At 64.6% G+C, this 57,307-nt stretch carries 47 protein-coding genes and 1 pseudogene; 25 read left to right on the forward strand and 23 right to left on the reverse strand.

The window, feature by feature from the left end; all coding sequences use genetic code 11:
* Positions 1–188 precede the first annotated feature (188 nt).
* From recR to dnaX, 4 genes are all read right to left on the reverse strand, one after another.
* A complete protein-coding gene (gene recR, locus QZ497_RS12395; protein WP_295475112.1) occupies positions 189–791 on the reverse strand; it encodes a recombination mediator RecR in 603 nt (200 codons plus the stop codon).
* Positions 792–853: 62 nt separating this feature from the next.
* On the reverse strand, positions 854–1,888 hold the full coding sequence (locus tag QZ497_RS12400; protein ID WP_295475115.1) for an NADP-dependent oxidoreductase: 1,035 nt from the start codon (positions 1,886–1,888) through the stop codon (positions 854–856).
* 122 nt (positions 1,889–2,010) lie between these two features.
* Positions 2,011–2,337, reverse strand: a complete 327-nt coding sequence (locus QZ497_RS12405; protein WP_295475118.1) for a YbaB/EbfC family nucleoid-associated protein — start codon at positions 2,335–2,337, stop codon at positions 2,011–2,013.
* Between the two features lie 61 nt (positions 2,338–2,398).
* Positions 2,399–4,525 (reverse strand): DNA polymerase III subunit gamma/tau, encoded by a 2,127-nt coding sequence (gene dnaX / locus QZ497_RS12410; RefSeq protein ID WP_295475121.1) that lies wholly within the window; start codon positions 4,523–4,525, stop codon positions 2,399–2,401.
* Positions 4,526–4,695: 170 nt separating this feature from the next.
* On the opposite strand from dnaX, the gene QZ497_RS12415 reads away from it, so the two are divergent.
* A complete protein-coding gene (locus tag QZ497_RS12415; protein WP_295475124.1) occupies positions 4,696–5,433 on the forward strand; it encodes a transporter substrate-binding domain-containing protein in 738 nt (245 codons plus the stop codon).
* Between the two features lie 12 nt (positions 5,434–5,445).
* Here QZ497_RS12415 and QZ497_RS12420 read toward each other — a convergent pair whose 3' ends face one another.
* Entirely contained in the window at positions 5,446–6,168 is a 723-nt protein-coding gene (locus QZ497_RS12420; protein ID WP_295475127.1) for a GNAT family N-acetyltransferase, read from the reverse strand.
* 317 nt (positions 6,169–6,485) lie between these two features.
* Between QZ497_RS12420 and QZ497_RS12425 the strand changes: the two genes are divergently transcribed.
* From QZ497_RS12425 to dsdA, 4 genes and pseudogenes are all read left to right on the forward strand, one after another.
* On the forward strand, positions 6,486–7,724 hold the full coding sequence (locus QZ497_RS12425; RefSeq protein WP_295475130.1) for an MFS transporter: 1,239 nt from the start codon (positions 6,486–6,488) through the stop codon (positions 7,722–7,724).
* A gap of 72 nt (positions 7,725–7,796) precedes the next feature.
* Entirely contained in the window at positions 7,797–8,708 is a 912-nt protein-coding gene (locus QZ497_RS12430; RefSeq protein ID WP_295475133.1) for a LysR family transcriptional regulator, read from the forward strand.
* A gap of 106 nt (positions 8,709–8,814) precedes the next feature.
* Positions 8,815–10,293 (forward strand): annotated as a pseudogene (locus QZ497_RS12435) (amidase family protein); the annotation flags it as partial.
* 73 nt (positions 10,294–10,366) lie between these two features.
* On the forward strand, positions 10,367–11,725 hold the full coding sequence (gene dsdA / locus QZ497_RS12440; RefSeq protein ID WP_295475137.1) for a D-serine ammonia-lyase: 1,359 nt from the start codon (positions 10,367–10,369) through the stop codon (positions 11,723–11,725).
* Here dsdA and aceE read toward each other — a convergent pair whose 3' ends face one another.
* Positions 11,726–14,395: a pyruvate dehydrogenase (acetyl-transferring), homodimeric type gene (gene aceE, locus QZ497_RS12445; protein ID WP_295475140.1), complete on the reverse strand. Its 2,670-nt coding sequence runs from the start codon at positions 14,393–14,395 to the stop codon at positions 11,726–11,728. It abuts the gene before it with no gap.
* 126 nt (positions 14,396–14,521) lie between these two features.
* Here aceE and QZ497_RS12450 point away from each other — a divergent pair, with 126 nt between their 5' ends.
* Positions 14,522–14,971, forward strand: a complete 450-nt coding sequence (locus QZ497_RS12450) for a MarR family transcriptional regulator (RefSeq protein ID WP_295475143.1) — start codon at positions 14,522–14,524, stop codon at positions 14,969–14,971.
* A 220-nt stretch (positions 14,972–15,191) separates the two neighbouring features.
* Here the strand turns inward: QZ497_RS12450 and QZ497_RS12455 are convergent, their stop codons facing one another.
* Entirely contained in the window at positions 15,192–16,184 is a 993-nt protein-coding gene (locus tag QZ497_RS12455) for a FecR family protein (RefSeq protein ID WP_295475146.1), read from the reverse strand.
* A gap of 150 nt (positions 16,185–16,334) precedes the next feature.
* Here QZ497_RS12455 and QZ497_RS12460 point away from each other — a divergent pair, with 150 nt between their 5' ends.
* The 9 genes from QZ497_RS12460 to QZ497_RS12500 all read left to right on the forward strand — a co-directional run bounded on the left by QZ497_RS12460 (position 16,335) and on the right by QZ497_RS12500 (position 28,395).
* A complete protein-coding gene (locus QZ497_RS12460) occupies positions 16,335–16,826 on the forward strand; it encodes a sigma-70 family RNA polymerase sigma factor (RefSeq protein WP_295475149.1) in 492 nt (163 codons plus the stop codon).
* A 57-nt stretch (positions 16,827–16,883) separates the two neighbouring features.
* Positions 16,884–19,169 (forward strand): acylase, encoded by a 2,286-nt coding sequence (locus QZ497_RS12465; protein ID WP_295475152.1) that lies wholly within the window; start codon positions 16,884–16,886, stop codon positions 19,167–19,169.
* 271 nt (positions 19,170–19,440) lie between these two features.
* On the forward strand, positions 19,441–20,277 hold the full coding sequence (locus QZ497_RS12470; protein ID WP_295475155.1) for an IclR family transcriptional regulator: 837 nt from the start codon (positions 19,441–19,443) through the stop codon (positions 20,275–20,277).
* A gap of 119 nt (positions 20,278–20,396) precedes the next feature.
* The gene (locus tag QZ497_RS12475) at positions 20,397–21,815 is read left to right on the forward strand and encodes an MFS transporter (protein WP_295475158.1); all 1,419 of its coding nucleotides are present in this window, start codon (positions 20,397–20,399) and stop codon (positions 21,813–21,815) included.
* 301 nt (positions 21,816–22,116) lie between these two features.
* Positions 22,117–23,046 (forward strand): dihydrodipicolinate synthase family protein, encoded by a 930-nt coding sequence (locus QZ497_RS12480; RefSeq protein ID WP_295475161.1) that lies wholly within the window; start codon positions 22,117–22,119, stop codon positions 23,044–23,046.
* A gap of 183 nt (positions 23,047–23,229) precedes the next feature.
* Positions 23,230–24,474: an OprD family porin gene (locus QZ497_RS12485; RefSeq protein WP_295475162.1), complete on the forward strand. Its 1,245-nt coding sequence runs from the start codon at positions 23,230–23,232 to the stop codon at positions 24,472–24,474.
* 331 nt (positions 24,475–24,805) lie between these two features.
* The gene (locus QZ497_RS12490) at positions 24,806–25,903 is read left to right on the forward strand and encodes a carboxynorspermidine decarboxylase (RefSeq protein ID WP_295475165.1); all 1,098 of its coding nucleotides are present in this window, start codon (positions 24,806–24,808) and stop codon (positions 25,901–25,903) included.
* Between the two features lie 30 nt (positions 25,904–25,933).
* Complete coding sequence (locus QZ497_RS12495) at positions 25,934–27,178, forward strand: saccharopine dehydrogenase family protein (RefSeq protein ID WP_295475168.1); 1,245 nt, start codon at positions 25,934–25,936, stop codon at positions 27,176–27,178.
* 176 nt (positions 27,179–27,354) lie between these two features.
* The gene (locus QZ497_RS12500; protein ID WP_365355994.1) at positions 27,355–28,395 is read left to right on the forward strand and encodes a hypothetical protein; all 1,041 of its coding nucleotides are present in this window, start codon (positions 27,355–27,357) and stop codon (positions 28,393–28,395) included.
* Between the two features lie 41 nt (positions 28,396–28,436).
* Here QZ497_RS12500 and QZ497_RS12505 read toward each other — a convergent pair whose 3' ends face one another.
* Positions 28,437–29,258 carry a S24 family peptidase gene (locus QZ497_RS12505; protein WP_295475173.1) on the reverse strand — a complete coding sequence of 274 codons (822 nt, stop codon included), beginning with the start codon at positions 29,256–29,258 and terminating at the stop codon, positions 28,437–28,439.
* Between the two features lie 170 nt (positions 29,259–29,428).
* On the opposite strand from QZ497_RS12505, the gene QZ497_RS12510 reads away from it, so the two are divergent.
* From QZ497_RS12510 to QZ497_RS12535, 6 genes are all read left to right on the forward strand, one after another.
* Positions 29,429–29,818 (forward strand): antiterminator Q family protein, encoded by a 390-nt coding sequence (locus QZ497_RS12510; protein WP_295475176.1) that lies wholly within the window; start codon positions 29,429–29,431, stop codon positions 29,816–29,818.
* A gap of 703 nt (positions 29,819–30,521) precedes the next feature.
* The gene (locus tag QZ497_RS12515) at positions 30,522–30,701 is read left to right on the forward strand and encodes a Com family DNA-binding transcriptional regulator (protein WP_295475179.1); all 180 of its coding nucleotides are present in this window, start codon (positions 30,522–30,524) and stop codon (positions 30,699–30,701) included.
* A 16-nt stretch (positions 30,702–30,717) separates the two neighbouring features.
* On the forward strand, positions 30,718–32,130 hold the full coding sequence (locus tag QZ497_RS12520; RefSeq protein ID WP_295475181.1) for a glycosyl hydrolase family 28-related protein: 1,413 nt from the start codon (positions 30,718–30,720) through the stop codon (positions 32,128–32,130).
* A 186-nt stretch (positions 32,131–32,316) separates the two neighbouring features.
* Positions 32,317–32,631 (forward strand): phage holin, lambda family, encoded by a 315-nt coding sequence (locus QZ497_RS12525; protein WP_295475184.1) that lies wholly within the window; start codon positions 32,317–32,319, stop codon positions 32,629–32,631.
* A gap of 41 nt (positions 32,632–32,672) precedes the next feature.
* The gene (locus QZ497_RS12530; RefSeq protein WP_295475402.1) at positions 32,673–33,083 is read left to right on the forward strand and encodes a hypothetical protein; all 411 of its coding nucleotides are present in this window, start codon (positions 32,673–32,675) and stop codon (positions 33,081–33,083) included.
* Entirely contained in the window at positions 32,995–33,207 is a 213-nt protein-coding gene (locus QZ497_RS12535; protein ID WP_295475187.1) for a hypothetical protein, read from the forward strand. Before QZ497_RS12530 ends, QZ497_RS12535 begins: the two co-directional genes overlap by 89 nt.
* Positions 33,208–33,299: 92 nt before the next feature.
* On the opposite strand, the gene QZ497_RS12540 is transcribed toward QZ497_RS12535, so the two are convergent.
* On the reverse strand, positions 33,300–33,995 hold the full coding sequence (locus tag QZ497_RS12540) for a YoaK family protein (protein ID WP_295475190.1): 696 nt from the start codon (positions 33,993–33,995) through the stop codon (positions 33,300–33,302).
* A gap of 149 nt (positions 33,996–34,144) precedes the next feature.
* Positions 34,145–35,650: a sensor domain-containing diguanylate cyclase gene (locus QZ497_RS12545; RefSeq protein ID WP_295475193.1), complete on the reverse strand. Its 1,506-nt coding sequence runs from the start codon at positions 35,648–35,650 to the stop codon at positions 34,145–34,147.
* A 352-nt stretch (positions 35,651–36,002) separates the two neighbouring features.
* On the opposite strand from QZ497_RS12545, the gene QZ497_RS12550 reads away from it, so the two are divergent.
* The gene (locus QZ497_RS12550; protein WP_295475196.1) at positions 36,003–38,495 is read left to right on the forward strand and encodes a PAS domain-containing protein; all 2,493 of its coding nucleotides are present in this window, start codon (positions 36,003–36,005) and stop codon (positions 38,493–38,495) included.
* A gap of 24 nt (positions 38,496–38,519) precedes the next feature.
* Here the strand turns inward: QZ497_RS12550 and QZ497_RS12555 are convergent, their stop codons facing one another.
* The 4 genes from QZ497_RS12555 to QZ497_RS12570 all read right to left on the reverse strand — a co-directional run bounded on the left by QZ497_RS12555 (position 38,520) and on the right by QZ497_RS12570 (position 42,760).
* Positions 38,520–39,629, reverse strand: coding sequence for a class II histone deacetylase (locus QZ497_RS12555; protein WP_295475199.1), 1,110 nt, complete (start codon positions 39,627–39,629; stop codon positions 38,520–38,522).
* Positions 39,626–40,810: an MFS transporter gene (locus tag QZ497_RS12560; protein WP_295475202.1), complete on the reverse strand. Its 1,185-nt coding sequence runs from the start codon at positions 40,808–40,810 to the stop codon at positions 39,626–39,628. The genes QZ497_RS12555 and QZ497_RS12560 overlap by 4 nt, the downstream gene beginning before the upstream one ends.
* 10 nt (positions 40,811–40,820) lie before the next feature.
* Positions 40,821–41,690, reverse strand: a complete 870-nt coding sequence (locus QZ497_RS12565) for a transporter (protein ID WP_295475205.1) — start codon at positions 41,688–41,690, stop codon at positions 40,821–40,823.
* Positions 41,691–41,779: 89 nt separating this feature from the next.
* Positions 41,780–42,760 carry a LuxR C-terminal-related transcriptional regulator gene (locus QZ497_RS12570; RefSeq protein WP_295475208.1) on the reverse strand — a complete coding sequence of 327 codons (981 nt, stop codon included), beginning with the start codon at positions 42,758–42,760 and terminating at the stop codon, positions 41,780–41,782.
* 325 nt (positions 42,761–43,085) lie between these two features.
* On the opposite strand from QZ497_RS12570, the gene QZ497_RS12575 reads away from it, so the two are divergent.
* Positions 43,086–44,390 carry a PAS domain-containing protein gene (locus tag QZ497_RS12575; RefSeq protein WP_295475211.1) on the forward strand — a complete coding sequence of 435 codons (1,305 nt, stop codon included), beginning with the start codon at positions 43,086–43,088 and terminating at the stop codon, positions 44,388–44,390.
* 44 nt (positions 44,391–44,434) lie between these two features.
* Here QZ497_RS12575 and QZ497_RS12580 read toward each other — a convergent pair whose 3' ends face one another.
* Positions 44,435–45,562 carry an alpha/beta hydrolase gene (locus QZ497_RS12580; RefSeq protein WP_295475214.1) on the reverse strand — a complete coding sequence of 376 codons (1,128 nt, stop codon included), beginning with the start codon at positions 45,560–45,562 and terminating at the stop codon, positions 44,435–44,437.
* 292 nt (positions 45,563–45,854) lie between these two features.
* Here QZ497_RS12580 and QZ497_RS12585 point away from each other — a divergent pair, with 292 nt between their 5' ends.
* Together QZ497_RS12585 and QZ497_RS12590 are read left to right on the forward strand one after the other, a co-directional pair.
* A complete protein-coding gene (locus QZ497_RS12585; protein WP_295475216.1) occupies positions 45,855–46,109 on the forward strand; it encodes a hypothetical protein in 255 nt (84 codons plus the stop codon).
* 5 nt (positions 46,110–46,114) lie between these two features.
* A complete protein-coding gene (locus QZ497_RS12590) occupies positions 46,115–46,285 on the forward strand; it encodes a hypothetical protein (RefSeq protein ID WP_295475219.1) in 171 nt (56 codons plus the stop codon).
* A 309-nt stretch (positions 46,286–46,594) separates the two neighbouring features.
* Here the strand turns inward: QZ497_RS12590 and QZ497_RS12595 are convergent, their stop codons facing one another.
* The 8 genes from QZ497_RS12595 to QZ497_RS12630 all read right to left on the reverse strand — a co-directional run bounded on the left by QZ497_RS12595 (position 46,595) and on the right by QZ497_RS12630 (position 57,211).
* On the reverse strand, positions 46,595–48,181 hold the full coding sequence (locus QZ497_RS12595) for an ABC transporter ATP-binding protein (RefSeq protein ID WP_295475221.1): 1,587 nt from the start codon (positions 48,179–48,181) through the stop codon (positions 46,595–46,597).
* A gap of 1 nt (position 48,182) precedes the next feature.
* Complete coding sequence (locus tag QZ497_RS12600; protein WP_295475225.1) at positions 48,183–49,205, reverse strand: ABC transporter permease; 1,023 nt, start codon at positions 49,203–49,205, stop codon at positions 48,183–48,185.
* Positions 49,205–50,272: a microcin C ABC transporter permease YejB gene (gene yejB, locus QZ497_RS12605; RefSeq protein ID WP_295475228.1), complete on the reverse strand. Its 1,068-nt coding sequence runs from the start codon at positions 50,270–50,272 to the stop codon at positions 49,205–49,207. The genes QZ497_RS12600 and yejB overlap by 1 nt, the downstream gene beginning before the upstream one ends.
* Position 50,273: 1 nt before the next feature.
* Entirely contained in the window at positions 50,274–52,160 is a 1,887-nt protein-coding gene (locus QZ497_RS12610; RefSeq protein ID WP_295475231.1) for an extracellular solute-binding protein, read from the reverse strand.
* Between the two features lie 145 nt (positions 52,161–52,305).
* Complete coding sequence (locus QZ497_RS12615; protein ID WP_295475233.1) at positions 52,306–55,023, reverse strand: TonB-dependent receptor; 2,718 nt, start codon at positions 55,021–55,023, stop codon at positions 52,306–52,308.
* A gap of 194 nt (positions 55,024–55,217) precedes the next feature.
* A complete protein-coding gene (locus QZ497_RS12620; protein WP_295475235.1) occupies positions 55,218–55,619 on the reverse strand; it encodes a biopolymer transporter ExbD in 402 nt (133 codons plus the stop codon).
* A complete protein-coding gene (locus tag QZ497_RS12625) occupies positions 55,619–56,326 on the reverse strand; it encodes a MotA/TolQ/ExbB proton channel family protein (RefSeq protein ID WP_295475237.1) in 708 nt (235 codons plus the stop codon). Before QZ497_RS12625 ends, QZ497_RS12620 begins: the two co-directional genes overlap by 1 nt.
* Positions 56,327–56,377: 51 nt before the next feature.
* Positions 56,378–57,211, reverse strand: a complete 834-nt coding sequence (locus QZ497_RS12630; RefSeq protein ID WP_295475240.1) for an energy transducer TonB — start codon at positions 57,209–57,211, stop codon at positions 56,378–56,380.
* Between the last annotated feature and the right edge of the window lie 96 nt (positions 57,212–57,307).

Consider the following 57,307-nt stretch of genomic DNA (forward strand, 5'->3'; position numbering starts at 1 on the left):
AGGCAAAGCGGTCTTTTTGGAAGTATTCTTGCTCATGGTCTCGCCCTCGCTGTCGCTGACATCTATAGGATGCCACCGTGGCGCATAGACGCCTCGGCGGGGGCGAGTCCATCCAATTACCGAGCCAAATAACGGCTAACTGAACTGTATTGGCTTTAGCCGGGATTTCTTCGCGGCTCAAGCCGTTCCTACAGGGTGATGGGTTTGCGGCCCGCAAACGAGTGGGCCAGGGTGCCGCCGTCGACCAGGTCCAGCTCGCCACCCAGCGGCACGCCATGGGCGATGCGCGAGGCGGTCAGACCTTTCTCGTGAAGCAGCTGGGCGATGTAATGCGCGGTGGCTTCACCTTCCACCGTCGGGTTGGTGGCCAGAATCACCTCGGTGAACGAGCCCTGGCTGTCGATGCGCTCCATCAACTGGGGAATGCCGATGGCCTCCGGCCCCAGACCATCGAGGGGCGACAGGTGCCCCTTGAGCACGAAGTAGCGCCCCCGGTAGCCGGTCTGCTCGACGGCGTACACGTCGGTCGGCCCTTCCACCACGCACAGCAGCGTGTCGTCGCGACGCGGGTCGGCGCACTGCAGGCACAGTTCTTCCTCGGTGAGGGTACGGCAGCGCTGGCAATGCCCCACGCCGTCCATGGCCTGCTGCAACGCCAGGGCCAGGCGCGAGCCACCGCTGCGGTCACGCTCCAGCAGTTGCAAGGCCATGCGCTGGGCGGTCTTCTGACCCACGCCGGGCAGCACGCGGAAGGCGTCGATCAGTTGGCGGATCAGGGGGCTGAAGCTCATGGAAAAGAGTCCCGGGCAATCGAAAGACGCGGTTTATAACCGCGCCTTGTCACCAGCGTCAATCACAGCTGGGAAACCTCGACCACCAGCTTGCCGAAGTTGCGCCCTTCGAGCAGGCCGATCAGCGCCTCGGGCGCGGCCTCCAGCCCCTGGACCACGTCTTCGCGGAACTTGACCTTGCCGGAGGTGACCAGCGGGGTCATGGCTTCGATGAACTCCTGGCGCCGATGCCCGTAGGCCTCGAAGACGATGAAGCCCTGCACATGCACGCGCTTGGTCAGCAAGGTGCGCATCATCAGCGGCAGCTGGTCGGGGCCCTCGAAGTCGCCATCGGCGTTGTACTGGGCGATCACCCCGCACAACGGAATGCGAGCATGGGCATTGAGCAGCGGCAATACGGCTTCGAGCACCTTGCCACCGACCAGTTCGTAGTAGACGTCGATACCCTGCGGGCAGGCCTCGGCCAGTTGCGCGGCAAAGTCATCGCTGCGATGGTCGATGCAGGCGTCGAAGCCCAGCTCTTCGACCACGTAGCGGCACTTGTCCGGGCCGCCGGCGATACCCACCGCCCGCAGACCGTTGAGCTTGGCCACCTGGCCGACCACCGAACCGACGGCGCCGGATGCGGCGGCGACCACCAGGGTCTCGCCCGCCTTGGGCTTGCCGATGTCCATCAGCCCCATGTAGGCGGTCATCCCCGGCATGCCCAAGGCGCCCAGCGCCAGGGAAGGACGCGGCAGGTCCTTGGGCAGCTTGAACAGCGCCGAGCCATCGCTGACGCTGTGGGTCTGCCAGCCGGTCTGACCGACCACCAGGTCACCGGGCTGGAAGTGCGAGTTGAGCGATTGCTCCACGACACTGACTGCACCGCCCTCCATCACCGCGCCGATCTGCACCGGTTCGGCATAGGACGGCGCGTCACTCATGCGCCCCCGCATGTAGGGGTCCAGCGACAGATACAGGGTACGCAGTTGCACCTGGCCGCCCTGCAGCTCAGGCAGGGTCTCGCGCTCCATGCGAAAGTTCTCTGGCGTGGGGCGGCCCTTGGGTCGGGACGCCAGGACGAAACGCTGGTTGAGCACGCTGTCTTGAGTCATGGAACACTCCTCTGCTGGCTTTCAGAAACACGTAGAGGGCAGACCATGCTCAGCCGCCAGCGTTCGATCGACATGAAAATGCCAGGACAAGCCTGGCATTGGTCACTGCAGGAAAAGCCCCGTCAGAACGGCAGCTTCATGCCCGGCGGCAGCTGCAGACCGGCGGTCATGCTGGCGGTCTTCTCGGCGCTGGACTGCTCGATCTTGCGCACTGCGTCGTTGACGGCAGCGGCGATCAGGTCTTCCAGCACTTCCTTGTCTTCCTGCATCAGGCTGTCGTCCAGGGTGATGCGCTTGACGTCGTGACGACCGGTCATCACCACGCTCACCAGGCCGGCGCCGGACTGGCCGGTGACTTCGGCATTGGCCAGCTCTTCCTGCATCTTGGCCATTTTTTCCTGCATCTGCTGGGCCTGCTTCATCAGGCCAGCCATGCCACCTTTCATCATGGGATATCTCCTCGAAAATGCATGGTTGCTTTGCACGCCGCCACTGGCGCCGTGCGTTCGTTCATTGCGCCGGCACGGCATCCACCGGCTTGATCGTATCCTCCCGAACCACCGCGCCAAACTGTTGCATCATGTGCTGGACGAACGGATCGGCATGGATCGACGCGATGGCCTGGCGCTGACGTTCGGCACGTTGCCGGGCAGCGGCCTGCGCCGGGGTTTCCTGCTCGGGGCGCACCAGCTCGATATGCAGTTGGATGGCGCTGCCATGATACTGGTTCAACGCGTCGTTGAGGCGCCGCTGCTGGGTGGCGTTGAACAGCGCGCTGTGCGCCGGGTCCAGGTGCAACAGCCAGCGGTCGCCCTCGATGCTGATCAGGGTGCAGTTGGCGGCGATGCTGCCGGTCATGCCGGAAATCGCCAGCTTGGGAAACATCTGCAGCCATTCCAGGGCCAGCCCCGTGGCCGGCATGGCGGCCGGTTCAGGCTCGGGCTCCGGCTCGTCTTCGTCATGCACGTGGTCGTGGGCCAGCTCATCGAGCAGACTCACCGACGCCGGGTCGATGTCGACCTCTGGCTCGCTGTAGTCGTCGTCCTGGGCGCCCTCGTCGTCCATTTGCGGTGGCATCGACAAGTAGGCGCTGTCGGGAATGTCTTCCAGGCCACCGGTGCTGCGATCCGGTGCAGGCGCCTGTTCGGCCTGCGGTGCATCCGGCACCGGGCTGGCGGGTACAGGTGCCGGCATGGCGGGCAGCTCGGGCGGCTCGGCGCGGGTTTCCAAGACCGGTTCGGCGCTGACTGGCGCAGCCGGCACCGGTTCGGGTCGCGCGCTCGCCGGCTGCGTATCCCAGGGCACATCCACGGTTTGCGGCTCGGGGTCGGGCGCTGGCCGGGATTCAGCTTGCGGCGCTGGCTGGGCAGCGGCGGCTGCGGGCACCACCGGGGCTGGCGCGGCCGCCGGTGATGCCACCTGGGGCGTCGGCTCGGGTGCTGGCGTGGCGGTTGGCGCGACGCTGGCCGGCTGGGCCAGGGCAGGCTGGGAGTCAACTCTGGCCTGGCTGACTCCCACTGGCTTTAGCGGTTGACTCGGCGCACCGTCGCTATCGGCGGGGCGGAACGCCAGCATGCGCAGCAGGACCATTTCGAAACCGCTGCGCGGGTCTGGTGCCAGCGGCAGGTCACGACGGCCAATCAGGCCCATCTGGTAATAGAACTGTACGTCTTCACCGGGCAGGGCCTGGGCCAGGGCCAGAACCCGCTCGCGGTCGCCATGGCCGTTGTCCACCGCTTCGGGCAAGGCCTGGGCGATGGCCACGCGGTGCAGCACGTTGAGCATTTCCGCCAGCACGCCGTTCCAGTCCGGGCCTTGTTCAGCCAGGTGCCGGACGGCTTCGAGCAGCGCCCGGGCATCACCCTGCAGCAGCGCCCCCAGCACGTCGAACACCTGCCCGTGGTCCAGGGTACCCAGCATGGCGCGCACATCGGCGGCCATGACCTTGCCTTCGCCGAAGGCGATGGCCTGGTCGGTAAGGCTCATGGCATCGCGCATCGAGCCATCGGCGGCGCGGCCCAGCAGCCACAGGGCATCGTCCTCGAACGGCACGTTCTCGGCGCCCAGGACATGGCTGAGGTGCTCGACCACACGCTCGGGGGTCATGTTCTTCAGCGAGAACTGCAGGCAGCGCGACAGGATGGTGGCCGGCAGTTTCTGCGGATCGGTGGTGGCGAGGATGAACTTGACGTAGGGCGGCGGCTCCTCCAGCGTCTTGAGCAAGGCGTTGAAGGAGTGGCTGGAAAGCATGTGCACTTCGTCGATCAGGTAGACCTTGAAGCGCCCGCGGCTCGGCGCGTACTGCACGTTGTCGAGCAGCTCGCGGGTATCCTCGACCTTGGTGCGGCTGGCGGCGTCGATCTCGATCAGGTCGACGAAGCGGCCATCGTCGATCTCCTGGCACACCGAGCAGGTGCCGCACGGGCTGGAGGTGATGCCGGTTTCGCAGTTGAGGCACTTGGCGATGATCCGCGCGATGGTGGTCTTGCCCACCCCGCGGGTACCGGTGAACAGATAGGCATGGTGCAGACGCTGGCTGTCCAGGGCGTTGATCAGAGCCTTGAGCACATGGGTCTGGCCGACCATTTCGCGGAACGAGCGCGGACGCCATTTACGTGCAAGAACCTGATAACTCATCGAAAACCGTCGCGAAGGGTAAGCGGAAGACCGCTAATCCTAGCGGAGCAAGGCTAAAATTGCATCTGGTGTCACACCCCTTCATTCACTCGACAGCAACGGATAAAAGACAAAGATTCAGAGTGTCATGCCCCAACCTTCCTCTATCAGGCCGCAGGCCGGGAATTTCCATGCGCAAGTTACTGCTGAGCCTGTCGCTGCTGCTGAGCCAGGAAGGCATCGCCGAACCGGCTGCGCTGCGCTTCTCGGTGTCGGAAAGCTGGTCGATGCCGCTGATGCACCTGGAAAACCACCAGCCGACCAGCGGCATCCTCCTGGAAATCTTCGACAGCCTGGCGCGCCAGGTCGGTCGCCAGGCCGAGTACCACGTCATGCCCCGCCTGCGCATCCAGGGGGCGCTGGAGAGCGCAGACATCGACGTGCGCTGCTACATCGCCAAGTCCTGGTTGGGCGACCTGCGCGGTGACTACGCCTGGAGCGTGCCGATCCTGGTGCAGCGCGACCTGCTGGTGGCGGCACCGCTGACCGTCGGCCCCTACCCCGAGCAGTTCGACAACGAGGTGATCGGCACCGTCACCGGTTACAACTACCCTGCCTTGCAGCACCTGTTCGATAGCCACCGCCTGGTACGCGAAGACGCCCGCAACCAGGAGCAGGTGCTGCGTATGCTGGTGGCGGGCCGCTACAACTATGCAATCAGCAACCAGCTGGCGATGGACTGGATCAACCGGGAGCTGCCACCCGAACAGCGCCTCAAGGTAGTCGCCACGGTCAGTGAGCAGGACGCCGCGTGTCTGGTGCGCAAGGACCCTGCCCTGCCGGTGCAGCAGATTCTCGACACCCTGCAGGCCATGCGCAAATCAGGCGAGATCCAGCGCATCGTCGAGTGCTACGCCCCCCGCCGCTGACAGGCCGCCGCTTCAGACCAGGCGCAGCGGGCGCCGCTCGGGGTTGAGCACTCCATCGCCCAGACGGTCGACCACCAGCGCGTCGGCCTGCCGGGCCAGGCGGTCCATGTGCCGATCACGGCTCTTCTCGGCATCAACCATGGCCCGCCGCCCGTGGCGGTTGAGCAGGTAGGCGTGGATCTGCCGTACTTCCTCGCTGCGGTAGATGGGTTCCACATCGAGCACCGCCAGGCGCCCGTTGGAGGCATGGTCGCGGGTGTTCATCAGCACCTGCGGCCCGCGCGCGCCGAGCACCTGAAAGCCCAGAACTTCGAAACACGGCACCTTGCTGGCGAAGCAGGCCAGTTCCGCGTGCGGGTAGCGCTGCAACATGGCAGCGAGCATGCCACGCGCCACACCATGCCGACGCCAGCCGGCGCGCACGGCCATGTAGGCCACGGCGCAGGCCTGCGGGTCGTCTTCATAGGGCAGATAAAGCAGAAAGCCGATCACCTGCGTCGGGTCTTCGCCGTCCAGGGCCACGATCAGTTCCACGGCCAGCCCCAGCGAGCCGTCCATGGCCTCCTGGTAGCGGTTGACCTCGAAGCCGACGCCGTACTGGTACAGCGGGTACAGGGGATTGCTGGGCAGGATGCCGACCATGCCGATATCGGTCACGTAGTCGATGACCATCTGCATGATCTGGTTCTTGATCGACTCGGGCGGCGGGTTTTCCAGGCGGGTGATGGTGAACATGGAAGCAATGACGGGCTCGCGGTTGACTGGGCCGCATGATAACCCAGGCCAGCGGCAGGGTGCCGAACCGATCGCCAGGGACTTTTCCGGTTTTTTCGACCGACCGGACAACCGGCCCAAGCGCCATGACCGGCACACCCTTGGTGCACGCCTGCCGACATCCGGCGCTCTCCAGCGCCCCAAAACCGGGGCCTGCGCACCATCGCCGTGCTGTGCATTTTTGGCACGACTCGGCTCTAAATTCGTCACTTGTGACCCTCGCGAACGCGCTCCTAGGATGCCAGGACCCGCTGGCCAACCGACAGGTGCGCAGAATCATGAAAACCAATAACGCGTTGCACAAGTCTCTCTTCGTCTTTGCCCTGCTGTACCTGGGCTATGTCATTTCCTATATCGATCGCGCCGCCATCTCCCTGGCCCTGTCGCACATCGGCGAAGATTTCCACCTGGGCGCCGGGGAGCTGGGCGTGGTGCTCAGCGCGTTCTACCTGGGTTATGCCGTGATGCAGATTCCTGGCGGCTGGCTGGCCGACCGCTTCGGCGCCAAATGGGTGGTAGTGGTCTCCATCGCGCTGTGGTCGGTGTTCACACTGATGACCGGCCTGGCCTGGTCACTGGCCTCGTTGCTGGTGATCCGCTTCCTGTTCGGCCTGGGCGAAGGCAGCTATCCGTCGGCAGCGGTCAAGGGCGTGGCCGAGCTGTACACCCGCGCCGACCGACCGAAGATGACCAGCCTGCTGATCTCTTCCAACTACACCGGCAGTTTCGCCGCACCGCTGATCATCACCCCGCTGCTGGTCTGGCTGGGCTGGCGTGACGTGTTCCTGGCCATCGGTGTGGCCGGCATCCTGTTTGCCCTCGGCTTCGCCTGGCTGGTCAAGCGCCCCGAGGCCTATGGCAACTACCAGCCGCACGTGGCCAGCGACAGCGCCGGCAAGGTCGACGCCAAGGTACTGCTGCGCATGCCACTGCTGTGGAAGATCGTACTGGTATGGTTCTCCCTCGGCCTGGTCAACAAGGGGCTGGACGCCTGGATGCCGATGTACCTGCTCACCGCCCGCGGCCTGGACCTGAAGACCGTCGGCATGCTGGTGCCCCTGCCCTTCATCACCGCGAGCATCGCCTCGGCGATGGGCGGCTGGCTGATGACCCGCTACTTCGATGGTCGGGAAAAACTGCTGATGACCGCCAGTTGCGCGCTCACCGGCCTGTTTCTCTACGGCATGTACCAGTCGCAGAGCACCACCGAGGTCATCACCTATCAAGCCATCGTGTACTTCTTCAAATCCTTCGTGTTCGCCACCGCCTTCGCCCTGCCCACCAAGATACTCGCCCAGCGCCTGGTCGGTACCGGCATCGGCATGGTCAACTTCGGCGGCCAGGTGGCGGGCTTCGTCTCGCCGATGGTTATCGGTTTTCTGGTGGCACACTACGGCACCTACGAATCCGCCTTCCTGTTCCTGCTCTGCGCCACGGTGGCGGCCACCCTGATCAGCCTGTCGATCAGCGACCGCAAGGTGTTGGCCGTACAGCAGGCCAACATGCATGAAGCATGAGGCCCGGCGACCGGGTGGCGAATGCGTTAGGCTCTGGGCTCCAGCCTTGCAAGACCGGAGCAACCCGCCACCATGAGCGCCCGAACCCTCAGTGAAACCGCGATCCGCTACTTCCTCCAAGTGGTCAACAGCGGCTCGATCAGCGAGGCCGCCAGCCGCCTGCATGTGGTGCCTTCGGCGGTCAGCCGGCAGATCAGTCGCCTGGAGAATGAACTGGGCTCGCCCTTGCTCGAACGCCAGTCGCGCGGCGTTGCCCTGAGCCCGGCGGGCGAGCTGCTGGCCGCTTACGCACGCCGCACCCTGCTGGATGCCGAACAGGTCAGCCAGGAAATCGCCGCGTTGCGTGACCAGTCTGAAGCGCTGATCAGCATCGCTTGCACCGAGGGCTTTGCGTCGCACTGCCTCCCACGGGCCATCGCCGGGTTTCGTCAGCGCGGTGCCAACAGCTGTTTTCGCATCGACGTGGCCACGGCCGCAGAGGTGACGCGCAGGGTCCGCGAGGGCGAAGTGGATATCGGCTTTTCCTTTAGCCTGGGCGCAGCCAAGGGCATCAGCGTGGCGTACAGCCAGCCGGCGCCGGTGCTGGCCCTGGTCGCCCCACAGCATGAATTGGCAGGACAAGGCAGCCTGGCACTGCATGAGGTGGTCAGGCACCCCCTTGCACTGCCCGGCCCGCACACCACCATCCGCCAGTTGCTCGACCTGTACAGCAGCCGTGAAGGCATCAACTACCGCAGCATCCTCGACACCGACCACCTGGAGAGCCTGCTCAACTTCTGCATGGCTGGCCACGCCATCACCTTCTGCGGTGAGCTGTTCGCCCGTGAACGCCTGCAGACCGGCCAACTGATCGCCCTGGAAGTCCCCGAGTTGCGCGGCAGTGAACGTTCCATCGAAATCCAGACCCTGGCCCGGCGCCCGCTGAGCGGGCCGCTGCAGTCGTTCATCGACTACATCCAGGGCGTGTTGCCCGGCGATACCTGAGCACCCTGGCCATCTGCAAACGGCAAGGCAGCCTTCTGAAAAAGTCGGTTGTTGGCAGCCTCCGGCGCTTCTTAGTATTTCCTCGAACCCGACTCAGGAAGCCCTCATGCGCAATGCCCAAGACCTGCTGGAAAACAGCGCCGTCGAACTCAAGCGACTGATCGACACGCGGGAGCTGTCGCCGGTCGAACTGCTCGAGGCCTGCATCGACCGCATCGAAAGCCTCAACCCGAAGATCAACGCCTTTTGCGCCACCTCGTTCGACCGTGCCCGCGATGCAGCCGTGGCCAGCGAGCGAGCCATCGCCAAGGGCCAGCAGCGCGGCCTGCTCGACGGCCTGCCGATCGGCATCAAGGACCTGGAAGAGACCGCTGGCCTGCTGACCACCTACGGCTCGCCGCTGTATCGCGGCAACGTGCCCGAGCAGGACAACGAACTGGTGCGCCGCCTGCGCGCCGCCGGGGCCATAGTGGTGGGCAAGACCAACGTGCCGGAGATGGGCGCCGGGGCCAACACCCGCAACCCGGTCTGGGGCGCCACCGGCAATCCCTTCGACCCGACCCTGAATGCCGGCGGCTCGTCGGGCGGCTCGGCGGCGGCCCTGGCGGTGGACATGGTGCCGCTGTGCAGCGGCTCGGACACCGGTGGCTCGCTGCGCATTCCCGCTGCCAAATGCGGCGTGGTGGGCCTGCGCACCTCCCCCGGCCTGGTACCCAGCGAGCGCAAGCTGCTGGGCTGGACACCGATCTCGGTGGTCGGCCCGATGGGCCGTAATGTCGAGGACACCTGGCTGCAGTTGGCGGCCACCACCGGGTTGGCACAGGGTGACCCATTGAGCTACGCCTGCGAAATGCCGGCCCGGTTGACCGGCCAGGCCGACCTCTCGCAACTGCGGGTCGGCTACACCGAAGACTTCGGCGTGTGCGAGGTCGACGACGGCATCCGCCAGGTGTTCCGCGACAAGATCGCCGCGCTGAAATCGGTGTTCGCCGTCTGCGAGCCGGTGGACATCGACATGCCCGAGGCGCACCGCTGCTTCGACGTACTGCGCGCCGAAGCCTTCGTCGGCAGCCTGCAGGCCGCCTACGAGAAAGACCCGGACGCGCTCGGCCCCAACCCCCGCGCCAACTACGAGATGGGCGCCAAACTGACTCTGAAGGACTGCGTGTGGGCCGGTGCCGAGCAGACGCGCATCTTCCGCCGCTTCCAGCAGCTGTTCAGCCGCTACGACCTGATCCTTTCGCCGACCACGCCGGTCTCGCCCTTCCCTTGGGCCGAGCCTTATCTCAGCGCAGTCAACGGCGTGGCGCTGGAGAACTATTACCGCTGGCTGGCCCTGACCTACGTGGTGACCCTGGCCACCAACCCGGCGCTGTCGATGCCCATGGGCCGCGACCATCGCGGCATGCCATTCGGCATGCAGGTGATCGGGCGCTTCCGGGGCGACCTGGAACTGCTGATCGCCGCCCGTGCCCTGGAGGCGCATTGCGAACAGGACCCCGCCCTGCGCCGCCCCCGGCCAGATCTGGAAGCCCTGCGCGCCACCCAGGTCGACCTGCGCAGCCCAGTCACCCACCCGCCGCTGGACACGCCGGTAGCGAGCAGCGCCGGCCTGTCGGCGGTCTGATCCTCATTCACACGCCTTCACGGAGCGCCCCATGGACACCACAGTGCACGGTAAACCGCTGCAAGACTGGCTGGCCGCCTACCCGCTGCTGGCGCCGCTGCTGCGCCTGGAACCACTGAGCTGGTTCAACCCGGCCATCGCGCCACTGGCCGAGGCCCTGCACGACATTCCTCTGGGCGCGACCGACGTGGACCAGGCCAGCGCCCGCCTGCAACGCTTCGCACCGTTCCTGGCCGCAGCCTTCCCGGAAGTCGCCGCCAGCGGCGGCATCATCGAATCCGAGCTGCGCGAGATACCCGCCTTTGCCAGTGTGCTGAGCGAGCGTTACAGCCTGCGCACAGCACCGCGCCTGCTGCTGAAGATGGACAGCCACCTGCCAATCTCAGGTTCCGTGAAAGCCCGTGGCGGCATCTACGAGGTGCTGTTCCACGCCGAGCAACTGGCCCTGCAAGCCGGCCTGCTGAGCCTGGATGACGACTACCGCAAGCTCGCCGAGCCCGAACTGCAGGCGCTGTTCGCCCGGCACAAGATCGCCGTCGGCTCCACCGGCAACCTCGGCCTGTCGATCGGTATCGCCAGCGCACGCCTGGGCTTCGAAACCACGGTGCACATGTCGGCCGATGCCCGGCAATGGAAGAAAGACAAACTGCGCGCCCATGGGGTCAGGGTCGTCGAATACGCTGGCGACTACGGCCAGGCCGTGGAACAGGGCCGCCGTGAAGCGGCCGCCGACCCGAGCTGCCACTTCGTCGATGACGAGAACTCCACGACGCTGTTCCTCGGCTATTCGGTGGCCGGCGCACGCCTCAAGGCACAGTTCGAGGCGCAGGGCATCCAGGTGGACGCCGAACACCCGCTGTTCGTCTACCTGCCTTGTGGCGTGGGCGGCGGCCCCGGCGGCATTGCCTTCGGCCTCAAGCTAGCGTTCGGTGACGATGTGCATTGCATCTTCGCCGAACCCACCGAATCACCCTGCATGCTGATGGGCGTCTACACCGGCCTGCACGAGCAGCTGGCGGTGCAGGATTTCGGTATCAGCAACCGGACCGTCGCCGACGGCCTGGCCGTAGGCCGCCCCTCTGGCTTCGTCGGGCGCAGCCTGCAACGCATGCTCGATGGCTACTACACGGTCAGCGACGACGAACTGATGCGCCTGCTGGCGCTCATGCAACAGAGCGAAGGCATCGCCCTGGAGCCCTCGGCCCTGGCCGGTGCGCCCGGCACCCGGCATGTGCTGCAGGAGCACCAGGGCTACCGCCAGCGCCTCGGCCTGGACGAACGCAGCATGGCCCAGGCCACCCACCTGATCTGGGCCACCGGCGGCGGCATGGTGCCAGCCGAGGAAATGGACCGTTACCTGAGCCGGGGCGAAGCCCTGCTGCAAGGCTGATCAGACACTGGCCGGGTCGGTCTTGCCGGCGTCGATGCCCAGGTCGGTCAAGGCCTGGGCCACCACTGCGCGCTCGATCACGCCGTCGTCGGCCAGCGCCTTGAGCGCCGCCAGCACGATGAACTGGCGGTCCACCTCGAAATGCCGGCGCAACGCCTCACGGGTGTCGGACTGGCCGAAGCCGTCGGTGCCCAGCGCCACGAAGCGGCGGTCGCCCAGCCAGGGGCGGATCTGGTCGGCGTGGATCTTCATGTAGTCGGTGGCCACCACCACTGGCCCGGGATGCCCGTCGAGCACCTGGCGCACATACGGCACCTGCGGTTCTTCCAGCGGGTGCAGCAGGTTCCAGCGCTCCACGGCCTGGGCCTCGCGGCGCACTTCGGTGAGGCTGGTGGCGCTCCACACCTCGCTGCTGACGCCATAGTCGCGTTCGAGAATATCGCCCGCCGCCAGCACCTCGGGCAGGATCGACCCGCTGCCCATCAGTTGCACATGCCGCGTGCCCTGCGCGGCGCGCTCCACCGGCAGACGGTACAGCCCTTTGAGAATCCCCTGCTCTGAGCCCTCGGGCATGTCCGGGTGCTGATAGTTCTCGTTGAGCACGGTGATGTAGTAGTAGACGTCCTGCTGTTCGACGAACATGCGCCGCATGCCGTCGTGGATGATCACCGCCAGCTCGTAGGAATAGGTCGGGTCGTAGGAGATGCAGCACGGCACCGTGGCGGACATCACATGGCTGTGCCCGTCGTCATGCTGCAGGCCCTCGCCCATCAGCGTGGTACGCCCCGAGGTGGCGCCAAGCAGAAAGCCCCTGGCGCGGGCATCCCCGGCCGCCCACAACAGGTCGCCGACGCGCTGGAAGCCGAACATCGAATAGAAGATGTAGAACGGCAACGTCATCACGCCGTGGTTGGCGTACGAGGTGCTGGCGGCGATCCACGAGGACGTCGCGCCGGACTCGTTGAGGCCCTCCTGCATGATCTGCCCGTCGCGGCTCTCCTTGTAGTACGACAGCGTGCCGGCGTCCTGTGGGGTGTAGAGCTGGCCGACATGGGAATGAATACCCACCTGACGGAACAGGTTCTCCATGCCGAAGGTGCGCGATTCGTCCGGCACGATGGGCACCACCAGGCGCCCGACGTTGGGGTCCTTGAGCAGGGTGCTGAGAATGCGCACGAACGCCATGGTGGTGGAAATGGTGCGTTCGCCGGTGCCCTTGAGCTGCGCCTCCAGCGCCGACAGCGGCGGTATTGCCAACGGCTCGACCTGCGCATGGCGGGCCGGCACCTGGCCACCGAGGCTGTCACGGCGCGAGTGCAGGTAACGGGCTTCCGGGCTGTCCATTGCCGGGCGCAGGTAGGGCATGTCGCCCAGTTGCGCGTCGTCGATCTGCAGGCCGAAGCGGTCACGGAAGGCCTTCACCGCCTCGGCACCCATCTTCTTCAACTGGTGGTTGATGTTCTGCCCCTCGCCGGCCTCGCCCATGCCGAAGCCCTTGACGGTCTTGGCGAGGATCACGGTCGGCCGGCCCTTGTGACGCATCGCCGCCGCATAGGCGTTGTAGACCTTCAGTGGGTCGTGCCCGCCGCGCGACAGCTTCCAGATCTGTTCGTCGCTCAGGTCGGCGACCAGCTCCAGCAGCTCGGGGTACTTGCCGAAGAAGTGCTCACGCACATAGGCGCCGTTCTGCGCCTTGTAGGTCTGGTAGTCGCCGTCGACGCACTCCATCATGCGCTGGCGCAACAGACCGCTCTTGTCCTTCTCCAGCAATGCGTCCCAGCCGCTGCCCCAGACCACCTTGATGACGTTCCAGCCGGCGGCGCGGTACAGGCTCTCGAACTCCTGGATCACCTTGGCATTGCCGCGCACCGGCCCGTCGAGGCGCTGCAGGTTGCAGTTGACCACGAAGATGATGTTGTCGAGCTTTTCGCGCCCGGCCAGGGAAATGGCTGCCAGCGACTCGGGCTGGTCCATCTCGCCGTCACCGAGGAAAGCCCACACCTTGCGGCCCTGATGTTCCTTCAGGCCGCGGTTCTCCAGGTAGCGCATGAAACGCGCCTGATACGCGGCAGTGATAGGCCCCAGCCCCATGGACACGGTGGGGAACTGCCAGAAGTCCGGCATCAGGCGTGGGTGCGGATAGGAGGAAATGCCGTCGCGGTCGGTCTCGCGGCGGAAGTTGTCGAGCTGCTCTTCGCTCAGCCGACCTTCCACGTAGGCACGGCCATAGATGCCCGGCGAGGAATGCCCCTGGATGTAGACCATGTCGCCGGCGAAGCGCTCGGTGCGGCCACGGAAGAAATGATCGAAGCCGACGTCGTAGAGCACCGCCGCCGAGGCGTAGGTGGCGATATGCCCGCCGACGCCAGAGTGCTTGCCAGCACGCAACACCATGGCTAGGGCGTTCCAGCGAATGTAGGCGTTCAGGCGCGCTTCCATGTCCAGGTCGCCGGGGTAAGGCAATTGTCGATCCGGAGTGATGGTATTGACATAGGGCGTGGTCACCCGGCCATGAAAATCACCGTGCAGCGAGACATCGAAATCCAGCAGCTGGTCGATCAGAAAATGCGCGCGCGGACGGCCCTCGGCCTCGACCACCGAGGCGATCGAGTCGAGCCATTCGCGGGTTTCCTGGGGGTCGGCATCGAGGTGTGGGGAGCGTTGCGCCATCGGAAAAATCCTCCTGAACAGGCAGTGGCCAGTGCAGGAGCGCCGACCATTTGATTGCAGTTGCAATTGAATCTATCGCCAACCCGCCTATGATTGCAACTGCAATTACCAATCCCTGGAGCCGCAATGGCCACGCCGCCCCCTGATCTCTGGTTCAACTTCATTCGCGCCCACCGCAGCCTCATCCGCGAAATCGAACGCCGCCTGGCCGACGAAAAACTGCCGCCCTACGCCTGGTACGACGCGCTGTGGGGTATCGAAAGTGGCCCGGATGGCACCCGGCGCATGCACGAACTGGCCGACGTACTGGCCATCGAACGCTACAACCTCACCCGCCTGGTCGACCGCCTGGAGAAGGAACAGTTGGTCCAGCGGGTCAAAGTGGCCGATGACGGCCGTGCCGCCCTGGCGTGCATCACCGACAGCGGTCGGGCACTGCGCCAGCGCATGTGGAAGGTCTACAAGCAGGCGGTGGACGAGCTGTTCCTCGCCGAATTCGATGAGGCGCAGCAGCGGGTGTTCGCCGAAGCGCTGGAAAACGCCATGCACAATGCCCGCCGGGGTGCACACGAATAGACATCGGCCGCTGCTGACCCGCAGGCGCGGCTGAAGCCAATACGGGTCAGTCACGGACCTTGTTAGAGCGAGCTTGCTCGCGATGGCTGCGTCACGTTCACAGCAAATACATGGGTTTTGCTGACCTGTTCGCGAGCAAGCTCGCTCCAACAAAAGCCGAACAGCGCTTAACTGACCAGTATTGGGCTTAGCCTGGCCCTTCATGGGGCGCCTGACGACCTCAACCGGATTTGCGGGCGATGACGGTCTGGCCTTCGTTGTTGCGCGTCAGCACCACCGGCAGCACCCTGGGCAACGCCTGCACCAGGCCGTCGATGTCGCGGGTGCTGTAGACACCGCCGATACGCAGTTGGGCAGTCGCCTTGTCGGCCAGATGCACCGGGGTGTCGAGGTAGCGGTTGATCTGCGGCAGGGCTTCGGCCAGGGTCAGGTTGTCGAGCACCAGGCGGCCATTGCGCCAGGCCAGGGCATTGTCCAGTGAGGCGGCGGCCACCTGCGGGTCGCCATGCTGCGCGTCGTAGCGAGCCTGCATGCCCGGCGAGAGATAGGCCACGTGTTCCGGTGTGCGGGTGTCGCTCAGCACTCTGACCGAGCCCTCGCTGAGGGTCACCACCACTGAATCGCCGTAGGTCCAGACATTGAACTGGGTGCCAGTGACCTGGATCTGCCCCTGCCCGGCGTTGACCACGAAAGGATGGTGGGCATCGTGGGTGACCTTGAAGAACGCCTCGCCCTTGCTCAAGGTCACGCTACGCCGGTCCTGGTAGTTGGCGAACGAAAGGCGGGTGCCGCAGTTCATCTGCACCTCGGAACCATCGGCGAGGGTGACCGACTCCAGGCCGGACTGGCTGGCATAGCGGTGATAGCTGTCGGGAATCCAGCCCTGGTTCCAGCCGACCAGGCCAGCCAGCGGCAGGCTGACGGCCAGGGTAGCTGCAATGGCCAGCAGCCGGCGGCTTGCGCGCCGTGGTGCCGGGGCAGGGGCTGCGGCGCGTGGCGGCGCTGGCGTGGTGGGAGGCAGGAATTCGCTGAGCGCCCAGATTTCCTGCATGGCCTCGAATTCCTGGCGATGCAACGGGTCGCTTGCCAGCCAGCGTTCCAGCTGCGCACGTTCCTCGGCAGAGAAATCAGCTTCATGCAGACGCATGCACCAGTGTGCGGCTTGGTCACTGATGTGCTGGTCTGGCACAGGTTGGGGGAGCTGACTCGACATGGCGGCTACCGGTTGGTTTTGGAATTAACTTACGGCGGTTACCGAAAATTAGAACTTTTTATGCAGTTGAGAATTATATACAGTTAGCCCCTCTTTAACAGAGCGGACCGGCGTCAGTAAATTGATGCCAGAAATCCTGGCGGAGCCAACATGGAACAGTACTATCAAGGCCTGGTGGGTTATCTGACCACGCGCCTGCGCGACCGTAATCTGGCCGCCGATATTGCGCATGAAGCGTACTTGAAAGTATTGGAAAGCCGCCGCCTGGATCAGCTCGAATACCCTAAGGCATTTCTTTATCGCACGGCAATCAACCTGAGCGTCGACCTGTTCCGGCGTGGTCTGATCCGCCAAAGCGAATCACTGGACGATGCCCTCGCCCAAGAGTTGCCCAGTGTGCACAGCCCGCAGGCGTCGTTGTATCAGTTGCAGCGCGCGCAACTGGTGATGAAAGCCCTGGAAGAGTTGCCTGAGAAGTGCCGACAGGCTTTTCTGTTGCGCAAGATCGACGGTCTTTGTCATGAAGACATCGCTTCGACCATGGGGCTGTCCAAGGCCAGTGTGGAAAAACACATCGTCAACGCCATGAAGCATTGCCGCATCCGGGTATTCGAAATGGAACGCCTGGGCGACGGGCAGTAAATTCGCCGCGGCCTGACACGTCCTTGCTGCATTCACAGGCATGCCAAGGGGATTCAGGTGGGGCGATCTTTTTCAATCAGTGCGCTGGCCGTTGCGCTGGTCTTCCAGGCAGGTTGTACGCGTGATGCGCTGCCGCGCGGCGAAACCGAGATTCGCTGGACGTCCTACGGTATTCCGCATATCCGCGCCCATGACGAGCGCGGCCTCGGCTATGGCGTGGGTTACGCCTATGCACGCGACAATCTGTGTTTGCTCAGCGAGGAGGTGCTGACCGCGCGCGGTGAGCGTTCACGCTACATGGGGCGTGAAGGGCAGTCTTCGGCGCGCCTGGATAACCTCAGTTCGGACCTGTTTTTCACCTGGCTCAACGACGAGCAGGCAGTGGATGCGTTCTGGCGCGCCCAGCCGGAACCGGCCCGGCAGTTGCTGGCGGGCTACGTGGCCGGCTTCAACCGCTACCTGCACGATAACGGCGCGCCTGAAGCTTGCCGCGGCGCAGCGTGGGTCAGGCCGTTGCAGGACAGCGACATGGTGCGGCTCATCCATCGGCTGATGGTCGAAGGCGGCATCGGGCGTTTTGCCGAGCCGTTGCTGGCCGCCACTCCTCCCGCGGCCGAAGCCTCCCAGGCGCGTATCGATACCCGGCGCATCCAGGGCTCGGTCTACGAACGCGGCAGCAACGCCATCGCGGTGGGCGCCGAGCGTAGCGAGAACGGCCGTGGCCTGCTGTTGGGCAATCCGCACTTCCCATGGTCCGGTGCGCTGCGCTTCTACCAGATGCACCTGACCATTCCCGGCCAGCTCGACGTGATGGGCGCTGCGTTGCCGGGGCTGCCGGTGATCAACATCGGTTTCAACCGCACCCTGACCTGGACCCACACCGTGGACACCTCGGGGCATTTCACCCTGCGCCGCCTGACCCTCGACCCCAAGGACCCGCAGCGCTACCTGGTGGATGGCCGCAGCTATCCGCTGCGCAGCCACGAAGTGCAGGTGCAGGTGCGCGAGGCTGACGGCCAACTGGTCACCCACCGCCAGGTGATCCACGAGTCGCGTTACGGGCCGCTGATCAAATGGCCCGGCGTGGCCGACTGGGACCGCCAGCATGCCTACGCCTTCCAGGATGCCAACCTGGCTAACACCCGCGCGCTGGAGCAGTGGTACGCGATGAACCGCGCCGGCAGCGTGGCCGAACTGCGCGACGTGGTGCAGCGCATCCAGGGCATTCCCTGGGTCAACACCCTGGCCGCCGACCAGCAGGGTCAGACGGCCTACATGAACGTCTCGGTGGTGCCGAACCTCAGCCTCAAGCAACTGCACGGCTGTGTCGACCCGGCGCTGCAGGCGCGGGGCCTGCCGGGCCTGGACGGCAGCCGCAGCGAATGCGACTGGCAGAACGCCGAAGGCGCTGTGCAGCCGGGTATCGTGCCCGGTGGGCAACTGCCTGTGCTGATGCGCAGGGACTTCGTGCAGAACGCCAATGACAGCGCCTGGATGAGCAACCCGGCGCAACCGCTGACCGGTTTCTCGCCGTTGGTCAGCCGTGAAGGCTCGGCCCTCGGCCTGCGCGCACGCTTCGCACTCGCGCAGCTCGCTGCCCAGGACCCGCAGCCGATTACCGCGCCGTTCCTCAAGGGGTTGGTGAGTGGCGAAAGGGTGCATGCCGCCGACCTGCTGCTCGACGACCTGCTGCAATGGTGCGCGGCGCTCAAGCCCGGCAGCGAATTCGAGCGCGCCTGCGTGGCGATGCAACAGTGGGATCGCACCGCCAGCACCCAGGCCGGCCTTGGCTGGCTGTACTTCCAGGGCTTCGCCAAGCCGTTCATCCAGGCCGGGCAGGGCTGGCGCCAGCCGTTCGATCCGCGTGACCCCTTGCACACGCCCAGTGGTATCGCCTGGCATTCGCCAGCGGTGGCCAATGCCGTGGCCGAGAGGCTGCGCAAGGCGATGGCGCAGGTCGAGGCGCTGAAGCTGCCCGCCGACGTGACCTGGGGGCAGTTGCAGGCGGTCGAGCGCCCAGGCCCTGAACAGCCTGGCCAGCGCATCCCGATTCCGGGCGGTGACGGGCATCTGGGCGTGTACAACGCGATCCAGAGCGTGCCGCAGCCGGACGGCCGCCTCAAGGTGGTCAGTGGCAGCAGCTACATCCAGCTGGTCGGTTTCGACGACCAGGGGCCGGTGGCGCAGGGGCTGTTGGCGTTCTCGCAATCCAGCGACCCGGCTTCCCGACATGCCGCCGACCAGACTGAACTGTTCTCGCGGCAGGCCTGGCAGCCGCTGCCGTTTACCGAGCAGCAGATTGACGCCGACCCGCATCTGGAAGTGCTGCGCTTGAAGGAGTGACTCTGCAGCCTGAATAAAAAAAGCCCGGAAGTTTGCGCAGAACTTCCGGGCTTTTTCTGTTCTGCCAATCGAGCGGCAGAAGATATTTAATTTATTTAAATCAACACGTTGAGGTTCTGATTAACCCGCCGGGCAGGTGTTTATATATTCAAAGTGAATATTAAGGCGGAATTTAACGAAGTAAATCGAATAGGACGAAGGGGGTCAAAATGGTAATCTATATGAAAGAAAAATATTTCGCAATCCGAAAAAACAAAAAAGGTGCGAAGAAATGCCGAAGACTGCAAATCCTGCTTCTCCCCAAGAGCTCGACGACAAGAAAGCGCGCAGTACCGTCCAGTCCCTGGCCAAGGGCTTTCGTGTACTGGAGGCCTTTTCCGCCGATAACGAAGAACTGACCCTCAGCCAGATCGCCGCCACCTCCGAGCTGGATCCCGGCACCACCTTCCGCATGCTCAATACCCTGGTGGAACTGGGCTACGTGTCGCGCATTCCGGAGAGCCGCCGCTTCGCCCTGACCCTCAAGGTGCTCGACCTCGGCTTTCATGCCATCGCCCGTACCGACCTGCGCAGCATCGTGCGGCCCATCCTGCGCGGGCTGGTCAGCGAAACCAACGAGGCGGCCAGCTTCGCGGTGCTGCAAGGCGCCGACGTGCTGTACCTGGAGCGCGTGCGCGCCGGTATCACGCGTCTGGGCGTGGACATCCGCGTCGGCACCACGGTGCCGGCCACCCAGACCGCCATCGGCCAGTCGATGCTGGCGTTCCTTCCCGCTGCCGATCTCGACAAGGTGCAGCAGCTCACCCCGCTGATGCCTTTCATCCTCAAACCCCACGCCGGTGAATTGCCTCTGGCGCAGATCCTCCAGGGCATTCGCGAGCAGGGGCACATCCTCACCGAGTCGCTGTTCACCGATGGCCTGAGGATCCTCGCCGTACCGGTGCTGGACCTCGATGGCTACCCGGTGGGGGCGATCAGCATCGCTGCGCCAGCCGTGCGCTGCACCGCCGAAGAGCTGCGCAGCCGCGCCCTGCAGTCGACGCAGGAAGCGGCGCGAGCGATCGGCAAGGCGCTGCAGGCCAACGGCAGCATCGGTCCCGGTACATGAGCCCTGACGCCGGCCGCTAGCCCTGCCGGCGTCTTTTCCGAGTTGAACGCCAGGCACTGCGCACGTCGCAGGGCATGGCCCCGCACGCCCCGACAAACCGAATAACAAGAGGAAGTGCCATGTTGATACAGCGTGTAGACGCCGACGCCGAGATACCTCGCGACGCCGCCGAAGCCCTTAGCGAAGCCACGACCGACCAGGCACGCATCAGCGCCCGGCTGGAACGCCTGCCGATTACCCGCCAGGTGTTCTGGGCGCGCAACATCATTGGTGCGGCGACCTTCTTCGATGGCTACACGGTCATCGCCATTGCCTACGCCATGCCGGTGCTGGTCAAGGAATGGAGCCTGACCCCGGCGCAGATCGGCCTGATCCTCTCGGCCGGTTACCTGGGCCAGTTGTTCGGCGCGGTGCTGTTCGGCTCGCTGGCCGAGCGCATCGGCCGCATGAAGGTGCTGACCTTCACCATTCTGCTGTTCGTGGCCATGGACGTGGCCTGCCTGTTCGCCACCAGCGCAGCAGCGATGATGGCTTTCAGATTTCTGCAGGGCATCGGTACGGGCGGCGAGGTGCCGGTGGCCAGTGCCTACGTCAACGAGCTGATCGGCTCGAAGAAACGCGGGCGGTTCTTCCTGCTCTACGAGGTCATGTTCCTGCTGGGTCTGGTGGGGGCCGGCGTCATCGGCTACCTGCTGGTGCCGCTGTATGGCTGGAAAGTGATGTTCGCCGTGGGGCTGGTGCCGGCGATGCTGCTGATCCCGCTACGCTTCTTCCTGTTCGAGTCGCCGCGCTGGCTGGCCTCCAAGGGCCGCATCGCCGAAGCCGACCGCATCGTCAGCCGCCTGGAAGCCAGTGCGAGCAAGGCCGGGCACACCCTGGCCGAGCCCGAGGAGCTGCCGCCGCTGCAGAAACCGGCGAATCGCCAGGGTTGGAAAGAACTGTTCCGTGGCATGTACTTCAAGCGCTCGCTGGTCATCTGGGCCATGTGGTTCGGCGCCTACATGGTCGCCAACGGGCTGATTACCTGGCTGCCGACCCTGTACCGCCAGCATTTCCACCTGCCGCTGGAAACCAGCCTGGCCTACGGCTTCATGACCTCGGCGGCGGGTGTGGTGGCGGCGGTGATCTGCGCGCTGTTGATCGACAAGGTCGGGCGTCGGCGCTGGTACATCGGTGCGCTGTTCGCCGCCGCGCTGCCACTGACCGCCCTGGCCCTGACCGGCGCGACCACGCCGCTGCAGATCCTGCTGATGGCCGGGCTGGGCTATGCCCTGGTGCAGACCGTGACCTTCTCGCTGTACCTGTACTCGGCCGAGCTGTACCCGACCCGCCTGCGTGCCCTGGGCACCGGTATCGGCAGTGCCTGGCTGCGCCTGGGCTCGGCGGCGGGACCGCTGGTGGTCGGCATGGCGATATCCGGTGCGGGTGTGCACTACGTGTTCGGCACCTTCGCCATCGTGTTGTTGGTCACCGGCGTCATCACCGCCTTGTTCGCCATCGAAACCAAGGGCCGGGTACTTGAAGAACTTTCACCATGAACGGGCATGAGCCTTAGGTTTTGTACGAAAAGTGCCTGCGCTCGGCCACGCTGCGTTAAAAACAGGCTGGATCGCCAGCCCGGTCGGAATGCTCATTTACACCAGTAAACTCCGCTTCCTCGCCTGTTTTTGCCTTGCCTGACCTTCGCTCGCCGACTTTTCGTACAAAACCTAGTTCATGAAACGCAACTAACCGCTTCACCGAAGTTGACCCTGAAACTTCAGAACGTACGCAGTTTTACGTTCTGCGCCCCTGCACGCGTGAGTTGTGGACACTTGCCAATAAAAAAGAGGAAATACCATGAGCACTAAAAACACCATCGATCTCAAAGGCCTGGTTCCTGCACCCGTCACCCCGTTCACCCGTGACGGCAAGGTGGACTTCGACGCCATCCACAAACTCGGTTCCTGGCTGGGCAGCTTCAATGGCGTGAAAGGCCTGGTGGTGCTGGGGCATGCCGGGGAGGGCACCTTCCTGACCCAGGCCGAGCAGGCCCAGGTGATCCAGGCGTTCAAGGAGTCGGTGGGTGGCCGCCTGCCGATCATTGCCGGTATCACCGGCGAAGGCACCCAGGTGGCTGCCGAGGAAGCGGTACGCGCGGTCGAGGCCGGTGCCTCGGCGGGCCTGGTGTATCCCTCCCACGGCTGGCTGCGCTTCGGCTACCAGAAGGGCGCCGCGCAGGACCGCTACAAGGCCATCTACGAGCACAGCGGCCTGCCGCTGATCCTGTTCCAGTACCCCGATGCCACCAAGGCCACCTACGACCTGGAAACCCAACTGGACATCGCCCGCCAGCCTGGCGTGTTCGCCATGAAGAACGGTGTGCGCAACATGCGCCGCTGGGACACCGAGATTCCGGTGGTACGCCGTGAAGTGCCAGACCTGCAGATCCTCACCTGCCACGACGAATACCTGCTGCACACCATGTTCGACGTGGACGGTGCGCTGGTCGGCTACGGCGGCCTGACTCCCGAGCCGCTGATCGAGCTGATCGAAGCCGGCAAGCGCAAGGATTACCCGGCCGCCCGCGCCCTGCACGACCGTCTGCTGCCCGTGACCCGCAACGTCTACCACCGTGGCTCGCACATGGAAGGCACCGTGGCCCTCAAGCATGGCCTGGTCGCCCGCGGCATCCTCGACCACGCCACCGTGCGCTCGCCGCTGCTGCCACTGGCCGAGGGCGCCGACCGCGAGATCGCCGACGCCCTGCGTTCGGCTGGCCTGGTCTGACCCTACCGGGCGGCGTGGTCCCACGCCGCCTGCCTCTTCACCCCGACGTGCACAGCAGGGCCGCGCCTACGTGTGGCGCTGCCGGGATCGGCTGGCCGCCGATCAGCGTCCGTTCTCCCGGCGGGGCGCTGCGCCTGGCTGGAGAAACGACCGCCAGCCCCCAACAAGAACAACAAGGGAGTCATGGTCTTGAACACTACACCCCGTACCACCGCTGCCGTGCTGGCGTCGGCCCTGCTGCTGCAGGGCACTGCGCAGGCCGAAGGCTTCATCGACGACAGCAGCGCCAGCCTCAACCTGCGCAACTTCTTTTTCGAGCGCCACTTCACCGCGCCGGGCGTGGCCCAGCGTGAAGCACGGGAGTGGACGCAGAGTTTCATCTTCGACGCGCGTTCCGGCTTCACCTCCGGCACGGTGGGCTTTGGCGTCGATGTACTGGGCAAGTACGCGGTCAAGCTCGATGGCGGCGCTGGCCGCTACGGTGCCTTGCTGCTGCCCCGCGACAGTGATGGCGACCCGGCGTCCAGCTTCGGCCGCCTGGGCGTGGCCTTCAAGGCGCGGATTTCGCAAACCGAACTGAAGGTGGGGGAGTGGATGCCCAACCTGCCGATCCTCACCGCCGACGACTTTCGTGCGCTGCCGCAGACCTTCCGTGGTGCGCAACTGAGCTCCCGCGACATTCAGAACTGGACGCTGTATGCCGGCGAATTCGACAAGACCAGCCTGCGCAACGACTCGTCCATGGAGGACCTGGCGTTCAACGGCGCCCGCAGCGATGGCTTCCGCTACCTGGGCGGCGACTACCGCAGCCCGTCGAACAACACCACGGTGCGGCTGTGGGCCGGTGAGCTCAAGGACATCTACCAGCAGCAGTACGCGGCGATCATCCAGCGCTGGGCACTGACCGACGGCGTGAGCCTGACCGCCAACCTCGGGCACTTCCGTGGCCGCGACGATGGCAGTGCCAAGGCTGGGCGTCTGGACAACCACACCACCTCCCTGCTGCTGGGCCTCGGCGTCGGCGCGCACACCTTCAGCCTGGGCCTGCAGCGCGTCGGCGGCGACACCGGCTGGATGCGCGTGACCGGCACCGGCGGTATCTACCTGGCCAACAACACCTTCAACCACGCCTTCGACAATCCCAGGGAGAAGTCCTGGCAGTTGCGCTATGACCTGGACTTCGCCGGCTACGGCGTGCCGGGCCTGACCCTGATGACTCGCTACGTGAAAGGCAGCGACGTGCAACTGCGCGGCGTGGACGACGGCGGCGAATGGGTACGCGAGTCCGAACTGGGCTATGTGGTGCAGGGCGGCAGCCTGAAGAACCTGTCGCTGCGCTGGCGCAATGCGAGCGTGCGGCGTGATTTCAACGCCAGCGACTATGACGAGAATCGCCTGATCGTCAGCTACCCGATCAAATTCTTCTGAGCCGACAGGGTTCACACAGGCTGCTTTGGATTTGAACCGCCTCCAAGGGTTGGATACGTCTCCAACTTCTTGGGAGCGGTTCACTTTGATGCAGACCCTGGCCGCGAGGGCGTCATTCCCGTTCATCGCTGCGCCGCGCAGTCATTCCCAGCAGAAAACTGTCACAAGATTGTCATCTTCGGTGGCCATGCTCGCGCCAGTATCCGTCGGGCAATGGACAAAATTTGCTCAATGGACTTTCGATATACGTCGGTTATCGGCACAATTCGCGTCCGCTTTTTTCAGGAGGCTCGCGGACTCCTGTTGCCGACCTTTTATTACGGATAGCGAAATGATCAACACGCCGTACTACCTCATCGACAAACAGAAGCTGCTGGTCAACCTGGAGAAGATCGCCTACGTGCGCAAGCAGTCCGGCGCCAAGGCCCTGCTGGCGCTCAAGTGCTTCGCTACCTGGTCGGTGTTCGACCTGATGCAGCAGTACATGGACGGCACCACCTCCAGTTCGCTGTTCGAGCTCAAGCTCGGCCGCCAGAAGTTCGCCGGCGAAACCCACGCCTACAGCGTGGCCTGGGCCGATGACGAAATCGGCGAGATGGTCGAGAACTGCGACAAGATCATCTTCAACACCATCAGCCAGCTGGAGCGCTTCGCTGGCGCGACCGAAGGCAAGATTCGCGGCCTGCGCGTCAACCCGCAGGTGAGCAGCTCCGACTACCTGCTGGCCGACCCGGCGCGCCCGTTCAGCCGCCTGGGCGAGTGGGACCCGGAGAAGATTGCTGCAGTGATGGATAAAATCTCCGGCTTCATGTTCCACAACAACTGCGAGAACGGTGACTTCAACCTGTTCGACCAGATGCTGACAAAAATCGAAGAACGCTTCGGCGAGCTGCTGCACAAGGTCGAGTGGGTCAGCCTGGGTGGCGGCATTCACTTCACCGGTGAAGGCTATGCGCTGGACGAATTCTGCGCGCGCCTGAAGCGCTTCTCGGAACAATACGGCGTGCAGGTTTACCTGGAGCCGGGCGAGGCCGCCATCACCCAGAGCGCCTCGCTGGAAGTGACCGTGCTCGACACGCTGTACAACGGCAAGCACCTGGCCGTGGTCGACAGCTCCATCGAAGCGCACATGCTCGACCTGCTGATCTACCGCCTCAACGCCAAGATGGCCCCCAACGACGGTGACCACACCTACATGGTGTGCGGCAAGTCGTGCCTGGCCGGCGACATCTTCGGCGAGTACCAATTCGATCGTCCGCTGGCCATCGGCGATCGGCTGTCGTTCATCGACGCCGCAGGTTACACCATGGTCAAGAAGAACTGGTTCAACGGTCTGAAAATGCCGGCGATCGTCGTGAAGCAACTCGACGGCAGCGTCGATGTGGTTCGCGAGTTCGGTTTTGAAGATTATCTGTCCAGCCTGTCCTGAGCAGGCGCTGTCAAAGGAGACACGAAGAAATTGAAGAAGAACGTTCTTATCATTGGTGCAGGAGGTGTCGCCAAGGTGGTGGCCCACAAGTGCGCGCAGCACAACGACGAACTCGGTCGTATTGCCATCGCGTCGCGCAACATCTCCAAATGCCAGGCCATCATCGACAGTGTCAAGGCCAAGGGCAGCCTCAAGCAGCCCGCTGATATCCAGGCCTTCGCCCTGAACGCACTGGATATCGAGGCGACCAAGACGCTGATCCGCGAAACCGAATCGCAGATCGTCATCAACGTCGGTTCCGCCTTCCTCAACATGTCGGTGCTGCGTGCCTGCATCGATACCGGCGTGGCCTACCTGGACACCGCCATTCACGAAGAACCCGGCAAGATCTGCGAGACGCCGCCGTGGTATGGCAACTACGAGTGGAAGCACCTCGAGGAATGCCAGCAGAAGAACGTCACCGCCATTCTGGGCGTGGGTTTCGACCCGGGCGTGGTCAACGCCTATGCGGCCCTGGCGCAGCAACAGCATTTCGACCGCATTGATTCGATCGACATCCTCGACGTCAATGCCGGTTCCCATGGCAAATATTTCGCCACCAATTTCGACCCGGAAATCAACTTCCGCGAATTCACCGGGCAGGTGTGGAGCTGGCAGAACAACCAGTGGACCAGCAACACCATGTTCGAAGTCAAGCGCACCGATGACCTGCCGGTCGTGGGCTCGCAGAACCTGTACCTCACCGGCCACGACGAAGTGCACTCGCTGTCCAAGAACCTGGACGTGCCGAACGTACGCTTCTGGATGAGCTTCGGCGAGCACTACATCAACGTCTTCACCGTGCTGAAGAACCTCGGCCTGCTCTCCGAGCAACCGGTCAAGACCGCCGAAGGCCTGGAAGTGGTGCCGCTGAAAGTGGTCAAGGCCGTGCTGCCTGACCCGGCCTCGCTGGCGCCGGGCTACACCGGCAAGACCTGCATCGGTGACCTGGTCAAGGGCACCAAGGATGGCAAGGCGCGCGAAGTGTTCATCTACAACGTCGCCGACCACACCGAAGCCTACGCCGAGACCGACAGCCAGGGCATCTCCTACACCGCCGGCGTACCGCCCGTGGCCGCTGCGCTGCTGGTGGCTCGCGGCGAGTGGGACGTCAAGCACATGGCCAACGTCGAGGAGCTGCCAGCCGAGCCGTTCCTCAAGCTGCTGGACGTGATGGGCCTGCCGACCCGCATCAAGGACGAACACGGCGACCGCCCATGGGATCAGGCTATCTGATCCGGGCTTGCCCCAGGAAAAGGACCGCTTCGGCGGTCCTTTTTCGTTTATGCGATCCACTGCCCATCGGGCCATAAATCAACGACAATCGGCGCCTTCCTTGCCCGGCAAAATGGAGTCGTATCGTGCAGGTTTCGATCATTCACCGGCTGTGCCTGTTCGGCCTGGCCCTGTTCATGCCGCTGCTGGCCAGCGCCACCCCTACACCCCAGAGCTATGGCGAGCTGGACCTCGACGCGTTCCAGAAAACGCCCCGGACCACCTGGAACATTGAAGACTTCTCCGACCGCTACCGTGCCACCCTGGAATTGAACGATGAGCAGGAAGTGTTCCGCCCCGGCATCCTGCGCGTGTACGACAAGAACAGCGGTGCCGAGCTGATCCGGGTGAGTTCCGACGAACTGATACTGGCCATCGATGACAAGAGCGGTGACGTCAAAAGCAATGTCCACGAGCTGCCGTACGGCGAGCAGAGCGTGCTGATCTACGACGACTTCAACTTCGACGGCATCAAGGACCTGGCACTGATGGACGGCCAGTTCAGCTGCTACCACGGGCCGTCGTTCCAGGTATTGCTCGGCACCCCGGACGGCTTTCGCCACAGCGACTCGTTCACCGAGCTGGCGCAGAACTACTGCGGGTTCTTCGACTACGACGCCGAGAGCCGCACCATCAACGTTTCGGCCAAGGACGGCTGCTGCAGGCACTGGTTCAGCACCTACGAGGTGGTGAACGGCGAGCCGGTGCTCAAGGCCGAGCGGGAGGTCGACTACACCGGCGTGCCGGGCATCTCGACCCACACGGTGACCTGGGTGGTCGATGGCACCAAGGTCGTCAGCACCACGCAGATGTGGGAAGAAGACGACCAGCGCCAGGTGCTGCTGTCCTTCAGGCTGGCACCGTCGGGCAAGCGCATCCTGCTGTTTCGTCCCGACAAGACCTCACCGGTGTACTACGCCGCCGTCAACGACAAGGACGAGGTGGACCTGCTGTACCCCGATAGCGAGCCGGAGGCGCTCGAATACTTCAGCGACCGTAATGTGCTGAGCTTCGTACGGGGTGACACCACCTACCGCATTCTCGGTGACGCCAAAGGCAAGCCGCTGGGCATGGAGGTGGTGATCAAGGGCAAGACCACACCGCTGAAACTGCAGCCGGCTTCGGTGCAGGGCTCGCTGTTGAAGGTCTGGGAAGCGATGCAGGAAACCGGGCCTTGAAGGCATGGCCCGGTGCCTGACCGAAGTCTTGCCGGGTCTGTTCAGACCTTCTTCACGTTCAGGACCAGCAGCACCTTGGCATGGATCGTCACGTCGTCGATCCTGGCCTGCTGGTCCTTGTGGCGGGTGTTGTCGGAGATCAGCCAGAAGTGCTCGGCATCGAGCATCTGCAAGCGTTTGATGTACAGCAGGCCGTGCCAGCTGATGACGTAGATGCCTTCGCCGACGAACTCGTTGACACCCCGGTCGACGATCACCGGGTCCTTGTCGTTGATCGTGCCCTCCATGCTCTGGCCCCAGCCGGTGATCACCGCCAGCGCTGCGGTGGAGGTGTAGCTCACGCCCTTGCCCTGCAGTACATCTTCGCGCACCACCAGGTTGCGGACGGCCTCGTTGTAGTCGGCCGGCACCTGACCGTGGCCCATGGCGGCACGGATGTCGTATTGCGGAATCAGGATTTCGTCGGTGCGCGGGCGCAGGGCCGAGGTGTCGGCGGGCATGGCATCACCTTGCGAAACCGCTTCGTCGACCACTGCGAGGATCTTGTTGCGTGCCTGCTCTGAAAGGCCGTTGCCGATCTTGGCCAGCATCGAGCGAACCTGGTCCACAGAGGTGGAGGCCGGCGGCTCGGCAGGCGCCAGGGCGGGCAATGACGGTTGGCCGGATGGGGCGGTGCCTTCGGCCAGCCAGATGGGATCGACGCCGCAAATCTGCGCGATCTTCACCAGATAACCGCTTGTCCGGGACAGGCCCCGTTCGATTTCCGACACCGAGGCCTGCTTGATACCGGCACGCTCGGCAAGCTCCGATTGGGAGAGGCCGGCATTCTTGCGGGCCAGTTTCAGGCGGTCTTTAAGTTCCATAGCGGCTCAATCTAATGGCTAGCCTTTATTGTTGCAAAAAGGTATGCCTGTGTCATAGAGTAAAGGCATACCTTTCGACGGAAGGATCGTCGGCAGGGCATTCCACAGCAAGGTTTGGCCACCAGCCAGGGGCCTTACAGACACGTGATACTGGAGGGGAGGGAATCGACATGAAAAAACGCACCTACGCAGGCAAGCCGATGGGTGACACCGAATGGCTGCTGGAGCAATGGGGATGGTGGCGCATGGACGGCGCCGGCATGCCGCGCTACATCTCGCCGCTGTATGCGCTGATACGCGATAACACACCCGGCCAGGGTGGCAGCAAGTCCTACACCCTGACCGACGACCTGGCGCTGGTCATCGACCACGCGGTGGCAAGGCTGACGGCCAGGGACCAGCAGATGGGCGATTTCGTCTGGTTGTACTTCGGCGCCAAATACCCGGCCCTGCGCATCGGTCGTGAGGCCGGCCTGGGTGAAGCCAAGGCGCGGGAACTGATCAAGGCCGGTGTGGCCTGGATCGACGCGGCACTGGAAAACCTGCGCGAAGCGGCATGAAACCCTCCCTCCCACGGGTGATGCCGATGCCTTTTTGGCAAACTTGTTAGTTGAGCAAGCCTGAAGTTTTATCAGGCAACGATAAAAACGCTTTCCACGCGGATAAACCGGTGGTTTCATGTAAGCCTGTTCTGCAATACACAGTGAAACAGCCACTCACCCAGCCCGACTTTGTGTCGGGCTTATTTGTTTGGTGTTGGCTGAACGGGCTGAAATTTCAGCGCTTGATAAGTTTGCAAAAAAATCCTGGCTGACGATAAAAAATGCTTTCCACGCGGATAAGCGGATGTTTTTATGTAGCCTGTCCAGTAAACATTGATGCGGCGCCTGAACAAGTACGGCCTGATGCCGGGTTTTGCATTTCAGTCCAGTCAATCACCATGGGATGGTGCAGGAGCGAGCTTGCCCGCGAAAAGCTGGCAAAGTCGCTGAGTTTGCTGTGAACGTGACGCCGCCTTCGCGAGCAAGCTCGCTCCCACGGTCTAACTGAGACAGTTGAAAAAAATTCACGGACCCAGGATAAAAAAGCTTTCCACGCGGATAACGCTGTTGTTTCATGTAAGCCTGTCCAGTCAAAGCGCTGTGGTTAACGCGGCTTCAGCATCCTGTTCTACTTGTTGAGTCTCTTAATTCTTCCCGAGTTCGCCAGCAACTTCGGTGGCGTGTGCCTGTTTTCGGGCCAGTCGATAGTGGGGTTATATCTATGCTTAACGATTGCCGATGCGGTAAGTGCAACAAACTGCTCGCCCGCGTGGGTGAATTGACCGAGCTCCAGATCAAGTGCTCCCGGTGTGGGACCTTGAATCACGTGAAGGCCCTGAGCCTCGAGTCAACGCCTTTGAGCGTTACGGGCACGGATAAACCGTGCTATCCGATTCTTTAACTCAAAGGTAAATATCATGACTGTATACGCAGAAGACTTTGGCGCCGTTGGCAACGGAACCACGGACGATACCGCCGCGATTCAGGCGGCGTTGAACAGCCTGGGGGCCGGTGGTGGTGAAGTGGTGCTGCGCAATCGCTACCTGATTGACGGGCAACTGACGGTTCCCAAGAACGCCCGCCTGGTCGGCACCTTCAGCCCATTCGGGACCCATCCGTGGCCCCGTGTAGTTCCGAAGCAACCTGCCAAGAATTCGCACGACCTGGCTTGTACACTGATTCTCAACCCGGCCTATTCGATCCTGATGAGCGTAGGGTCTCAACTGGAGATGCTGTCGGTCATTCGCAAGGGGCTCACCATGGCCGAAGCGACCGAAGCCGCCTTTGCCGGTACGGCCATCCGCGGTGTTGCCGCCACCGACCTGGAGATGGACGGTATCGTGCTGCGCCACTTGCAGATTCTTGGCTTCAATAACGCCATCTACCTGGATCTGGCACCACGCTCGGTCATCGACTACGTGTCGGGCGACAACATCAACGGTATCTACTACGGCACGGTCTACGACGTCGTTCGGGTCAGCAATATCCACATGTGGCCATTCAATTCCAACGGCGCGGGCGTAGACCTTCCGTCTCATCATCGTTCAGGGGTTGCCCTGTATCTGCAAAACCGCAATGACATCGCGGAGATCAGCAACTTCTTCAGCTACGGCTATAACCGAGGGATCCTGCTGGGCGATGGTATCGGCACGGCGACCTTCGTGAATTGCCATACCGACAACACGGGGGAGCATACCGGCAGTATTGGCGTGCTGATCGAGGGCGCCGCCGCGCACACCACCTTTGTGGGCTGCTCTTCGTACAACAACGAGAATGGCTACTGGTGCACGCCACAAACCGGCGAAACCCTTCACTTCACCAACTGCCGCGCCCTGGAGAACACCAAAGGTGCCGGGTGGCGAGTCGAGCGCGGCACCGTACGCCTGACCGCCTGCGAAGCGTCCAAATGTGACCAGGGTGTTCGCGTCAACGCTCCGGGTTCGGTCGCAACCGTCGATGGTTGCACCTTCTCGGACAACATCACCAACAACCTGGCCGCCTCCGTGGGCGGCAAAATCTACGAGCAGAACAACCGCTTCGGAAACGCTGCGCCGAACCGCGGCTGGCTGGTCGACGAGATCCCCTCGGCCGACCCGCTGGTGCTGCCCATGAACGGCAAGGTTTTCCGGGTCAGCGGCACGACCGGTTTCGGGAACCTCTGGAACGACTGGGCCGGCCGAGAAGTGACCCTGATCTTTCAGTCGAACCTGACCGTCTATGACGGCGCCAGCATGCACCTCAACGGCGACTTCAATGCGACACCGGATGACGTGTTGAAACTGGTCCACAACGGCACCTACTGGTGCGAGGTGTCGCGCTCCACGAATTGACCGGCACCCTGGTCTGCGACGGCAGGCCAGCATTGCCCCGTGGTACGGGGCTGCTCCACGTGGTGCTTCATCACTCCAGGGCACCACGCTCCCTTGGCCAGTCTTCTGGCCTTTTTTATTTCCGTGCCCGCCACCCGGCGGGCTTTTTCAATGAACTCCCGAGAGGGAGAGCACTGGACGTCCGCTATGCCTGAAAAACCAGACTCCTGGGCTCGAATCTATCTGGCCCTCTCGGACCCTCTATGGCAGGGCGTGATCATGGCGGCAGTCATTGCGTTCTTGCGTGTGCTGTACGACGCAAGGGAAACCCGGCCCTGGCGAATCATCCTCGAGTCGCTGATCTGCGGCTGCCTGAGCCTGGTGGCGTCCACCGTCATCGAGTGGATGGCGTGGCCCGCCAGCCTGTCCGTGGCGGCCGGCGGCACCATCGGTTTTCTGGGGGTGACGGCCATGCGCGAGATGCTGCTGCGGGTCATCAACCGCAAGGCGGATTCGACATGAACATCGAGCCATTAACCATTGCCACCCGGGCCGGCAGCGTGATGCGTATCGCCGCCGTAGCCCTGGTGATCATCATCGTCATGGGCCTGCTGGTCGCCCTGCAGAGAATCGAAGTGGTCCGCCTGCAGGGCGACTTGGCCCTGGAGGCCAAGGGCAAGGCCGAGGCCGTGGCCGCCAATGCCGAAAGCCAGGCCACCATCACCACCTTGCGCGCTGAAGCCAAACGCAACGCCGACTACCAGGCCGACCTGGCGCGCCGACTCAAGGCCAGCGAAAACAAGGCCCGCCAAGCGAGGAAGGATTTTGAAGAACTCAAGCGCAACAGCAAGCCTGTGCGTGACTGGGCTGCTCAGCCTCTGCCTGATGGGCTGCGCGGCAAAGCCGGAAGTGCTCAAGAGCAGCGTGCTGCTGATCGAACCTCCCGAGCTGGTGCCGTGCGAGCGAATCAGTGAGGAGGAGGCCGGTGCACTGCAGAACAACGGTGACGTCTGGGCGTTGAAGGACCGGGCGATCAACCTGCTCGACACCTGCGCCGACCAGGTCGATGCGCAGATCAAACGCAGCCAGAGCCGCTAGCTCCCGGGCTGACGGGGTACTGCTACGGCGTGAAGCATCCTCGCTAAAGCCAATACAGTTCAAGCCGGTCCCACCTGTCTGTGCTGCGTGACCTAGCGCGGCATGAAAGTACGCTGCCAGCGATGCGGGATGAACAGTGCGGCGATGGCCAGCAGCGCCGCCAGCCCGGCTGCCACGGCCATGGCCGCCAGGCCCAGGCGCTGTTCGATGAAGGCGCCTAGCGCGGCGCCGATCAGCATGCCGGTCCAGGGCACCAGCTGCACGCGCCAGCCCTGGGGGCGTTCGCCCAGCAGCCAGCGGCCCAGGCCGCGGCCGAAGCGTGACAGGGCGCCGGTGACGTAGGTCAGGCCGATGGGTAGGCCGTTGACCTGTTCGACCACGGCATTGAGCATGCCCATCGCCAGGATCGCCGCGACGAAGCCCACCTCGGGCTGGGGGTAGAAGCCGGCGAACAGCAGCAGCGCTGTGACCACGCCGAGCAGCGGGGCGGCGCGGTGCTGGAACCAGCGGGCGAGAATCACCCCGGCGGCGTTGCCCAGCACGAAGCACAGTACCGCCAGGCTCAGGCGCAGCACGCCGGGCAGGTCGCCGTCGCCGAGCGCCACGGCCAGGCGCGTGGTGTTGCCGCTCATGAAGGACACGAAATCGCCGGTGGCGAGCAGGCCGATGGCATCGGTCATGCCCGCCAGCACCGACAGCCCGGCCACCAGCCACAACCCCACGCGACCGCGCAGGCTGTGCAGGTGGCGGCGTCGGGCGCTGCTGTGCAGGGGGGTATTCGGAAGCATGCTGGAGACCGTCGCGCCGATGAAAAGGGCTGTTGAGCCTTGCAAGCAAGGCGCTGTATCAGCCGTTGAGTGGATCATGCGCATTGGCGCCCGCCAAAGTCGAGCGCGGCATTCGGCGTCAGATGTGCCACGTCGCCGACTGTGCACACCTAGCAGCTGCTGCGCACGTGCGCTTCCACGACTCTGGGCTCGTTCGGTGCAAGCGGCAGGGGCATGCCGAGGTCTTGCCCGATGCCACAGAATCCATCTGGCTCGTCGGTATCGATCAGGTTCACCAGTTGCACGCAATTACGCCCGCAGTTCTTGGCCTGATACAGCGCCTGGTCGGCGCGGATCAGCAGATGCTTGAGATGTTCGGCCCCGCGCGCGACCACCACGCCAATGCTCACCGTCGCGCAGATGGTGGTGGCTTGCCCGCCGTCCACAGGCGCCTGGGCGAAGCGCTGGCGGATCTCTTCGGCGATGCGCAGGGCTTCGGTTGCTGAGTTCACCGGCATCAGCACCGAGAATTCCTCACCGCCGATGCGCCCGATGATGCCCTTCTGGTCGAGGCAGCCGCTGGCCACCTGGGCGAAGGTCACCAGCACCTGATCGCCCGCAGAGTGGCCCCAGGTGTCGTTGATCCGCTTGAAGTGGTCGATGTCCAGCATCAGCACGGCCACCAGGCGCTTTTGCCGCATCAGCGAAGCCAGCCGCTTGGCGGCCTCGTCGTCGAAGGCACGGCGATTGAGCAGGCCGCTGAGCTGATCGTGGGAGGCCAGGTGCTGGACCTGGCGCAGCAACTGCTTGCGAGTGGCGGTAATGATCGCCACGGTCAGCGGGGTGAGGGTGAGGAACAGCACGCCGATACGGATTGATTGCAGGTCTGGAATGGCCAGCGGCCAGGGTACCGAGAGGTCAAGGTAGTGCAGGGAAATCGCAATGATGGTCCAGCAACTGAACATCAGCGTGACCAGCGTGGAGCCGAACAGGTTGTAGGTCATCGCGCACCACAGCAGGGCCGGCACCGAGAACATCACCGCGCCCGGGCCGCCGATGAGGATACCGGCACCACTGGAGAGGATCAGGGCCAGGAAGGGCGTGGCGTGGCGAGCACGGCGTCTGAGGTCGGTCGCCTCGAGGTACTCGCGCCACAGTTGCAGCCAGCGTTGCGGCGGCGGCGAGGTGAGCATCACCGGCAGGATGATCGCGTAATGCAACAGCTCGCCCATGAACCAGAAGTAGAAGCCATCCAGGAACGGCTTGCCGAAAATGTGCTGCATGGCCAGGGCCCCGATGGCGCCGGCACACAGCGAAGCGGCCACGCTGACCAGGATCAGGTGCAGCACCGACCTGCCACTGAGCAACTGCCCATGTTGGGCCGACAGCCGTGACAACAGGGCATAGGCAACCCAGGAACCCGCGACGTTGCCAAGGGTCAGCACAATGGCCTGGAACCAGGTACTCCCGGTGACCAGGTCGGCGATCACGAAGCCGAAGAAGGCACTCAGCCAGGCCGTGGCACCGGCCATGTCGCGGTTACGGAATGCCAGGCCTGCCAGGATGGCGTTGGCCGGCCAGAACGACGACAGCAGGCCGCTTGGCCGCGCGAAGATCCCGCACAGCGCGGCAATGAAGACGATCAGCAGGAGCATGCAGGCTGCCTTCAGGCGCATTTCGACACCTCTTTCCAAAACGACCCTTGCTCCATGCGACGATCAGAGATCAATAGTGGCGATTTGATGTGGTTAGTTCCCTGCAAGCCCGGACATTTTTAGTGGATATGTTCGAAAACGCTTGGTGTGGAACGAACTTAGCTGCGCGGTTGTCAGCAAGGCAGACACCCGCCAGTTTTCGTATGGCGGCGTAATCCTGGTTTCAACCACGTTTTTCAAGGCAATCAGCGGAACGGTCTGCGCAGTACGTGTGCGGCCCACGAGTCGTTGTGCGCACGCCGCAGTCCAAGCCAGGCACAGCCACCCTGTGCAGGCCCCGACTGGCGGCCTTCATGCTTCAGGTACGTTATCCATGTCCGAGTGCGTTTCCGTGTTTGAAGAGGCCGCCGAGCGGCCTTCCAGCGATGTGAACCTTCTGGTGCACGGGTATTCCCCCACGGCGCTGATCGAGCGCGAGCGCGAAGTGCTCGGGCAGATCGCCGCTGGCGTACCCCTGGCCGAAGTGCTCAACAACCTGGTACTGGCGGTAGAGGCGCAGAGCGAGAACATGCTCGCCTCGGTGCTGTTTGTCAGCGACGACGGCCAGTACCTGTTGCACGGCGCGGCGCCGAGCCTGCCCGATGCCTACAACGAAGCGATCCACGGCATTCCCATCGGTGACGGCATCGGCTCATGCGGAAGCGCCGTGGCGCGTGGCGCGCCCGTGTTCGTCGATGACATCGTCACCGATGCGCTGTGGGCAGACTACGCGGCCCTGGCGGTTTCCCATGGCCTGCGTTCGTGCTGGTCGATGCCGATCCGGGCGGCCGACGGCGCGATCCTCGGCACCTTCGCGGTGTACTACGGGGAACCTCGTTCGCCGACCCAAGGCGACATCGAGGCCATTGCAGTCATTGCCCAGACCGCTGCCCTGGCCATCGAGCGCCATCGCTCCGAGCAACGCCTGCGCCGCAGCAAGGATGAGCTGAGTGCGCTCAACCGCGAGCTGGAGCGCAAGGTCAACGAGCGCGCCACGCAGCGCAGCCGCACCTGGATGCTCAGCCCCGACCTGCTCTCGGTCATCGATGCCGAGGGCCTGATCGAGGCGGCCAACCCGGCCTGGCGAGCGACCCTGGGCTGGTCGCCGGAAGACGCGCCTGCCACGTTCTTTTCGTTCGTCCACCCCGAGGACCTGGCGGCCAGCCAGGCGATTTTCGCCCAGGCGGTGCAGGGCCAGCCGGTTCTGCGCTTCGAAAACCGGGCGCGCCATCAGGATGGCAGCTACCGCTGGTTGTCCTGGGTGGCCGTACTGGAAGACGGCAAGGTGTACTGCAGTGCGCGGGACATCTCACCGGAGAAAGCGCAGGAAGCCGTGCTGGCCGAGCGCACCCTTGAGCGTGACCGGGCCTGGGGCCTGTCGCAGGAGCTGCTGGTGATCGCTTCGCCTGCCGGCGCCCTGGAGGCGGTCAATGCGCGCTGGACGGAACTCCTCGGTTGGGCCGAGCACGAACTGCTCGGCCAGCGCCTGTGCGAGCACATTCACCCCGATGATCGCGAGGCGAGTGCCGTGGCCTTCGACTCGGTTGTCGAGGCGCCGCTGACCGCGCCTCACGAAATGCGCATCCAGCACCGCAACGGCACCTACGAATGGTTCAGTTGGACCGCTACCTTCCAGGACGGGCGTATCTACGCCGCCGGTCGCCACGTGACCGCCGAGCGCGAGCAGGCCGAAGCCCTGCGTCAGTCGCAGAAGATGGAAGCCGTTGGCCAGTTGACCGGCGGGGTGGCGCATGACTTCAACAACCTGTTGACGGTGATTCGTTCGTCCACCGACCTGCTGCTGCGCGATGACCTCGACGAGCCGCGGCGTGCGCGCTACATCCAGGCGATTTCCGAAACCGTCGACCGCGCCGCCAAGCTCACCGGGCAACTGCTGGCCTTCGCCCGGCGCCAGGCGCTCAAGCCGGAGGTCTTCGGAGCCGGCGACAGCGTCAGGGCGATGTGCGCGATGATCAAGACGTTGACTGGCTCGCGCATCGAGGTGGTCGCCGATTTGCCAAGCCGCAGCTGCTTCGTGAATGCCGACCCCAGCCAGTTCGATACGGCGTTGGTGAACATGGTGGCCAATGCCCGTGACGCCATGAACGGCGAGGGTCAGTTGAGCATCGCCGTGCGTGCGGTGGATTCCATGCCGACCATGCATGGCCAGCCGCCGATCAGCGGGCCCTTCGTTGCCTTGTCGATCACCGATACCGGCATTGGCATTCCGGCCAACCTACTGGAGCGCATCTTCGAACCGTTCTACACCACCAAGGAGATCGGCCAGGGCACCGGCCTGGGACTCAGCCAGGTGTTCGGCTTCGCCAAGCAGTCTGGTGGCGAGGTCACGGTGGTCAGCGAAGTCGGCCAGGGCACCACGTTCACTCTCTACCTGCCGCGCGTCGAAGCCCCGGCTTGCACGCCCGAACCGCCTGTGGCCGACCAGCCGCTGGTGGTCGGCCACGGCACCCGGGTGCTGGTGGTCGAGGACAACCCCGATGTTGGCGCCTTCGCCACCCAGGCCCTGGCCGAACTGGGCTATGTGACAGTCCTGGCCACCGACGCCGACAGCGCCCTGGCCGAGCTGGGCGAGGATGCCGCCGGCTTCGACGTGGTGTTCTCGGATGTGGTGATGCCGGGCATGAGCGGCCTGCAGCTGGTCAACGAACTGCGCCAGCTCTACCCGCAGTTGCCGGTGGTGCTGACCTCCGGCTACAGCCACGTGCTGGCCAAGCACGGCACCGATGGCTTCGAGCTGCTGCACAAGCCGTATTCGGTCGAACAGCTGTCGCGGATTCTGCGCAAGGTCACCCAGAGCCGCGCCTGAGCGGCTCTGGAATGACATCGGGCATCAGCCCAACTGTACGGCCAGGGTGTCGAGGTGCTGAAGCAGGAAGCGCCGGTGGGCTGCGCCGGGCTGTTGCAGGTGCAGCAGCTCCAGCAACGGGTCTTGCACGGCGGTGCGTACCCCGGCCAGTTCCTCGATGACCGCCAGGCCGCAGAACGGCACGTAGGCCTCGGCGTAGCCACCTTCATGGACCATCACCAGGCGCCCGCCACAGTGACGTTCGGCGGCCTCGCGTAGCAGCGCGGTCATGGCCCGGTACGAGTCGCTGTGCAACAGCATGCGCGCCAGGGGGTCCACGGCGTTGGCGTCGAAGCCACAGGCCACCACGATCAGCTCTGGGGCGAAGCGCTCCAGGGCCGGCAGTACGATGCGTTGCATGGCGTGCAGGTAGGCCTCGTGGCCACTGCCGGCAGGCAGCGGAACATTCAGGTTGAAACCGGCCCCGGCGCCCTCGCCGCGATCCTCTGCGCCGCTGTAGCCCGGTGGATAGCAGTTCTCCTGGTGCAGGGAAATGGTCAGCACGTCGGCGCGTGTGGCGTAGATCGACTGGGTGCCGTTGCCGTGGTGCACGTCCCAGTCGATCACCGCGACCCGGCCCAGGCCGTGCCGGGCCTTGGCGGCTTCGATGGCTACCGGGATGTTGGCCAGGAAGCAGAAGCCCATGGCCTGGTCGGCCAGGCAGTGATGCCCCGGCGGGCGCGACAGCGCGTAGGCATTGTCGGCTTCGCCCTTGAGCACCGCATCCACCGCCGCGATGGCCATGCCCGCCGAGAGCCTGGCGATCTCGTAGGTGCCCGGGCCGATGGGCGCCTGCGGTCCCAGCTCGCCGCCGCCGGCCTCGCTCAAGGCCTTGAAGCGTTCCAGATAGTGGGCCGGATGGACGCGCAGCAGGTCCGCTTCATCGGCGGGGCGGGCCACCGGGCTCGACAACTGCCGGCCCAGCCCGGAGACATCCAGCAGGCTTTTCAGGCGCCGCTTGCTGTCGGGGGACTCAGCGAAGCTGGCGGCATTCGGCGGCTGCACCCAACCGCCCACAGGGAGGATCAGGGCATGCATGCCGGCGCTGTGCCAGAAACACAGTTCATCAGAGAAAAACGCGGTACGACGGGTCATGGTCGGGCTCCAGAGGGGGCAGTGACAGGGGAAGGCGAAGGCGCGCCGGCGCGAACCGCCAGCAGCACGCTCAAGGAAAGGGCCAGGCAGGCAATGCTGCCGAGCAGCACGACATTCATGCCCAGGCTGGACTCCAGCAGCGGGCCAGCGAGCACCGGGCCCAGGGCCAGGCCGCCGCCGATCACCAGGTTGACGCTGTTCATCAACCGCCCCTGCGGGTCCATGTCGGCTACGCAGGCGAGGATGAAGGGCAGGGCGAAGGTCCAGGTGTATTTGAACAGCAGCGCCGCGACGGCGAAGCGCGCCAGGTCCGGCAGGCCCAGCAGCAGCGCCACGGCCAGGGCCATCAGCCCATAGCCGGCCACCAGCAGCAATGGCCGCGGCCAGCGGGCGCCGATGAACGTGGCGCACAGTGAACCGGCGATGCCCAGCAGGGTGGCGACCGAGAGAATGCGCCCGCTGCTGCTCGGGTCGATGGCTGCCGCGCTGGCGATACTGCCGATGAAGGTCCACACCGCACTGAGCCCCACATAGAACAGCAGTACGGCGAGCAGGGCGCAGACGCCGGCCAGCCGACTGCGGGCCACGGGCTGCTGGCCAGGGCGCGGCGCCGGCGGCTGGGCGCGCTGCGGCAGGGCCGTGGCCAGTGGCAGGCAGGCCAGCATCAGCGCCGCCAGGCCCAGGTACAGCGCCTTGAGGCCGTAGCTGGCGAACAGCGGCGGCAATAGCCACAAGCCCACGGCGCCGAGAATCAGCTGGCCGCTGACCCACAAGCCATAGACCCGCTCGGGCTGGCGACTGCTGGCGGCGCTGGCGATGCACACCACCATCAGCGTGCCGCCGCCCAGGGCGCTGAGGATGCGCAGGCTCATCAACAGGCCATAGTCTGCCGTCCAGGCCGAGGCCAGGTTGGTGACGATGAACAGTACGGCGGCGGCCTGGGCCACGCGCCGCCAGTCGCAGCGGCGCTGCCAGTAGTAGGCCGGCAGGGTCGCCAGGCTCATCACCGCCAGTTCGGCGCTGAGCAGCTGGCCGATGCGCGCCGGGTTCAGGCCCAGTTGCAGCGCGTATTGGGTGGCCACCGCCGGGGCGGTCATCAGCACGGCCGGGACGATGGCGGCGAACAGCACGATGGCCGCCAGACGCAGCGGGGCAAGCCCCGTGGATTGGGCAACAGACATGGCAGGCTCCTTAGAACACGTGGACGAAACGCAGTAACAGGTTGTTCTGCGCGAAGGTGTTTTCGCTGGCCACGTTGCGGGTCAGGCCCAGCAGCACCTGGTTGCGGCTATCCAGCCAATGGCCGACCTCGAAGCCGACCTGGGTGTAGCGCTGGTGCGTGTCGTCCAGGCGGCGGCCCTGCAGTTGCAGCTCGCCGCCATCGGCGTGGATCAGGCGCAGCGCGCCGTAGGTGGTGGCGGTGAAGTCGTAGGAGGCGAAGGCCTGCAGGCGGTACAGCGGCTTCTGCTCCAGGTCCGAGCCGTAGTAGTCATCGTTCTTGCCGTAGAGGAAGGCTTCGATGTTGCCCTCGACCACCCACTTCTCGCCCAGGCCCTGGGTGTAGTTGTAATTGAGGTTGAGCATCCAGCGATTGGTGCCCGGCGAAACGTCCGGGTTGCGCCCGTGGTATTCGCCGAGCGGCACGCTGAGCATGGTCAGCAGGCCGCTGTAGGTACGGGTTTGCGGGTCGTTGATGAAGAACAGCGTGCCGCCCACCTGTGGGTCGCCCAGGCCGCGTTCGCTGCGGCTGCCGGTGGTGCCGGGCAGGGTCGCGTCGATGTCGGCGTAGGGAATGATGAACTGCGGCGTGCACAGGGTGCCGCAAATGTCGCTGAACCACAGTTGCCGGTAGGCAAAGGCGTTCACTGACAGCTCGGCCTTGCCGGTGGTGTCGGCCGGGCCGTGGTAGTTGTTGGCCCGGGTCAGCGGCAGGTAGGCGACCCCCAGGCTGGTGCCCACCGGGGCGGAGAAGAAGTCCCGGGCGTTGAGGTCGGCGGCCTGCAAGGGGGTGTAGGCCAGGCTGGCCGCCAGTGGCCAAAAGGGAGCGAAGCGTTTGAGCATGGGGGCGTTTCCTTGTCGTGGGTGGGCAGAAGCGGGCAAAGCTCCCCCAACCCCGCCAAGTGGTTGGCAGGGAGGGTGTGGCACGCGGGTCAGAGGGGTGGGGAGTGCAGGTGGCGGGCGATGCCGGCCTTGCTGTTCACGCCGAGCTTGGCGTAGATGCCGCGTATGTGATGGCGCACCGTGTTCGGCGCCAGGCCCAGCTCACGCGCAATTTCCTTGTAGGTGCTGCCGCCGCCGAAACGCTCGGCCACGTCGGCTTCGCGGGCGCTGAGCTGGTCGAGCACCGGTAGCGGGCTGGCGCAGAGCAGCAACAGGTCGCCCACTTGCGTGGAGGTAAGCTGCACCCGGCGGCCCCGGTAGCCTTCCGGGTGCACCTCGGTGGGTAATTGCGGGCCGCTCCACTGCGGCCACTCCAGCAGCAGCCGTTGCACGAAACCGTGCTCGGCGTAATGCAGCGTGCCAAAGCGGTCACACACCGCCAGGGCCAGGGTGAGCGGGGTGTCGAGGGTTTCGCGCAGCGCCACCAGGGCGCGGATCTGGTTGGCGCCTTCGGCGGCCACCAGGTGCGGCATGAGGTGGTCGAGCAGAAAGCGCTCGTGGTCGGTGAAGGCGGGCGCGCCAATGGCGCGGTACAGGGTCAGGTGTACGCGCAGCTGGGTTTGCGGGTCGATGTGGATGATGCACAGGAACTGCCCGAAACCATGCCGGCGCGCCAGCCACTTGAGCCCGGGCGTTGAATCGGCAGCCTGGCTGTCGACCAGCACCGAGCGTGACGGCTGGGCGTGGGTGAGGGCCACGGTGGGGTCCTGCTCGCGGATCGACTGCCAGTCCGCCACGTACTGCGCCGGCAGGCCGAACACGTAACTGCTGTGCTCATCGGGCAGACCTTCCACCACCGCCGCACGACCCCACCAGGCCTTGTCGAAGGCGATCAGGGCCTGGAGCTGCTGCAGGGCATGCTGATGGAAACCGGCCAGCGGCTGGTCCTGGGCGAGGCGCTGAAGTTCGAGGATCAGCCTGTTGAAAGTGCTGAAACTGAGCGAGACAAGGCGTGCGTCGTTGGGGCTCATGGGGCGAATACCTGGCTGCGACTTTGTTTTTATTGTTCGAGCTGTTTTCAGCTCTCAGTCATCAGTGGGCGGCCGGAGTGGGCAGGGCCTGGTGCCGAGTATGTGGCATCCATGAGGGGGCGGCCATCCTGCAGATGCAGGATGGGCGGCGCGGCTCGGCGGTTTCACGGCTGTTGCGCAGCGCGCGGAACCGCGGGCAACGCTGTGTGTCAGAGCGATAGCTTGGTGCCACTATTTGCGCGACAGGACACTGATTCGCGATGGCTGGCACCTCGTTCGCGCCATGGACAGGGCCGCCCCCATACCTCCCAGAGTACCCCCCAAGATGCTTCCACTATTTCGCCCACGCGGCGAACGCCAGGCCCTCGACCAACTCATCGACAGCATCACCGCCAGCGGCGGCAACCAGGTCCGGGAAGGTGCCGGCTGGGCGCTGGTCCGCGAGGCCTGGACCGGCCAGGCACAGCAAGCCGCGCTGGACAAAGCGCGCATTCTGGAGCTGGAGCGCGAACTGGAAACCGCTCGCAATCTGCTGGCCGAGGCCGATGCGTCGGCCAGCGCCGCTGCTACGCGCTTCGACCTGGTCAATCGCGCCTCCAGCGAAGGGCTGTGGGACATGGAAGTGGTGGCTGGCGACCCGGTGAACCCGCGCAACCGCTTCTGGTGGTCGCCGCAGATGCGCGCGATGCTGGGTTTTCGCGACGAGCAGGATTTCCCCAACGTCCTGGCCAGTTGGGCTGACCGTCTGCACCCGGATGACAAGCAGGCCACCCTCGACGCCTTCGCCCGTCACCTCAATGACAAGACCGGCAACACCCCCTATAAGGTCAAGAACCGCCTGGCGCTGAAAAACGGCACCTACCGCTGGTTCTACGCCCAGGGCGAAACCCTGCGCGACAGCCGTGGCATGCCGCTGCGGGTGGCCGGTTCGCTGCGTGACATCCATGACGAACTGCAGCGCGCCGAAGAGCACGACGTGATCATCACCCGCTTCGAACTGGCCCGTGAGATGCTCTCCGACGGCCTGTGGGACATGGCGGTCATCGCCGGAGACCCGGTCAACCCGAGGAACCCCTTCTGGTGGTCACCGCAGTTCCGCCGCCTGCTGGGCTTCGAGACCGTCGAAGAATTCCCCGACGTGCTGGACAGTTGGGCGTCGCGCCTGCACCCGGAAGACAAGGAGCGCAGCATCGCCGCCTTCCAGGCCCACCTCACCGACCGCAGCGGCAAGACCCCGTTCGATATCGAGTACCGTCTGAAGATGAAGAGTGGCGAATATCGCTGGTTCCGCGCCCGCGGCCAGACCAGGCGCGATGCCCAGGGCGCGCCGCTGCGTGTGGTGGGTGCGCTGGTGGACGTTGAGCTGCAGCACCAGCAACAGGCCATGCGCGAAGCCGAGTCGCAGCACCAACGCAGCTTGGAAGCCAACATCGCGCAACTGACACAGATCGTCACCACCATCCAGAGCATCGCCAGCCAGACCAACCTGCTGGCCCTCAACGCGGCCATCGAAGCCGCCCGCGCTGGCGCGGCCGGGCGGGGCTTCGCGGTAGTGGCCGACGAAGTGCGCAAACTGGCGACCCGCACCACCGAAGCTACGCAGCAGGCGGCGGACATGATGCGTTCCTGAGGCCAGTGCAAGGCCTCAGGGGCGCGAGCAGTGGCGGCAGCGGGCTAGGCTGGCCGAGTGGGCGCTGGCTGCTCAGCCCGCGCCTGTAAGGCCTGAAGGAATTCCGCTGCCAGGTGATGCGCCCACGGATAGGCGCTGAAGCCGGCCAGGTACGCGCAATGGCTGCCGCGTGAGGTGACCGCCAGCAGCGTGCGCGGCATGCGCGCCATGGCCTCTTGGTGATCCTGCACGTTGTCCAGTACGCAGACCGGGTCGTCTTCGGCATTGAGCACCAGCAGCGGGATGCTGACGTTGGTCATCACCGATATCGGGTTGCAGTGCTCAAGAAAGGCCTGATGGCTGGGGTAACCCGCGCATTCGTACAGGTGCTGGTGAAATTCATCCAGGCTCTGCGCATTCTCCAGGGCGGCAAAGCTCGGCAGGTGCGCCAGGGTCTCGCGGTTCGGGGTAACGAACTGGCGCACCAGCTTTCGCGCCATCAGCCGGGTGAAGGGCGCCCGCGAGCGGGCGAAGGCAACGCTGATGTCATAGCCCGGGCAATAGGCGAAGGCGCCACGCAGCGGGGTGTCGGCGCCCTGTTCGCCGAGGTAGCGGATCAGCAGGCCGGTGCCGGCCGAGATACCGGCAGCGTAGAGCGTGGAGTGCGGGTAGCGCTCGCTGACCACGCGCAGTTGCTCGCGCAGGTCGTCGCTGTCGCCCATGGTGTTGAACCTGGCGCTGGTCAGCGGCAGGGTGCCATGGCCGCGCCGCTCACAGAACACCACGCGCCAGCCGGTCAGCCGCTGCAGGTCGCCGACGAAGCCGCGCATGCTGTGCGGTGAACCGGTGATGGTGTGCAGCACCACCAGGGTCGGCACTTGCGGCGGCAATTGCGCACCCAGCCAATGCAGCGCCGTGGTGCCGCCATCGGCCATGCGCAGGGTGTCGGTGCGGTCGTACTGCAGGCGCGGCGCGAAGGCTTTCTTCAGCCCCAGGCCCAGCAGCTGCAAGTGGCCGTTGAACAGCCAGGGCGTGACCCAGAAGCGTCGGCGCAGGCGGGGCAACTCGGCAAGCAGCTGCCGGTTTTCCGGGTTGGGCTGATAGACCAGCTGTGGCTTACGCGCCGCCGTGCGCAGGTAGTGGATCACCAGCCCGACAGCCAGCAGGGTAACGACGAGGGTCCAGAACGACATGAAAGGTCCTTGAAACAGAGAGCGGCCAGCGGTGCAGCATACCTGCACCGCTTGAGGCAGGACTACGGTATCGCTGCCGGGCGAGGCCACGCGGGACCCGTCTGACCCGGCCCTGCCTTCAGGTGTATGAACGACGGGGCGTGCAACAGAGTCGCCGTTGGCCTCGCCCCCCTGGCCTGTCGACGCCACGCCGAGATGTCCGCTCGTCGATCACTCCCGCACTTCTGCCTGGCGCGCTGCCTCTGACCTTCAAGCACGCAGATTTCCTGCGGTGTAGAAAAGGAGCGTAGCCATGGTGAACGAAAACAACGGCCCGGACGCCGCCTACCCTGGCCCGGCAGAGCAAGCACCGGACACCCCTGAAAGCCCCACCCCCGGCGTCGACCGCGCGCCTTCCGAACCCCAGCAGGGCCAGGAGCACGAGCCCGATGGCGAGCGGCCGGTGGACTGGAACCCGCCACCGGGCAACCCCGGCTCCGACCAGGACGCCCAGACCCGGCGCGACAATGGCGGGGCGAAGACCGACAGCCTGATCGACGCGGAGTAGCGAGCATGCACAGCGATGAACAGCGTGGGGGCCAGCCTGGCGCGGAAGACGACAGCGTTGCCGGGCAAGACCAGCCGCCCGAAAAGCCCGACAAGGACGCCGGGCATGACGGCCCGCACCCCAGCCAATACCCCAACTCGCTGCCGCCTTCGCACTATGCGGATGAGGACGAGTGAGGCTGACTCGCCCGCCTTCACGAGAAAAACGCTAGAAGGTGGTGGGTGACCCCCGGACCTGTTGGCGAGCTTGCTCGAGAAAAGCGGGCAACGCCGCTTTATCCGCTGTGAACGTAACGCCGCCTTCGCGAGCAAGCTCGCTCCCACACCTACCCCCTAAACGCAATATCGTTCGATTAAACGCTGCCCAGCTGTTGTGGGAGCGAGCTTGCTCGCGAAGAGGCCGACAAAGTCACCTCATTGGTGGTGAACATGACGCCGCCTTCGCGAGCAAGTTCGCTCCAGCGGTCTAATCGACGAGCAGTGGGCCTAGCTGGCAAACACCAACCCCGAGGAGCGCAGCAGTTCCTGGGTGTAGGGCTGTTGCGGTGCGGCGAAGATCTCGCGGGATGCGCCCTGTTCGACCACCTTGCCGTCCTTGATGACGATCAGGTCATGCGCCAGGGCGTGCACCACGGCCAGGTCGTGGCTGATGAACAGGTAGGTCAGCCCATGGCGAATCTGCAGGTCGCGCAGCAGGGCGACAATCTGCTTCTGCACGGTGCGGTCCAGCGCCGAGGTGGGTTCATCGAGCAGGATCAGCTCCGGCTCCAGCACCAGCGCGCGTGCGATGGAAATGCGCTGGCGCTGGCCGCCGGAAAACTCGTGGGGGTAGCGGTGGCGGCTGGCCGGGTCCAGGCCCACTTCGCCCAGCACGCGAATCACCGTTTGTTCACGCTCGGTGGGTGTGCCGATGCCGTGGGTGACCAGGCCTTCGGCAATGATCTGCGCCACGGTCAAGCGCGGGCTGAGGCTGCCGAACGGGTCCTGGAACACCACTTGCAGCCGACGCCGCAGCGGGCGCATCAGGTGCTGGCTGTGCAGGCTCAGTTCCTTGGTGCCAAAGCGAATGCTGCCCTCGGAGTCGATCAGGCGCAGGATGGCCTGGCCGAGCGTCGACTTGCCCGACCCCGACTCGCCGACGATGCCCAGGGTCTTGCCCTTGAGCAGCTCGAAGCTCACCCCGTCCACGGCCTTCACGTATTGCGGTTCGCGCTTGAACCACGCCTTGCCCAAGGGAAACCAGACCTTCAGGTCTTGCACCGACAGCAGGGTGTTGGTGTGCGGTGAGGCCACCGGTTCGCCGTCGGGCTCGGCATTGATCAGCATTCGGCTGTAGGGATGCTGCGGGCTGTCGAACAGGCTCTGGCAGTCGGCCTGCTCGACGATCTCGCCTTGGCGCATCACGCACACGCGCTGCGCGATGCGGCGCACCAGATTGAGGTCGTGGCTGATCAGCAGCAGCGACATGTTCAGGCGCTGCTGCAACGACTTGAGCAGTTCGAGGATCTTCACCTGCACGGTGACGTCCAGTGCGGTGGTGGGTTCGTCGGCGATCAGCAGGTCGGGTTCGTTGGCCAGGGCCATGGCAATCATGACCCGCTGGCGCTGCCCGCCTGACAGCTGGTGCGGGTAGGCCTTCATCCGCGCCTGCGGATCGCGGATGCCCACCAGTTCCAGCAGTTCCAGGGTGCGCTGCCGGGCCGCCTTGCCCTTGAGGCCCTTGTGGGTGACGAGGATTTCACCGATCTGCTTTTCCACCCTGTGCAGCGGGTTGAGCGAGCTCATGGGCTCCTGGAAGATCATCGCCACGCGATTGCCGCGCAGGCTGCGCAGTTGTTTGTCGCTGGCGCTGACCAGGTCGAGCCCGTCGTAGCGAATCGAGCCCTGGGTGCTGACGTGCTTGGCCGGCAGCAGGCGCAGGATCGAATGCGCGGTGACCGACTTGCCCGAGCCGGACTCACCCACCAGCGCCAGGCATTCGCCGCGGCGGATGTCGAGGCTGACCCCGTGCACCACTTCACGGCCGTTGAAGGCGACGCGCAGGTCGCGGATTTCAATCAGGTTGTCTTGCATGTCAGCTCCGAGGGTCGAAGGCGTCGCGGCAGGCTTCGCCGATGAACACCAGCAGCGACAGGATCAGCGCCAGCGCCACAAAGGCCGTCAGCCCCAGCCACGGCGCCTGCAGGTTGCGCTTGGCCTCGCCGATCAGTTCGCCCAGCGAAGCGCTGCCGGCCGGCATGCCGAAGCCGAGAAAGTCCAGGGCGGTGAGGGTGGCGATGGCGCCGGTGACGATGAACGGCAGGTAGGTAAGGGTGCTGGTCATGGCGTTGGGCAGAATGTGCCGCCACATCAGTGCCGCATCGGTCAGGCCCAGGGCTCGCGCGGCCTTGACGTACTCCAGGTTGCGCCCGCGCAGGAACTCGGCGCGCACCACGTCGACCAGCGCCAGCCAGGAGAACAGCGCCATGATGCCCAGCAGCCACCAGAAGTTGGGCGAGACGAAGCCGGAGAGGATGATCAGCAGGTACAACAGCGGCAGCCCCGACCAGATTTCCTGGACGCGCTGGCCGAGCAGATCGGTCATGCCGCCGTAGTAGCCCTGGATTGCCCCGGCGCAGATGCCGATCAGGGTGCTGATGGCGGTGAGCAACAGCCCGAACAGAATGGAAATTCGCGCACCGAACAGCACCCGTGCCAGCACGTCACGCGCCTGCTCGTCGGTGCCCAGCCAGTTGCGGGCATCCGGCGGGCTGGGCGAGGGCGCGTCCAGGTCGTAGTTGATGGTGTCGTAGCTGAAAGGAATGGGCGCGAACAGCATCCAGCCCTGCTTCGCCGCAATCAGCTGGCGCACATAGTCGCTGGCGTAGTCCGGCTCGAAGGGCAGTTCACCGCCAAAGTCGGTTTCCAGGTAGGTGTGCAGCGCCGGGTAATACAGCGCGCCGTCGTAGCTGAGCAGCAGCGGCTTGTCGTTGGCGATCAGCTCGCCGCACAGGCACACCAGCAGCAGGCCGATGAAGATCCACAACGACCACCAGCCGCGCCGGTTGGCCTTGAACAGCGCCATGCGTCGCTGGCTCTGGGGAGAGAACTCGAACATCAGGCGCTCCTTGCGGAAAAGTCGATGCGCGGGTCGACCAGCGTGTAGCACAGGTCGCCGAGCAGTTTGATCAACAGGCCGAACAGGGTGAACAGGAACAGCGTGCCGAACACCACCGGGTAATCCCGCGACACGGCGGCCTCGTAGCTCATGCGCCCCAGCCCGTCGAGGCCGAAGATGGTTTCGATCAGCAGCGAGCCGGCGAAGAACACCTCGATCAGCGCCTGGGGAATGCCGGCCACCACCAGCAGCATGGCGTTGCGGAACACATGCCCGTACAGCACGCGGTGTTCGGTGAGGCCCTTGGCCCGGGCGGTGACCACGTACTGGCGGCTGATCTCGTTGAGAAAGCTGTTCTTGGTGAGGATGGTCAGGGTGGCGAAACCGCCGATCACCAGCGAGGTGACCGGCAACACCAGGTGCCACAGGTAGTCCTTCACCTTGGCCCAGGTGCCGAGGCTGGCGACGTTTTCCGAAAACAGCCCCTGTGCCGGAAACCAGCTCAGGTAGCTGCCACCGGCGAACACCACGATCAGCAGAATGGCGAACAGAAACGCCGGCGTGGCGTAGCCGATGATCACCAGGGTGCTGCTCCACACATCGAACGCGCTGCCATGCCGCACGGCCTTGCGAATGCCCAGGGGTATGGAAATCAGGTAGGTGATCAGCGTCGCCCACAGCCCGAGCGACAGCGACACCGGCAGTTTCTGGGCGATCAGTTCGGTGACCGGTGCGCCGCGAAAGAAGCTGGTGCCGAAGTCCAGTTGTGCGTAGTTCTTGAGCATCAGCCACAGGCGTTCGTGCATCGGCTTGTCGAAGCCGTAATGCGCCTTGATCGCCTCGATCAGCGCCGGGTCCAGGCCACGGGTGCTGCGGCTGGCGGTGCCGCTGGCGGCCACTTCGCCGCCACCGCCGCCGACGCCGTTGGGGCTGAAGCCCTGGATGCGCGCGATGGCCTGTTCTACCGGCCCGCCGGGCGCGGCCTGCACGATCATGAAGTTGACGACGAGAATGGCCAGCAGCGTGGGAATGATCAGCAGCAGGCGTCGAATCACATAAGCCAGCATCTCAAGGCTCCTTCGCGGCAGTGGTGTGGTTGCCGAGGGCAGCGGCCTGGGCGTTGCTCAGCGGCGTCGGGCTGATCTGCCACCAGGTTTCCAGGCCCACGTCGTAGACGGGCGCCGTGGCGGGGCGGCCAAAGCGGTTGGCGTATACCAGGGGTATGCCCTTGGAGTAGTAGTTGGGGATCATGTAGTAGCCCCATTGCAGGACCCGATCCAACGCCCTGGCGTAGTGCACCATGTCTTGCCGGCTGTTGGCGGCGACCAGGCCGTCGATCAGCCGGTCGACGGCGGGGTTGCGCAGCACCATGGCATTGGAGCTGCCGACCTCGGTGGCGCTTTGCGAGCCGAACAGGTTGTACAGGTCGCGGCCAGGAGAAAGCAGCGGGTTGCCGTTTTTCGGCAGGGTGACCACGATCATGTCGTAGTCACGGGCGTTGAGGCGGTTGATGTACTGCGCCGAGTCGATGCGCAGAAACTCCAGGGTGATGCCGATCTGCGCCAGGGTGCGTTTGAACGGCAGGATCAAACGATCGAAACCGCCCTGGCCATCGAGAAAACTGAACACCATCGGCTCGCCAGCGGCATTCACCAGTTTGTTGTCTTTCGGGTGCCAGCCGGCCTCGGCCAGCAGCTTGAGGGCCTGCATTTGCTTGTCGCGGATGTAGCCGCTGCCATCGGTGCGCGGCGGCTGGTACACCTCGGTGAACACTTCGTCGGGCACCTGGCCGCGCAGCGGTTCGATAATCTTCAGCTCGGCGGCGTCGGGCAGCTGGGTAGCGGCCATTTCGCTTTTCGGGAAATAACTCTGCTGCCGCACGTAGAACCCGCGCATCACCCGGCGGTTGATCCAGTCGAAGTCCCACAGCAGCGACAGCGCCTGCCGCACGCGGCGGTCCTGGAAGATCGGGTTGTCCAGGTTGAACACGAAGCCTTGCGCCGCCACTGGTCGCTGGGGCGCGAGGATGGCTTTCTGCAGGCGCCCGTCGTCGATGGCCGGGCCGCTGTAGCCGACCGTGAAGCCCGCCGATGAAAACTCCCGGTTGTAGTCGAAGGCGCCGGCCTGCAGCAGTTGCCGGGCGACTTCGGTGTCGCCGTAGAAATTCACTGTCAGGGTGTCGAAGTTGTACAGGCCGCGGCTGACCGGCAGGTCCTTGGCCCACCAGTCCTTGACCCGCTCGAAGACCACGCTGCGCCCGGCATCGACCTTGGCGACCCGGTACGGGCCGTTGCCCAGTGGCGCTTCGAAGCCGCCGCCGTTGGTGAAGTCGCGGCTCTTCCACCAGTGCTCGGGCAGAATCCGCAGGCTGGCGATGTCCAGCGCCAGCGTGCGGTTGAGGTTGTTCTTGAAGTTGAAGCGAATCTGCAGCGGCCCCTCGATGACCACGTTTTGCACGTCGGCGAACATCGGGCGATAGCTGAAGCTGGCCTGGGTGGTCATCAGTTCGAAGGTGTAGCGCACGTCTTCGGCGGTGACCGGCTGGCCGTCGTCGAAGCGCGCCTTGGGGTTGAGGTAGAAGCGAACCCACAGGCCCTCGGGGTCCATCTCCATTTTCTCCGCGATCAGCCCGTAGACCGTGTAGGGCTCGTCGAGGGAGCGGTAGGCCAGCGGCGAGTAGACCCAGCTGTCGACCTGCACCACGTTGATGCCCTGGTCGACATAGGGATTGAGGTAGTTGAACTGGCCGATTTCTTCGGCCGAGCGGGTCAGTGAGCCACCCTTGGGGGCGTTGGGGTTCACATAATCGAAGTGCTTGAAGTCGGCCGGGTACTTCGGCGCCTCGCCATACACCGTCAGGGCATGGGTCGGCACCGCCAGCGCGGCCTGCCTGCCGCTGCACAACAGGGCGACACCCAGGAGCAGGCGCCGCAGGAAACGGATTTGACGCGACATGATGGGGCTGTCCTCGTACGCACGGAATGACTGGGCGCGGCGAAAAAAGCCTCCGGCCGAGGGGAAGGTGGATGAGACCTGCCGGCCGGAGGGGGCTACTTCGCCAGATGACGCGGCCTGCGCGGGGCGCTGGCCGCGTCGTGCCTCAGAAGTGGTAAGTCATGCGGGCGAACACGGTGCGGCCCAGCGGGTCGGCGTAGCGGGGGTCATAGCCGGACTGGAAGTTGTAGGCCTGGTTGGAGAACGGCGGGTCGCGGTCGAAGACGTTGCGTACGCCGGCATCGACGTCCAGCACCTTGTCGAAGGTATGCCCCACCGACAGGTCCCACAGCGTATAGGACGCCACCCGGGCATTGGTGGTGCGGTCGTAGTCGTTGTAGCCGGTGGTGAAGCGGTTGGTGATCGACGCACGGGTATTGCCCAGCGACCAGGAACCCACCAGCACGTGCTTCCAGCGCGCAATCACACCGTCGCCCTGGAAGTCGCCGACCTTGTCGGTGTAGGGGCCGTCGATGATGTTCTGGTAGTCGTAGCGGTCAACGTAGGTGCCGGTCAGGCCCAGGCCGAACTGCCCGTAAGGCGTATTCGGGAAGCGGTAGTCGAGGGTGACGTCGACGCCGTTGGTCTTGACGATGCCCAGGTTGGCATTGCCGGTCACGATGTTGGCGATCGAACCGTCGGGGTTGCGCACGTAGCGATCGGCGTAGGTGAGCGGGTCGTCGAACACCGCGGACTCCGGGAACGACTGGATCTGGTTGGAGATATGGATCCACCAGAAATCCAGACCCACCGACAGGTTGCTGACCGGTTGATAGACGAAGCCCAGGGTCACGTTGCGGGCCTTCTCCGGCGCCAGCTCGGTATTGCCGCCGCTGTTGTTGAGGAACTGCTGGGCGCAGTCGCGACCGGCGTTGCCGCCAGGCTGCACGCTGCCGCCGGCACACAGCACCGGGTCGTCGTAGTAACCCTGGCTGTAGCTGGTGCTGCGCGGGGCGTAGAGTTCATAGAGCGACGGCGCGCGGAAGCCTTCGCTGTAGGCGCCGCGCACCACCAGCTGCTTCACCGGCTGGTAACGGAACGAGTACTTGGGGTTGGTGGTGCTGCCAAAGTCGCTGTACTTGTCGTGACGCACCGCCGCGCTCAGCTCCAGGCTGTCCAGCACCGGCACGCTCAGTTCGGCATAGGCCGCCTTTACGCTGCGCTCGCCAGACACGCTGCCCGCTGCATCGGCGCCCAGGCTGCTGACGTCGTTGACGAAGGCCTCGTATTGCTGGTGCATCTTTTCCTTGCGGTACTCGCCGCCCAAGGCCAGACCGGCCGGGCCGGCGCCGAACCAGTCGCCGACTTCCCGGCTGATACGCCCGTCGATGCCGGCGACCCGACCCACGGCGCTGGAGTACTGCCCGTGGTACTGGTTGGCGTCGATCAGCGCCTGGCCGGCTGCGGTCTGTGGTCCGAAGGGGTTGATGATGCCGTTGGCCAGGCCGTCGATCATCGCCGCGTCACTGACATAACCACTGGTGAGGTTGGACAGCACCTTGTTCTGGTTGTACGAGGCGCCGACGTTGTAGTCCCAGCCGCCGACCAGGCCGTCGAAGCTCAGCAGGAAGCGCTGGCTGGTGTTCTGGTCGCTTTGCCCCCTGGGGCCGGCTGCGGTTTCCCGCCAGGCGGTGTCGATGGGCTGGGTCGGGTCGAGGGTGAAGTTGGTTGGCGCCGGAGTAATGCCGTTGCCCGGATAGAAGGGCGAAGAGGCGTCCAGCGACAGGCCGGTGAGCGGCGCCGGGGCGATGTCGACGTGGTTGTTGTTGCGTGCCCAGAAGTATTCGAGGTTAACGTTGTGGTCGTCGGCCAGTTTGCCGGTGGCCTTGCCGAAGAACGAGGTCTTCTCGGTTTGCGGAATCAGGTCGATGTATTCACGGGTGCTGAACCGGCAAATGCCATTGCGGGCCACCAGGTTGGCGCCCGAGCAGGCGGTGCCCAAGGGGTTGGCGGCGTTGTCGCCCTGGTAGTAGTTGCCAGGGAAGGCGGTGCCCGAGGTCTGGTTGAGGCCGCGCCCCGGCACGTAGTCCCGGGCGAACGAGCGGTCGTTGGCGTCGAGATTCTGCTGCTTGTTGTAGTTGAACACGCCCATGACATTGAAGCGGTCTTCTTCCAGGTCGCCGAAACCCCAGCTGGCGCTCATGTCTTTGGTTGCACCGCCGCCGCTGTGGGTCGGCGTCTCGCCACCCAGGCTCAGGGTGCCGTCGGTGAGGGATTTCTTGGTGATGAAGTTGATCACCCCGCCGATGGCATCGGTGCCGTACAGCGCCGAGGCACCGTCGCGCAGTACTTCGACACGGTCGATGGCGGCGAACGGAATCATGTTCAGGTCGATGGCACTGCCGTTGGGCGTGCCCACGCCGGAAAGCGCGTTGTTGGCCAGGCGCCGACCGTTGAGCAGCACCAGGGTCTTGTTCGCGCCGATGCCGCGCATGTCGGCGTAGGAGGCGCCGCCGGTGCCGGCACCGACGGAACCGGCGCTGTTGTTGATCGACTGGCTGCCGGTGATGCGCTGGACCATTTCCTGGGTGGTGGTCACGCCCTGTTTCTTCAGGTCGTCGGCGCGCAGGATGGTAATCGGCACGGCGGTTTCCGCATCCACCCGGCGAATCGCCGAGCCGGTCACTTCGACGCGTTGCAACTGCGTGGTGGCGGGCACCACTGCGGCGGCGGAGACAGACTCGCTGCCGGTCTCGGCATCGACGGCCTCGGCCGCCTGGGCGCCACCCATGCCCATGGCCAAGGCGCATAGCCAGGCACGGGGTTGACGGCGGACCGCAAGGGCCAGTGGCTTGAGGGTGTATCCGGGAAGATTCATCAGCATGGTTAGTTCCGACCTGGTCCAGACGTTATTGAAATGGCCTTGTGAGCCCTCTGTTCCCGGCCCGGTTATGCCGGGCGGGTGTTCCACTGCTTCGGTTTTCCGGCAAGCCGCTCCCCTCCAGGGGCCTTGCGGCCCGCGGACGAAGCGCTGTGCGGGGTGCGATCAAGCGGGTTTCGCGGGGCGAAACCCTGCGGTCAACGGGCTGTCATCACGGATATCCTGGTGATGCCGGAGCGTTCGATGGACGCCATCGCCTTGGCCACCTGGCCGTAGTTCACGTCGGTGTCGGCCTGCAGCTGAACGCGAATGTCCGGGTCTTTGGCCTTCTCTTCCTGCAGGCTTTTCTCCAGCAGTTCAGGGGCGATTTCCGACTTGGCGAGGAAGAACTTGCCGTTCTGGTCGACGCTGACCACCACCGGGTCTTTTTTCTCGGCCGGCGCGACGGCGTCGGTCTTGGGCAGGTTGACCTTGATGGCGTTGGTCATCAGCGGGGTGGTGACGATGAACACCACCAGCAGCACGAGCATCACGTCGACCAGCGGCGTGACGTTCATTTCGCTGAGCACTTCATCGCTGTCTTGAGTGGAGAACGACATCAGCTCGCCTCCCGCACGGCATGGCCATGCTGGCTGGAGATGGGTTTGCGGCTCACGGCGAAGGCACTGCGCTGGGCGAGGGAGTCGAAGTCGTGGGCGAAGTCATCCATGTCGGCCACGGCCAGCTTGAGGCGGCGCAGAAAGAAGTTGTAGATGAGCACCGCTGGTACGGCGACGGCGATACCCACACCGGTGGCGATCAGCGCGTGACCGATGGGGCCGGCCACCGCTTCGAGGCTGGCCGAGCCGGTGAGGCCGATGCTCTGCAAGGCTTCCATGATGCCCCAGACCGTACCGAACAGGCCGATGAAGGGCGCGGTGCTGCCGATACTGGCAAGAATCGCCTGGCCGCTTTCCAGCGAGCGGCGCTCTTTCTGGATTTGCTGGCGCAGGTTGCGCTCCAGGCGGTCGGAGCGGTTGATGGTGTGCGCCAGTTGCTGCGTGGTGCGCGGCGAGTCCTCCACCGCCATGGCCTCGAAGCCACTGTTGGCGATGCGTGCCAGGGCGCCAGGGTACTGCGCGGCGTGCTCGGCGGCGGTGAGCAGATCCGGTGCCGACCAGAACGCCTTGGTGAACTGCTTGTTCTGGGACTTCTGGCGCAGGTACTGCGCAGACTTGATCAGCAGCAATGCCCAGCTCAGCACGGAAAACACAATCAGTGCCCAGAGCACGGCGGGGACAATCAGGGAAGAGAGCGATTCGTTCATGGGTCTACACCTCACCAGCTTGAAATAGGTTGTCGGTTGTCGTGCACCGGGTCATTCCGGCAGCTTGAAATCGATGGTCTGGGTCGCGAAGCCTTCGATGGGCGTGTCACCGCGCTTGGCTGGAATGAACTTCCAGTTGCGCACCGCCTCCACGGCGGCCTCGTCGAGCACCGGCTTGCCGCTGGACTTGGTCACCTCCACGGCGCCGGCACGCCCGTTGGGCAACACCTTGATGCGCAGCACCACGCGGCCCTCCCAATTGCGGCGCAGCGCCAGCCCCGGGTACTCGGGCGGCGGGTTGCCCAGGCTGGCGAGCCCGGAAACCGCCGCGCTTTCCTTCACCGGTGCCGCCGGAGCGGGTGGTGCAGGCGCTGGCGCGGGTGCTGGTGGGGCCGGTGGCGCAGCAGGAGCCGGGGCGGCCAGCGGTTTCGGCGGCGCAGGCGGCGTCGGCTTTTTCACCGGTTCCGGCTTCTTGACCGGCTTGGGCTTCTCGACCTTGGGTTTCTCGATCGGCTTGGGCGGCGGCTCTACGGCATCCGGGTCCTCGACCGGCTGTTCCGGCTCGGGAGGTGGTGGCGGGGCAGGCGGCGGAGGTGGCGGTTCGGGCGGCGGCGGCTCCGGCGCAGGCGGAGTCGGGCTGCTCAGCTCGATGGTCATTTCCGGCACTTGCGGCGCCACTTCCGGAACTTCCGCCTTGGCGGTTTGCATGTACCACCACACCGCGCCGTGAATAAGCACGGACGCCGCGATCAACAGCACGACTTGCGGTTTACCGAGGCCACCGGGTCTTGAAGTATTAGGTTTGAAAGGGATGCCCTGCCACGCCACCGGACGCTCATCCGGCAACGGGGCAGGGACCGCTTTCATTCTTACCGCATCATTCATTAAAGCTCCCTCGGTTAGTTGAAGGGCAATAAAAGTCCGTTCAAACATTCGGGCATGTTCGAAGTCGGGAAGCCTGCGCAATATTCAGGGTGCATG

The sequence above is a fragment of the uncultured Pseudomonas sp. genome, from assembly GCF_913777995.1.
In the GTDB taxonomy this organism is placed as follows: Bacteria; Pseudomonadota; Gammaproteobacteria; order Pseudomonadales; family Pseudomonadaceae; genus Aquipseudomonas.

What these genes read in the sequence shown, in the direction of transcription:
- recR (WP_295475112.1), bottom strand. Translation starts at nt 791, where the DNA reads ATGAGCTTCAGCCCCCTGATCCGCCAACTGATCGACGCCTTCCGCGTG.
- QZ497_RS12400 (WP_295475115.1), bottom strand. Translation starts at nt 1,888, where the DNA reads ATGACTCAAGACAGCGTGCTCAACCAGCGTTTCGTCCTGGCGTCCCGA.
- QZ497_RS12405 (WP_295475118.1), bottom strand. Translation starts at nt 2,337, where the DNA reads ATGATGAAAGGTGGCATGGCTGGCCTGATGAAGCAGGCCCAGCAGATG.
- dnaX (WP_295475121.1), bottom strand. Translation starts at nt 4,525, where the DNA reads ATGAGTTATCAGGTTCTTGCACGTAAATGGCGTCCGCGCTCGTTCCGC.
- QZ497_RS12415 (WP_295475124.1), top strand. Translation starts at nt 4,696, where the DNA reads ATGCGCAAGTTACTGCTGAGCCTGTCGCTGCTGCTGAGCCAGGAAGGC.
- QZ497_RS12420 (WP_295475127.1), bottom strand. Translation starts at nt 6,168, where the DNA reads ATGTTCACCATCACCCGCCTGGAAAACCCGCCGCCCGAGTCGATCAAG.
- QZ497_RS12425 (WP_295475130.1), top strand. Translation starts at nt 6,486, where the DNA reads ATGAAAACCAATAACGCGTTGCACAAGTCTCTCTTCGTCTTTGCCCTG.
- QZ497_RS12430 (WP_295475133.1), top strand. Translation starts at nt 7,797, where the DNA reads ATGAGCGCCCGAACCCTCAGTGAAACCGCGATCCGCTACTTCCTCCAA.
- dsdA (WP_295475137.1), top strand. Translation starts at nt 10,367, where the DNA reads ATGGACACCACAGTGCACGGTAAACCGCTGCAAGACTGGCTGGCCGCC.
- aceE (WP_295475140.1), bottom strand. Translation starts at nt 14,395, where the DNA reads ATGGCGCAACGCTCCCCACACCTCGATGCCGACCCCCAGGAAACCCGC.
- QZ497_RS12450 (WP_295475143.1), top strand. Translation starts at nt 14,522, where the DNA reads ATGGCCACGCCGCCCCCTGATCTCTGGTTCAACTTCATTCGCGCCCAC.
- QZ497_RS12455 (WP_295475146.1), bottom strand. Translation starts at nt 16,184, where the DNA reads ATGTCGAGTCAGCTCCCCCAACCTGTGCCAGACCAGCACATCAGTGAC.
- QZ497_RS12460 (WP_295475149.1), top strand. Translation starts at nt 16,335, where the DNA reads ATGGAACAGTACTATCAAGGCCTGGTGGGTTATCTGACCACGCGCCTG.
- QZ497_RS12470 (WP_295475155.1), top strand. Translation starts at nt 19,441, where the DNA reads ATGCCGAAGACTGCAAATCCTGCTTCTCCCCAAGAGCTCGACGACAAG.
- QZ497_RS12475 (WP_295475158.1), top strand. Translation starts at nt 20,397, where the DNA reads ATGTTGATACAGCGTGTAGACGCCGACGCCGAGATACCTCGCGACGCC.
- QZ497_RS12480 (WP_295475161.1), top strand. Translation starts at nt 22,117, where the DNA reads ATGAGCACTAAAAACACCATCGATCTCAAAGGCCTGGTTCCTGCACCC.
- QZ497_RS12485 (WP_295475162.1), top strand. Translation starts at nt 23,230, where the DNA reads ATGGTCTTGAACACTACACCCCGTACCACCGCTGCCGTGCTGGCGTCG.
- QZ497_RS12490 (WP_295475165.1), top strand. Translation starts at nt 24,806, where the DNA reads ATGATCAACACGCCGTACTACCTCATCGACAAACAGAAGCTGCTGGTC.
- QZ497_RS12500 (WP_365355994.1), top strand. Translation starts at nt 27,355, where the DNA reads ATGCCGCTGCTGGCCAGCGCCACCCCTACACCCCAGAGCTATGGCGAG.
- QZ497_RS12505 (WP_295475173.1), bottom strand. Translation starts at nt 29,258, where the DNA reads ATGGAACTTAAAGACCGCCTGAAACTGGCCCGCAAGAATGCCGGCCTC.
- QZ497_RS12510 (WP_295475176.1), top strand. Translation starts at nt 29,429, where the DNA reads ATGAAAAAACGCACCTACGCAGGCAAGCCGATGGGTGACACCGAATGG.
- QZ497_RS12515 (WP_295475179.1), top strand. Translation starts at nt 30,522, where the DNA reads ATGCTTAACGATTGCCGATGCGGTAAGTGCAACAAACTGCTCGCCCGC.
- QZ497_RS12520 (WP_295475181.1), top strand. Translation starts at nt 30,718, where the DNA reads ATGACTGTATACGCAGAAGACTTTGGCGCCGTTGGCAACGGAACCACG.
- QZ497_RS12525 (WP_295475184.1), top strand. Translation starts at nt 32,317, where the DNA reads ATGCCTGAAAAACCAGACTCCTGGGCTCGAATCTATCTGGCCCTCTCG.
- QZ497_RS12530 (WP_295475402.1), top strand. Translation starts at nt 32,673, where the DNA reads ATGCGTATCGCCGCCGTAGCCCTGGTGATCATCATCGTCATGGGCCTG.
- QZ497_RS12535 (WP_295475187.1), top strand. Translation starts at nt 32,995, where the DNA reads ATGGGCTGCGCGGCAAAGCCGGAAGTGCTCAAGAGCAGCGTGCTGCTG.
- QZ497_RS12540 (WP_295475190.1), bottom strand. Translation starts at nt 33,995, where the DNA reads ATGCTTCCGAATACCCCCCTGCACAGCAGCGCCCGACGCCGCCACCTG.
- QZ497_RS12545 (WP_295475193.1), bottom strand. Translation starts at nt 35,650, where the DNA reads ATGCGCCTGAAGGCAGCCTGCATGCTCCTGCTGATCGTCTTCATTGCC.
- QZ497_RS12550 (WP_295475196.1), top strand. Translation starts at nt 36,003, where the DNA reads ATGTCCGAGTGCGTTTCCGTGTTTGAAGAGGCCGCCGAGCGGCCTTCC.
- QZ497_RS12555 (WP_295475199.1), bottom strand. Translation starts at nt 39,629, where the DNA reads ATGACCCGTCGTACCGCGTTTTTCTCTGATGAACTGTGTTTCTGGCAC.
- QZ497_RS12560 (WP_295475202.1), bottom strand. Translation starts at nt 40,810, where the DNA reads ATGTCTGTTGCCCAATCCACGGGGCTTGCCCCGCTGCGTCTGGCGGCC.
- QZ497_RS12565 (WP_295475205.1), bottom strand. Translation starts at nt 41,690, where the DNA reads ATGCTCAAACGCTTCGCTCCCTTTTGGCCACTGGCGGCCAGCCTGGCC.
- QZ497_RS12570 (WP_295475208.1), bottom strand. Translation starts at nt 42,760, where the DNA reads ATGAGCCCCAACGACGCACGCCTTGTCTCGCTCAGTTTCAGCACTTTC.
- QZ497_RS12575 (WP_295475211.1), top strand. Translation starts at nt 43,086, where the DNA reads ATGCTTCCACTATTTCGCCCACGCGGCGAACGCCAGGCCCTCGACCAA.
- QZ497_RS12580 (WP_295475214.1), bottom strand. Translation starts at nt 45,562, where the DNA reads ATGTCGTTCTGGACCCTCGTCGTTACCCTGCTGGCTGTCGGGCTGGTG.
- QZ497_RS12585 (WP_295475216.1), top strand. Translation starts at nt 45,855, where the DNA reads ATGGTGAACGAAAACAACGGCCCGGACGCCGCCTACCCTGGCCCGGCA.
- QZ497_RS12590 (WP_295475219.1), top strand. Translation starts at nt 46,115, where the DNA reads ATGCACAGCGATGAACAGCGTGGGGGCCAGCCTGGCGCGGAAGACGAC.
- QZ497_RS12595 (WP_295475221.1), bottom strand. Translation starts at nt 48,181, where the DNA reads ATGCAAGACAACCTGATTGAAATCCGCGACCTGCGCGTCGCCTTCAAC.
- QZ497_RS12600 (WP_295475225.1), bottom strand. Translation starts at nt 49,205, where the DNA reads ATGTTCGAGTTCTCTCCCCAGAGCCAGCGACGCATGGCGCTGTTCAAG.
- yejB (WP_295475228.1), bottom strand. Translation starts at nt 50,272, where the DNA reads ATGCTGGCTTATGTGATTCGACGCCTGCTGCTGATCATTCCCACGCTG.
- QZ497_RS12610 (WP_295475231.1), bottom strand. Translation starts at nt 52,160, where the DNA reads ATGTCGCGTCAAATCCGTTTCCTGCGGCGCCTGCTCCTGGGTGTCGCC.
- QZ497_RS12615 (WP_295475233.1), bottom strand. Translation starts at nt 55,023, where the DNA reads ATGCTGATGAATCTTCCCGGATACACCCTCAAGCCACTGGCCCTTGCG.
- QZ497_RS12620 (WP_295475235.1), bottom strand. Translation starts at nt 55,619, where the DNA reads ATGTCGTTCTCCACTCAAGACAGCGATGAAGTGCTCAGCGAAATGAAC.
- QZ497_RS12625 (WP_295475237.1), bottom strand. Translation starts at nt 56,326, where the DNA reads ATGAACGAATCGCTCTCTTCCCTGATTGTCCCCGCCGTGCTCTGGGCA.
- QZ497_RS12630 (WP_295475240.1), bottom strand. Translation starts at nt 57,211, where the DNA reads ATGAATGATGCGGTAAGAATGAAAGCGGTCCCTGCCCCGTTGCCGGAT.